At 41.3% G+C, this 57671-nt stretch carries 53 protein-coding genes and 2 pseudogenes (2 of these 55 cut by a window edge); 34 read left to right on the top strand and 21 right to left on the bottom strand.

The features are described from left to right. The 4 genes from pheA to GBI16_RS01325 form a co-directional block, all read left to right on the top strand. A protein-coding gene (gene pheA / locus GBI16_RS01340) for a prephenate dehydratase (RefSeq protein ID WP_151706374.1) crosses the window boundary here: on the top strand, positions 1–281 show its 3' end. It extends 829 nt beyond the left edge of the window; 281 of the gene's 1110 nt are visible here — the last part of the coding sequence; its start codon lies off the left edge, out of view; its stop codon occupies positions 279–281. Positions 282–347: 66 nt separating this feature from the next. Continuing rightward, complete coding sequence (gene hisC / locus GBI16_RS01335; RefSeq protein ID WP_151706373.1) at positions 348–1439, top strand: histidinol-phosphate transaminase; 1092 nt, start codon at positions 348–350, stop codon at positions 1437–1439. A 3-nt stretch (positions 1440–1442) separates the two neighbouring features. After that, positions 1443–3692, top strand: coding sequence for a bifunctional prephenate dehydrogenase/3-phosphoshikimate 1-carboxyvinyltransferase (locus GBI16_RS01330; RefSeq protein WP_151706372.1), 2250 nt, complete (start codon positions 1443–1445; stop codon positions 3690–3692). Between the two features lie 109 nt (positions 3693–3801). Continuing rightward, on the top strand, positions 3802–4170 hold the full coding sequence (locus GBI16_RS01325) for a hypothetical protein (protein WP_151706371.1): 369 nt from the start codon (positions 3802–3804) through the stop codon (positions 4168–4170). A gap of 108 nt (positions 4171–4278) precedes the next feature. Here GBI16_RS01325 and GBI16_RS01320 read toward each other — a convergent pair whose 3' ends face one another. Further along, on the bottom strand, positions 4279–4719 hold the full coding sequence (locus GBI16_RS01320; RefSeq protein ID WP_086207876.1) for a DUF2147 domain-containing protein: 441 nt from the start codon (positions 4717–4719) through the stop codon (positions 4279–4281). A gap of 400 nt (positions 4720–5119) precedes the next feature. After that, positions 5120–5749 (bottom strand): alpha/beta hydrolase, encoded by a 630-nt coding sequence (locus GBI16_RS01315; RefSeq protein WP_119063041.1) that lies wholly within the window; start codon positions 5747–5749, stop codon positions 5120–5122. A 126-nt stretch (positions 5750–5875) separates the two neighbouring features. On the opposite strand from GBI16_RS01315, the gene yaaA reads away from it, so the two are divergent. Beyond that, complete coding sequence (gene yaaA, locus GBI16_RS01310) at positions 5876–6655, top strand: peroxide stress protein YaaA (protein WP_151706370.1); 780 nt, start codon at positions 5876–5878, stop codon at positions 6653–6655. A 15-nt stretch (positions 6656–6670) separates the two neighbouring features. Beyond that, a complete protein-coding gene (locus GBI16_RS01305) occupies positions 6671–7297 on the top strand; it encodes a metal-dependent hydrolase (RefSeq protein ID WP_151706369.1) in 627 nt (208 codons plus the stop codon). Here GBI16_RS01305 and GBI16_RS01300 read toward each other — a convergent pair. Further along, positions 7294–8721, bottom strand: coding sequence for a deoxyribodipyrimidine photo-lyase (locus tag GBI16_RS01300; protein WP_151706368.1), 1428 nt, complete (start codon positions 8719–8721; stop codon positions 7294–7296). The two genes, GBI16_RS01305 and GBI16_RS01300, sit on opposite strands and share 4 nt — an antisense overlap. 228 nt (positions 8722–8949) lie before the next feature. On the opposite strand from GBI16_RS01300, the gene GBI16_RS01295 reads away from it, so the two are divergent. The 4 genes from GBI16_RS01295 (at position 8950) to GBI16_RS01280 (ending at position 12368) form a co-directional block, all read left to right on the top strand. Next, the gene (locus tag GBI16_RS01295) at positions 8950–9189 is read left to right on the top strand and encodes a hypothetical protein (protein ID WP_228146951.1); all 240 of its coding nucleotides are present in this window, start codon (positions 8950–8952) and stop codon (positions 9187–9189) included. Positions 9190–9558: 369 nt separating this feature from the next. Then, positions 9559–10881: an NCS2 family permease gene (locus GBI16_RS01290; protein ID WP_086207870.1), complete on the top strand. Its 1323-nt coding sequence runs from the start codon at positions 9559–9561 to the stop codon at positions 10879–10881. Between the two features lie 68 nt (positions 10882–10949). Further along, on the top strand, positions 10950–11951 hold the full coding sequence (locus GBI16_RS01285; RefSeq protein ID WP_151706367.1) for an adenosine deaminase: 1002 nt from the start codon (positions 10950–10952) through the stop codon (positions 11949–11951). A gap of 54 nt (positions 11952–12005) precedes the next feature. Continuing rightward, on the top strand, positions 12006–12368 hold the full coding sequence (locus tag GBI16_RS01280; RefSeq protein ID WP_110975379.1) for a hypothetical protein: 363 nt from the start codon (positions 12006–12008) through the stop codon (positions 12366–12368). Positions 12369–12394: 26 nt separating this feature from the next. On the opposite strand, the gene GBI16_RS01275 is transcribed toward GBI16_RS01280, so the two are convergent. Beyond that, positions 12395–12949 carry a cytochrome b gene (locus GBI16_RS01275; protein ID WP_119063036.1) on the bottom strand — a complete coding sequence of 185 codons (555 nt, stop codon included), beginning with the start codon at positions 12947–12949 and terminating at the stop codon, positions 12395–12397. 236 nt (positions 12950–13185) lie between these two features. Between GBI16_RS01275 and GBI16_RS01270 the strand changes: the two genes are divergently transcribed. From GBI16_RS01270 to rnhB, 3 genes are all read left to right on the top strand, one after another. Continuing rightward, positions 13186–13560 (top strand): hypothetical protein, encoded by a 375-nt coding sequence (locus GBI16_RS01270; RefSeq protein ID WP_086207866.1) that lies wholly within the window; start codon positions 13186–13188, stop codon positions 13558–13560. Positions 13561–13700: 140 nt separating this feature from the next. Continuing rightward, positions 13701–14063, top strand: coding sequence for a hypothetical protein (locus GBI16_RS01265; RefSeq protein ID WP_086207865.1), 363 nt, complete (start codon positions 13701–13703; stop codon positions 14061–14063). A 65-nt stretch (positions 14064–14128) separates the two neighbouring features. Then, entirely contained in the window at positions 14129–14716 is a 588-nt protein-coding gene (gene rnhB, locus GBI16_RS01260; RefSeq protein WP_086207864.1) for a ribonuclease HII, read from the top strand. 48 nt (positions 14717–14764) lie between these two features. Here the strand turns inward: rnhB and csrA are convergent, their stop codons facing one another. From csrA to alaS, 3 genes are all read right to left on the bottom strand, one after another. Next, positions 14765–15019 carry a carbon storage regulator CsrA gene (gene csrA / locus GBI16_RS01255; protein WP_086207863.1) on the bottom strand — a complete coding sequence of 85 codons (255 nt, stop codon included), beginning with the start codon at positions 15017–15019 and terminating at the stop codon, positions 14765–14767. A gap of 273 nt (positions 15020–15292) precedes the next feature. Continuing rightward, positions 15293–16573: an aspartate kinase gene (locus GBI16_RS01250; RefSeq protein WP_151706366.1), complete on the bottom strand. Its 1281-nt coding sequence runs from the start codon at positions 16571–16573 to the stop codon at positions 15293–15295. A 66-nt stretch (positions 16574–16639) separates the two neighbouring features. Next, positions 16640–19333, bottom strand: coding sequence for an alanine--tRNA ligase (gene alaS / locus GBI16_RS01245; protein ID WP_171494518.1), 2694 nt, complete (start codon positions 19331–19333; stop codon positions 16640–16642). A 392-nt stretch (positions 19334–19725) separates the two neighbouring features. Here alaS and GBI16_RS01240 point away from each other — a divergent pair, with 392 nt between their 5' ends. After that, a complete protein-coding gene (locus GBI16_RS01240) occupies positions 19726–20760 on the top strand; it encodes a type I glyceraldehyde-3-phosphate dehydrogenase (RefSeq protein WP_151706365.1) in 1035 nt (344 codons plus the stop codon). A 111-nt stretch (positions 20761–20871) separates the two neighbouring features. Beyond that, entirely contained in the window at positions 20872–21177 is a 306-nt protein-coding gene (locus GBI16_RS01235; protein WP_086207859.1) for a hypothetical protein, read from the top strand. A 9-nt stretch (positions 21178–21186) separates the two neighbouring features. On the opposite strand, the gene GBI16_RS01230 is transcribed toward GBI16_RS01235, so the two are convergent. Together GBI16_RS01230 and GBI16_RS01225 are read right to left on the bottom strand one after the other, a co-directional pair. After that, complete coding sequence (locus GBI16_RS01230) at positions 21187–21486, bottom strand: AzlD family protein (RefSeq protein ID WP_086207858.1); 300 nt, start codon at positions 21484–21486, stop codon at positions 21187–21189. Continuing rightward, positions 21483–22229, bottom strand: a complete 747-nt coding sequence (locus GBI16_RS01225; protein ID WP_086207857.1) for an AzlC family ABC transporter permease — start codon at positions 22227–22229, stop codon at positions 21483–21485. Before GBI16_RS01225 ends, GBI16_RS01230 begins: the two co-directional genes overlap by 4 nt. Before the next feature lie 163 nt (positions 22230–22392). Between GBI16_RS01225 and GBI16_RS01220 the strand changes: the two genes are divergently transcribed. Beyond that, positions 22393–22848: an Lrp/AsnC family transcriptional regulator gene (locus GBI16_RS01220; protein WP_086207856.1), complete on the top strand. Its 456-nt coding sequence runs from the start codon at positions 22393–22395 to the stop codon at positions 22846–22848. 145 nt (positions 22849–22993) lie between these two features. On the opposite strand, the gene GBI16_RS01215 is transcribed toward GBI16_RS01220, so the two are convergent. Continuing rightward, positions 22994–23401: an Lrp/AsnC family transcriptional regulator gene (locus tag GBI16_RS01215; protein WP_151706364.1), complete on the bottom strand. Its 408-nt coding sequence runs from the start codon at positions 23399–23401 to the stop codon at positions 22994–22996. Positions 23402–23533: 132 nt separating this feature from the next. Between GBI16_RS01215 and GBI16_RS01210 the strand changes: the two genes are divergently transcribed. Next, positions 23534–24079, top strand: a complete 546-nt coding sequence (locus GBI16_RS01210; protein WP_151706363.1) for a cysteine hydrolase family protein — start codon at positions 23534–23536, stop codon at positions 24077–24079. 72 nt (positions 24080–24151) lie between these two features. Here the strand turns inward: GBI16_RS01210 and GBI16_RS01205 are convergent. Further along, positions 24152–24660, bottom strand: a pseudogene (locus GBI16_RS01205) (hypothetical protein). Positions 24661–25087: 427 nt separating this feature from the next. Here GBI16_RS01205 and GBI16_RS01200 point away from each other — a divergent pair. From GBI16_RS01200 to GBI16_RS01185, 4 genes are all read left to right on the top strand, one after another. Next, on the top strand, positions 25088–26254 hold the full coding sequence (locus GBI16_RS01200; protein WP_086207852.1) for an ATP phosphoribosyltransferase regulatory subunit: 1167 nt from the start codon (positions 25088–25090) through the stop codon (positions 26252–26254). Between the two features lie 69 nt (positions 26255–26323). Further along, positions 26324–27643 (top strand): adenylosuccinate synthase, encoded by a 1320-nt coding sequence (locus GBI16_RS01195; protein ID WP_086207851.1) that lies wholly within the window; start codon positions 26324–26326, stop codon positions 27641–27643. 209 nt (positions 27644–27852) lie between these two features. Continuing rightward, on the top strand, positions 27853–28158 hold the full coding sequence (locus GBI16_RS01190; RefSeq protein ID WP_151706362.1) for a hypothetical protein: 306 nt from the start codon (positions 27853–27855) through the stop codon (positions 28156–28158). A gap of 184 nt (positions 28159–28342) precedes the next feature. Beyond that, the gene (locus tag GBI16_RS01185) at positions 28343–29116 is read left to right on the top strand and encodes a M48 family metallopeptidase (protein ID WP_086207849.1); all 774 of its coding nucleotides are present in this window, start codon (positions 28343–28345) and stop codon (positions 29114–29116) included. A 182-nt stretch (positions 29117–29298) separates the two neighbouring features. Here the strand turns inward: GBI16_RS01185 and GBI16_RS01180 are convergent, their stop codons facing one another. Together GBI16_RS01180 and crp are read right to left on the bottom strand one after the other, a co-directional pair. Beyond that, positions 29299–30348, bottom strand: a complete 1050-nt coding sequence (locus GBI16_RS01180) for an NADP(H)-dependent aldo-keto reductase (RefSeq protein WP_151706361.1) — start codon at positions 30346–30348, stop codon at positions 29299–29301. Between the two features lie 183 nt (positions 30349–30531). Next, entirely contained in the window at positions 30532–31239 is a 708-nt protein-coding gene (crp, locus tag GBI16_RS01175; RefSeq protein ID WP_086207848.1) for a cAMP-activated global transcriptional regulator CRP, read from the bottom strand. Between the two features lie 147 nt (positions 31240–31386). On the opposite strand from crp, the gene GBI16_RS01170 reads away from it, so the two are divergent. The 4 genes and pseudogenes from GBI16_RS01170 to GBI16_RS01155 all read left to right on the top strand — a co-directional run bounded on the left by GBI16_RS01170 (position 31387) and on the right by GBI16_RS01155 (position 37598). Next, the gene (locus GBI16_RS01170) at positions 31387–31809 is read left to right on the top strand and encodes an OsmC family protein (RefSeq protein ID WP_004982311.1); all 423 of its coding nucleotides are present in this window, start codon (positions 31387–31389) and stop codon (positions 31807–31809) included. Between the two features lie 390 nt (positions 31810–32199). After that, complete coding sequence (clpB, locus tag GBI16_RS01165) at positions 32200–34779, top strand: ATP-dependent chaperone ClpB (RefSeq protein WP_086207846.1); 2580 nt, start codon at positions 32200–32202, stop codon at positions 34777–34779. Positions 34780–35016: 237 nt separating this feature from the next. Further along, a complete protein-coding gene (locus GBI16_RS01160) occupies positions 35017–36303 on the top strand; it encodes a DUF945 family protein (RefSeq protein ID WP_086207845.1) in 1287 nt (428 codons plus the stop codon). Between the two features lie 140 nt (positions 36304–36443). After that, positions 36444–37598 (top strand): annotated as a pseudogene (locus tag GBI16_RS01155) (IS4 family transposase). A gap of 100 nt (positions 37599–37698) precedes the next feature. On the opposite strand, the gene rlmKL reads toward GBI16_RS01155, so the two are convergent. Further along, on the bottom strand, positions 37699–39903 hold the full coding sequence (gene rlmKL / locus GBI16_RS01150; RefSeq protein WP_086207844.1) for a bifunctional 23S rRNA (guanine(2069)-N(7))-methyltransferase RlmK/23S rRNA (guanine(2445)-N(2))-methyltransferase RlmL: 2205 nt from the start codon (positions 39901–39903) through the stop codon (positions 37699–37701). 230 nt (positions 39904–40133) lie between these two features. On the opposite strand from rlmKL, the gene GBI16_RS01145 reads away from it, so the two are divergent. The 5 genes from GBI16_RS01145 to GBI16_RS01125 all read left to right on the top strand — a co-directional run bounded on the left by GBI16_RS01145 (position 40134) and on the right by GBI16_RS01125 (position 45798). Then, positions 40134–40487, top strand: coding sequence for a hypothetical protein (locus GBI16_RS01145; protein ID WP_110975262.1), 354 nt, complete (start codon positions 40134–40136; stop codon positions 40485–40487). A 287-nt stretch (positions 40488–40774) separates the two neighbouring features. Next, the gene (locus GBI16_RS01140) at positions 40775–41791 is read left to right on the top strand and encodes an aspartate carbamoyltransferase catalytic subunit (protein ID WP_086207842.1); all 1017 of its coding nucleotides are present in this window, start codon (positions 40775–40777) and stop codon (positions 41789–41791) included. Between the two features lie 11 nt (positions 41792–41802). Further along, positions 41803–43038, top strand: coding sequence for a dihydroorotase (locus GBI16_RS01135; protein ID WP_119063026.1), 1236 nt, complete (start codon positions 41803–41805; stop codon positions 43036–43038). Positions 43039–43205: 167 nt separating this feature from the next. Next, entirely contained in the window at positions 43206–44663 is a 1458-nt protein-coding gene (locus GBI16_RS01130; RefSeq protein ID WP_151706360.1) for an OmpA family protein, read from the top strand. Between the two features lie 112 nt (positions 44664–44775). Next, a complete protein-coding gene (locus tag GBI16_RS01125; RefSeq protein WP_171264400.1) occupies positions 44776–45798 on the top strand; it encodes a DUF1311 domain-containing protein in 1023 nt (340 codons plus the stop codon). Between the two features lie 214 nt (positions 45799–46012). Here the strand turns inward: GBI16_RS01125 and GBI16_RS01120 are convergent, their stop codons facing one another. Genes GBI16_RS01120 through GBI16_RS01090 form a run of 7 tightly spaced genes read right to left on the bottom strand, consistent with a single transcriptional unit; the run spans position 46013 to position 53903 of the window. Continuing rightward, positions 46013–46642 (bottom strand): CoA transferase subunit B, encoded by a 630-nt coding sequence (locus GBI16_RS01120; RefSeq protein ID WP_151706359.1) that lies wholly within the window; start codon positions 46640–46642, stop codon positions 46013–46015. Between the two features lie 3 nt (positions 46643–46645). Further along, on the bottom strand, positions 46646–47350 hold the full coding sequence (locus tag GBI16_RS01115; protein ID WP_151706358.1) for a CoA transferase subunit A: 705 nt from the start codon (positions 47348–47350) through the stop codon (positions 46646–46648). Between the two features lie 26 nt (positions 47351–47376). Further along, complete coding sequence (locus GBI16_RS01110) at positions 47377–48279, bottom strand: hydroxymethylglutaryl-CoA lyase (RefSeq protein ID WP_151706357.1); 903 nt, start codon at positions 48277–48279, stop codon at positions 47377–47379. After that, positions 48276–50267, bottom strand: coding sequence for an acetyl/propionyl/methylcrotonyl-CoA carboxylase subunit alpha (locus GBI16_RS01105; protein WP_151706356.1), 1992 nt, complete (start codon positions 50265–50267; stop codon positions 48276–48278). Before GBI16_RS01105 ends, GBI16_RS01110 begins: the two co-directional genes overlap by 4 nt. A 20-nt stretch (positions 50268–50287) precedes the next feature. Beyond that, positions 50288–51082, bottom strand: coding sequence for an enoyl-CoA hydratase/isomerase family protein (locus GBI16_RS01100; protein ID WP_151706355.1), 795 nt, complete (start codon positions 51080–51082; stop codon positions 50288–50290). A gap of 10 nt (positions 51083–51092) precedes the next feature. Continuing rightward, on the bottom strand, positions 51093–52694 hold the full coding sequence (locus GBI16_RS01095) for a carboxyl transferase domain-containing protein (protein WP_151706354.1): 1602 nt from the start codon (positions 52692–52694) through the stop codon (positions 51093–51095). Between the two features lie 36 nt (positions 52695–52730). Beyond that, positions 52731–53903 (bottom strand): isovaleryl-CoA dehydrogenase, encoded by a 1173-nt coding sequence (locus GBI16_RS01090; protein ID WP_086208236.1) that lies wholly within the window; start codon positions 53901–53903, stop codon positions 52731–52733. Positions 53904–54051: 148 nt separating this feature from the next. Here GBI16_RS01090 and GBI16_RS01085 point away from each other — a divergent pair, with 148 nt between their 5' ends. The 4 genes from GBI16_RS01085 to GBI16_RS01070 form a co-directional block, all read left to right on the top strand. Next, positions 54052–54681, top strand: coding sequence for a TetR/AcrR family transcriptional regulator (locus GBI16_RS01085; RefSeq protein WP_086207833.1), 630 nt, complete (start codon positions 54052–54054; stop codon positions 54679–54681). A gap of 101 nt (positions 54682–54782) precedes the next feature. Then, on the top strand, positions 54783–56471 hold the full coding sequence (locus GBI16_RS01080) for an AMP-binding protein (protein ID WP_151706353.1): 1689 nt from the start codon (positions 54783–54785) through the stop codon (positions 56469–56471). A gap of 74 nt (positions 56472–56545) precedes the next feature. Then, positions 56546–57538, top strand: a complete 993-nt coding sequence (bioB, locus tag GBI16_RS01075; protein ID WP_086207831.1) for a biotin synthase BioB — start codon at positions 56546–56548, stop codon at positions 57536–57538. A 70-nt stretch (positions 57539–57608) separates the two neighbouring features. Further along, positions 57609–57671, top strand: the 5' end (the start) of a protein-coding gene (locus tag GBI16_RS01070) for a class I SAM-dependent methyltransferase (protein WP_086207830.1). 612 nt of this gene lie beyond the right edge of the window; only the first 63 of its 675 coding nucleotides appear in the window; the start codon lies at positions 57609–57611; its stop codon lies beyond the right edge, outside the window.

The following is a 57671-nucleotide window of genomic DNA, read 5'->3' as shown; positions in this document are numbered from 1 at the left end:
AAAAAGTGCCACAAAGTGGCAATGATAAAACTTCGCTTTTGATTTCAGCACACGATCGTGCAGGTGCATTGCTTGAAATTTTAGCACCTTTTGCAAAGCATAATATTAGCTTGACCAGCATTGAAACCCGTCCTGCGCTGCCTGAAAAATGGGCTTATGTCTTCTTTATTGATTTAGAAGGGCATGTGGAACAAGACAATGTTAAAGCGGGGATTGAAGAGATTCGTCCACTAGTAAAAGAAGTTCGAGTATTGGGTTCATATCCGATAGCAGTATTGTAATCTCCAAGGTGGTTGGGTTTGTAAAGAACTCAACCCTATAACCACTTGTAAGAATGGAAAGGTCACATGTCGTTTGCTCCAGCCAATGAAGGTATTTCAAAGTTAAAACCATATCAACCAGGTAAACCTATTAGCGAATTAGAGCGTGAATTGGGGATTACCGATATTGTTAAACTTGCCTCAAATGAAAACCCTTTGGGTTGTTCTGACAAAGTAAAAGCAGCAGTTGCTGCTGAATTGGCGCAAATTGGACGATATCCAGATGGTGGCGGTTTTATCTTAAAAGATGAAATCCATACTCAGTTTGGTGTGGCGCATAATTGCATTACCCTTGGTAATGGTTCAAACGATTTGCTTGAAATATTTGCGCGCGCTTTTGTTTCTGATAAAGACTCAGTCGTGTTTAGTCAACATGCATTTGCGGTCTATGCTTTGCTCACTCAAGCCATTAATGCTGAAGCAATAGAAGTGCCTGCTCAAGGTTTTTCGCATGATCTTGAGGCGATGGCAGCGGCCATTAAAAGCAATACCAAATTAGTATTTATTGCAAACCCGAATAACCCAACAGGGACTTGGTTTGAAGAAGCTGAATTTGATCGCTTCATGCAAAAAGTACCGAGCCATGTGATCGTAGTTTTAGATGAAGCCTATGTGGAATATTTCCCAGAGAACTTTAACAGTTTAAAATTTTTAGCCCAGTACCCAAACTTGATTGTCAGCCGTACCATGTCGAAGTGTTTTGGTTTGGCAGCCTTACGTGTTGGCTTTGCTTTAGCATCAGCAGAAGTAACAGATTTCTTAAATCGTATTCGTCAACCGTTTAACGTCAACCATTTAGCTATGGTGGCTGCTGTTGCGGCACTGAAAGATAAAGATTTTATTGAGAAATCACGTGTGGTCAATAAAGCTGGCATGGCGCAATTGGAAGCAGGGTTTAAAGCTTTAGGATTAAGTTTTGTGCCTTCACGCGCTAACTTTATTTTGGTGGACATACAAGCCGACCCAACACAGACTTTTAATGCGTTGTTAAAAGAAGGTGTGATTGTTCGCCCAGTAGGAATTGCGCATCATCTGCGTGTGTCCATTGGTACTGAAGCTGAAAATGCGAAATTTTTAACAGCTTTGGCTAAAGTACTTGGTTTAGAGGCGAACACTTAAATTATGTCTGTGCCACTGTTTGAAAAAGTTGCATTTATTGGACTAGGACTGATTGGTTCAAGTCTTGCACGGGTCATGATTGCTGAGGGTTTAGCAAAGCAAATTGTAGCATCAACACGCTCTGAGAGAACCCTACAGGATGCCAAAGCATTAGGCTTAATCCAACAAGGCTATAGTGACCCTGTAGAGGCAGTTCAAGGTGCGGATTTGGTGGTTTTAGCCTTACCTGTTCGTGCAACCCAAAAAGTACTGGAAACCATTAAACCGTATTTGCAAGAACATACGATTATTACCGATGTAGGCAGTACCAAAGGCAATGTGGTCGAGGCGGCTAAAGCCGTGTATGGCGAGGCATTGCCCGCTGGTTTTGTACCGGGACACCCAATTGCGGGAGCAGAACACACGGGAGTTCATGCGGGTAAGGTCGATTTATTTGCAAATCATAAAGTGATTTTGACACCGTTACCGACCAGTGCTGATTGGGCGGTAGAGAAACTGATCCAACTGTGGCAAGCTGCGAAAGCAGAAGTGATTTGTATGGATGTGGCCAAGCATGATGAAGTCTTGGCGCATACCAGTCATCTTCCGCATTTGATGGCTTTTAACTTAGTCGAACAACTGGCAAACCGTGAAGATAATTTAGATATTTTTCGCTATGCTGCGGGGGGCTTCCGTGATTTTTCTCGAATTGCGGCAAGTGATCCGCAAATGTGGCATGACATCTTCTTTGCCAATAAAAAAGCCATTTTAAATGCCGTAGATGGTTTTGAGAACCAACTGGCAACGATTCGTAAACTCATTGAAGATGAAGATTCACATGCTTTAATGGGCTTGCTTGGACATGCGCAAGCAGCACGCCAGCATTTTAACCATATGCTCGCTCAAAAACCTTTCATGGAGAACAATAAAGTGACGACACAGCAATTCACCATATTACCAGGTAAAAAAAGTTTCCAAGGTAAGTTTAGCGTGCCAGGTGATAAATCTGTGTCACACCGTTCAATCATGTTTGGTGCAATTGCGGAAGGAACGACGCATGTGACAGGTTTCTTGGAAGGGGAAGATGCGTTAGCGACCTTACAAGCGTTCCGTGATATGGGCGTGAGTATTGAAGGTCCTAAAAATGGTGAAGTGACAATTCATGGCGTGGGCGTAAATGGCCTAAAAGCGCCAGCAAGTGCACTTTACATGGGTAACTCAGGTACTTCGATGCGTCTGCTTTCAGGCATGCTCTCTGCACAGAAATTTGACTCTGTAATGACGGGTGATGCATCACTGTCGAAGCGTCCAATGGAACGTATTGCTAAACCGTTACGTGAAATGGGTGCTCAGATTCAAACCACAGGTGAACGTGGCACACCCCCTGTTTCTATTACTGGAAGTCAAGCTTTACAAGGCATTCACTATGATTTGCCGATGGCATCTGCGCAGGTAAAATCTGGGATTTTATTGGCAGGTTTATGGGCGGCAGGTGAAACATCGGTCACAGAACCAGAACCTACACGTGATCATACTGAACGTATGTTGCGTGCATTTGGTTATGATGTGAAAACAGAAGGCAACCGCATTTCACTGCAAGGTGGTGGTAAGCTCGTTGCTACAGAGATTCAAGTGCCATCAGATATTTCATCGGCTGCTTTCTTTATGGTGGGTGCGGCGATTACCGAAGGTTCAGATATCACTTTAGAGGCGGTAGGCATTAACCCAACCCGTACAGGTGTGATCGAAATTTTGAAGCAAATGGGTGCAGACATTACGGTTGAGAATGAACGTATTGCGGGCGGTGAGCCGATTGCAGACATTCGTATTCAAGGTACACGTACACTCAAAGGCATCCATATGCCTGAAGATCAAGTGCCACTGGCAATTGATGAATTTCCTGCATTGTTTATTGCGGCTGCCTGTGCAGAAGGGCAAACCGTACTAACGGGTGCTGCTGAACTCAGAGTGAAAGAGTCAGACCGTATTCAAGTGATGGCAGATGGCTTAAAAACGATGGGCATTGATTGTACACCGACTGACGATGGCATCATCATTGAAGGTAAAGGTCGATCAGGTGAGTGGGGCGCGATTTTCACTGGTGGTGAAATTGCATCACATCACGACCACCGTATTGCAATGAGCTTTTCAATGGCAGGCTTACGGACCTCTGGTGAAATTAAAATTGTAGGTACTGAAACGGTTGCAACCAGTTTCCCTACCTTTACGCAATTGAGCAATCAAGCCGGTTTAGCGATTCAAGTCACTGAATAAGACCAAAGCTTAACGACTTTGTTGAATTACAGCCAAGCTTTTGCTTGGCTGTTTTGTTTTTACCCTTTATGCTTAAACCCATATAACAAAAAAGCCTTTAGGATGATTAATGAGAAAATTACAATTTACGGCACAGCATGGACAACAGCATAGCCTAAATGACAATGCTGTAGTACAAAAGCAGGTGCAACAGTTACTGGTTCAAAAATTGGGGCAATTGGGCTTTGAAACGTTGCCACAAAGTGGTGATCAGGTGGCTGTGAGTGTGGATAACCATACTTTGCCGTTGTCTATTACTTGCCAAGGTCATGACAACGAAGGAAACTTGGTATGTGAAATTGCTTCTTATCCTGATGAAGAGCAGGACTGGGTAGACCGTATTGCGGAGCGTAGCTTATTGAATCAACTTGCTCAAGCAGTTGAAAATACATTAAAAACAGATAAAAGTTTTACTGAGTTTGAGTGGAAAAATAGTTAGCCGAATGGGGAAAAATGCTGAATATTTTATCATTCAGCATTTTCTAGGACAGAACAAGTTTAATATTTTAATGGGTCAATGTGTCTATTGCATGATGTGCTATAAGACCTACTCCACACGTAACCAAGTCTGGCTACGTCCCACAGCTGAAACCCCTAAATACCCTCGTAAAAAAAGCTTTTTGCCGTTTGGGCTAATTTTTCCTTTCAGGCTATATAGTTTGCCTGAAACGGGATCAATAATTTTGCCATGCGTATAATTAATATTATTGTCAGTTTTTAAACCCGTAATCACTTGCATGCCAATAATCGGTTTATCTGTGTACGGTGCTGGACAGTTGGTGCAGAATTCTTTTGCTGTATAACCCGGGCGAGGAGTTGCTTTCAATGCAGTTCCAGCATAAGTCCCATTGGCTTGCTTTTCAATTTTAACCAGACCTTTGGGTTCGCCTGTCTTATCGTCGATATAGCGCCAAGTTCCTGTAATATCCTGAGCCCAGATGGATGTAGTTGTTACAGCAACTAAAATAGCCCCAATAATTGTTTTCATAAGATCCTTGAATATTTTAAAAATTATTTAAATCTGTAGCCCTCTTGAGCCAAGGCATTGATTGTATAATTAATTATTTGAAAAAGGTTATGCAGAATATACCAAGTTAAAAAAGATATAGTTGCATAATGTGCCATGATACGGTTTGAAGCTTCGCGGATATTTAAATGTGGGGGGCGTGTCGGTTTTGAAGCGATCTAATATGGAGTTCAAAAGAGATCATCAAAAAAATATAGAAGATGAAATAAGTGATTAAAAACGCGCTGTCCAGATCAAGACAATAAAATAAAGTGATACCTCAATGTGTAATCAAAGAAAAGTGCGAAGTGAAATGCTGGAAAACTCAAGAAAGAAATGTTCTAAAGAAGATCATCATTTCTCTCTTGAACTCCTTTAAGCATTAAATCCACAGAAAACGTGTAATCGCGATACGTAACTGCTTTAAATAACCTGTAAAGAAATGGTTTGCGCCCGGTAATACAGTCACTAAATGGCGCTGTGGTTTAGCCCACTGGATCATATCGGAGAGCAATGTGACATCATCGGCTTCACCATGAATAAACAAGATGTCACCCTTAATGTGTGGGGTAACATAGTGACGTACACCCGCTACAGTTGCTGTTGGTAAGCCACATAAAATAGTTTGTACAGGATGAACATCTACTGGAAGCATAGAGTAGCTTTTTGCCATGACATGTGCACCAAAGCTAAAACCACCTGCATAAAAAGGTAAGTCTGCGTGTTGGCTACGTGCGTAGTGTATAACTTCTAAGGTGTCTATCGTTTCGCCGTGACCTTCGTCGTGATCACCAGCACTTTGACCAGAACCACGGAAACTTGGGCGATACACAACGCAACCGCGTTCTAAAAACATTTGTGCAAGTAAAGCAGGAACCTTGTGTTGAGGCGTACCACCTTGCAGGGGATGGGGGTGAGTTACTACCGCGAATCCTTTCACTTCACCCTGTGGATAGTCTACAAAAACTTCAATTTGCCCAACTGGACCTTGAATGAACATCTGCTCAGACATAGAAAATAGATACATATAACAGGAGAATCGGCTAGTTTAACCGTTTATGCTTATTAAAAACACAGATTGGCAATAAAATAAGTCTACTGTTATAGTCTGTTTAATTGTTTTTTAATCAGGTTGTCTATGCTCGCCCTTGTTTCTCCCGCTAAAACTCTAGATTACCAAACTGCTTTACCTACCGATCAGTACACACAAGCCAGATTGCTACAACATTCCCAAGAATTGATCGAAGTTAGTCGCAAGTTGTCGGCAAGTGAAATTGCAAACTTAATGAGCGTGAGTGAGAAAATTGCCACTTTAAATGTAGCGCGCTTTCGTGATTGGCAGTCAGAATTTAGCTTTGCGAATGCACGACAAGCCATGTTTGCTTTTAAAGGTGATGTTTATACAGGTTTAGATGCTTATCATTTATCTGCAGATGACATTCAATATGCGCAGCAGCATTTAAGAATGTTATCGGGTCTGTATGGTTTGTTACGTCCATTGGATTTGATGATGCCTTATCGTTTAGAAATGGGCACTAAACTTACGAACCCTCGCGGACACAATTTGTATGAGTTTTGGGGCAATCACATTACTGATTTAATCAACCAAGATTTAGAACAAGCTGGTTCTCAAATTTTGCTGAATATTGCTTCTGATGAATACTATAGATCTGTGAAAGAAAGCAAAATCCAAGCAGAAGTTATTAAACCTGTGTTTTTAGATCAGAAAAATGGCAAATATAAAGTCATTAGTTTCTATGCCAAAAAAGCACGTGGTTTGATGGCTCGCTATATGATTGAAAATCAGATTGATCAAATCGAAGGCTTAAAATCCTTTAATACTGATGGCTATTATTTCGATGCAGATAGCTCGCTAAAAGGCGAGTTGGTCTTTAAACGAGATGAACAGGCAGCATAACGAAAGGGCATTGCAATGGTGCGGTATATAAAACAGTTTCAGGACTATTGGACACATACCGCAAGCCAGTTGGATTTAACTGTGAGTAGTTGTGAAGAACTTTATGGAGCACTGTATAGCGCCTATAGTGAATCACAACGGTATTATCATACGGTGCAGCATATTGTTGAGTGTTTAGAGCATTTTCATGACATTAAAACCCACCTAACAGATGCCTTATCCGTTGAGTTGGCGATTTGGTTTCATGATGTTATTTACAATCCGCAAGCACATGACAATGAACAGCAAAGTGCTGAGTACATGAAGCAGGTGCTTGAAAGTGTGCTGGTTGCTGAACAAATGGAAAAGATTTATGCATGGATTTTGGCAACCCAAGCACATGCACCGACAGCTAACTTGGATTTAGCTTATCTACTGGATATTGATCTGGCAATTTTAGCCAGCAATCCTATTCGTTTTGCTGAATATGAAGGCCAAATTCAGCAAGAATATGCTTGGGTTGAGTCTTCACTTTATGCACAGAAACGTCAGCAGGTGTTAAGGCACTTTTTAGAAATGCAGCCTCTGTATCAAACACCACTTTTCCAAAAGCGCTATGAGCATCAGGCTAAGCAGAACTTAGCCCAAATTTTAAGTGTTTAGAGCCCTTTAAACGCTTCGATGGCACGCACACGGCTAGATTTTAAATCTACGATTGGTTTTGGGTAGTCTAGTTCCATATTCGGCTGCCGAGCATAAGGTTCATGAATGCTTTTGGCATCTAAATGTGCAAGCTCTGGTAACCACTGTCGAATATAGTCACCATGACTATCAAATTTCTGCGATTGGCTTACAGGATTAAAGACTCGGAAGTAAGGCACAGCATCGGTGCCTGTGGAGGCACACCACTGCCATCCACCATTATTGGCAGCCAAGTCACCATCTGCCAAATGTTGCATAAACCACTGTTCGCCCAGTCGCCAATCAATCAACAAGTTTTTCGTTAAGAACATTGCGACAATCATCCGCACTCGATTATGCATCCAGCCTGTCGCAAGGAGTTGTCGCATACCTGCATCCACAATTGGAATACCAGTACGACCTTGTTGCCATGCTTTTAAATCCTCGGGTGCATCTCGCCAAACAATTCGCTGTGTGTTGGCTTTAAATGGCAGATGTTTAGAGACATGCGGAAAATCAAATAGAATATGTTGATAAAACTCCCGCCAAAGTAATTCATCTAACCACGTTTGCTGGCCTGTATTATCAATCATAAATTGACCATGTTGAGCACGAAACAGGGCATTGAGACACTGGCGGATAGATAGGATTCCAATATTTAAATAGGTTGAAAGTTGGCTCGTACTATTCAGAAAGGGGAAGTCCCTTTCTTTCTGATAGTCACTAACTTTATACTCAATAAAATCATCGAGCACCGAAAGTGCATAGGCTTCCGTTTCAGGCCAATAGGCTTTAATTTGATTTAATTCATTCGTATTTGCATCAATCAGTGATTCAATGTGAGGAATGCTTGTATTTAAATCGGTAGGAAGCTGTATGTGCTGCTGTGCAGAAGGGAGTGGGTAGCACTGAGGTAAGCCAATATTTAAACGTTCATAACAGGTTTTCTTAAAAGCGCCAAAGACTTGATAGGGTTTACCTGATTGGTTACGAATACTGTTTAAAGGAAATATCGTCCGATCTTGAAATAGAGTAAATGTAATGGCATGTTGATCGAGACACTTTTGTATTTCAGCATCACGTTTCAGCTCATTTACGCCCACTTCGAAATTTGCAAAGATCTGTTGTACTTGAAGTACATGACATAAGGATGAAAGTTGAACAGGGATATCACGCCACAGAGGAATGTTTAAAATAACCAGTGGAATATTGAGCTTAGCCAGATTTTGTTTCAAATCTTCCAATTGTCGGACATATAAATCTATTTTTACAGGAGCATCATGGTGTAATAGCCATTGTTCAGGAGATAAGATGACTAAAGCAAGCATAGCCCCGTCTTGGCTTGCATGCCAAAGTGCAGCATTATCATGTATGCGAAGGTCTTGTCGAAACCAAATTATGTTCATCAAAAGTTAATCAACTGTAATTTTTTGAAATATAAAATATTACAAAATTGAGCACTTTGATCATATTTTCTTGGCATGTCTTTCACTTAATCTTATGTTATTGAAATAATTAAATCAGAAAAAACTATAAAGTGTGAATATGCTTTTTATCAGATAAGTGTGTTGACCCTCATGTAATTTGTTATGATTTGTAATCATGCTAAAACAGTTATGGATATTGTGAATACCGTGAAAAAGATTCTAATTCCAATTTTTGTATTAGCTGTTTGTTTGCTTGGTTTTGTTGTTTTTCAGGATACTGAAACTAAAAAGCAACAAGAGCTGAATCAACTCATGAACAGTGCTGAACCTAAAGTACAAAACTTGAGTCCGATCTCAAAGGTAACGGTCGTCCCTGAAAAAGTTACGCGCCCACTTCAAAGTGATGCTGAAGTGGTAATAGAACAGGTCTCGATCAAAGTACTTTGATGTTCATAATTGAATAAAAAACGCATGAATCACTTATCATATTGAATTTTAATCAAAAATAAATTTTAAAACAATTAAAAATCAGTGTGTTATAATCCGCGCCGAGATATCTTGAATTTTAGACTTTGATTCTAAAATGACATTTTTGTTGAAAGCTGCATACGGTTTATGCGGCTTTTTTGTTTAGGTATATATGGTGTAAGTTTCAACTTAAATCATTCATGGCTAAATAAACTTTTCCTGAGTTGAGGAAATTTGGCATATCCATTGCTTTAACTTGCAAAAATTGAATTAGATGTTCAGTGTGTTGAATCTAGCAAATTTTGAAAAGTTATACAGTTTTAAAAGTTTATTTACAGGGGCTAGGTCATGACGACTCCTAATCCATCTTCAGAAAATATGCTCGAGCGTATGTTCAAACTGAGTGAAAATAAAACCAGTTTTCGTACAGAGCTTCTTGCAGGTGTAACCACATTCTTAACGATGTGTTACATCATTATTGTGAATCCAATGATTTTATCCGAAACGGGGATGGATCATGGAGCTGTCTTTGTAGCAACTTGTCTTGCAGCCGCAATTGGTTGTTTAGTGATGGGCATTGTTGCGAATTATCCTATTGCACTCGCACCAGGTATGGGTTTAAACGCTTACTTTACCTATTCGGTATGTTTGGGTATGGGGGTACCTTGGCAGACCGCTTTAGCAGCCGTGTTTGTATCAGGTTTTATATTCATTGCGATCAGCATGTTTAAAATTCGTGAAGCTATTGTGAATGCAATTCCAATGTCACTTAAGCTTGCAATTGGTGGTGGGATTGGTTTATTTCTTGCATTAATTGCTTTAAAAAATGCAGGGATTATTGTCGATAATCCAGCAACTTTGGTGGGATTAGGTGACTTAAAGCAACCAACTGTTCTTTTGGCTTTATTCGGTTTCTTAATGGTGGTTGTGCTACATCACTTTAAAGTGCGCGGTGCAATTATTATCAGTATTCTAGCTTTGACTGCTATTTCAACTGCATTGGGTTTAAGCGAATTTAAAGGTGTGGTGGGGGAGATTCCATCAATTGCTCCGACATTCATGCAGATGGATTTCAAAGGTCTTTTTACTGCGAGTTTAGTGGGTGTTATTTTTGTATTCTTCTTGGTCGATTTATTTGACTCAACGGGGACATTGGTTGGTGTGTCACACCGTGCAGGTTTACTGAAAGATGGCAAGCTTCCACGTTTGAAAAAGGCTTTGTTTGCAGACTCAACTGCAATTGTTGCGGGTGCAGCATTAGGTACATCTTCAACAACGCCATATATTGAGTCTTCAGCAGGTGTTGCTGCGGGTGGGCGTACAGGCTTAACCGCAGTTGTGGTTGCTGTGCTTTTTATTCTATGTTTATTCTTGGCACCATTAGCTCAGTCTGTACCTGGTTTTGCAACCGCTCCAGCTCTGTTATTTGTTGGTGTGTTGATGATTCAGGGGATTACCCATATTGATTGGGATGATATTACTGAAGCAGTACCTGCGTTTTTAACTATTGTCTTTATGCCATTTACTTACTCAATTGCAGATGGTATTGCGATGGGCTTTATCAGCTATGCATTGGTTAAACTGTTCACAGGTAAGGCAGCAACTGTACCGTATATGGTTTGGATTGTTGCTGCGCTTTGGGCACTGAAATTTGCAATGTTTGGTGGCTAATTCACCAAATATTGATAAGGGTGTAAACTCCGTTTACACCCTTTTTTATTTTTTAAAGAGGAAGAGATATGAGTCAATTGGAGCTCATTCGTGCTTTACCAAAAGCAGAACTGCATGTGCATATTGAAGGGACATTTGAGCCAGAACTCATGTTTGCAATTGCACAGCGTAACCAAATAGACATTCCCTATAAGTCGGTTGAAGAAGTAAAGCAGGCTTATAACTTTCATAACTTACAGTCCTTTTTAGACATCTATTATGCAGGTGCAAATGTACTGATTCACGAGCAAGACTTTTATGATTTGGCTTGGGCGTACTTTGAAAAATGTGCTGAAGACCGTGTAGTACATACCGAAATGTTCTTTGACCCTCAGACACACACTGACCGTGGTGTTGCATTTGAAACCGTGATCAATGGTTTACAACGTGCTTGTGATGATGCCAAAGCAAAATTTGGCATTAGTTCGCATTTGATTATGTGTTTCTTACGTCATTTAAGTGAAGAAGCTGCATTTGAAACTTTAGCGCAGGCATTGCCTTATAAAGATCAAATCATTGGTGTAGGCTTAGACTCAAGCGAAGTTGGGCACCCTCCTGCAAAGTTTGAACGTGTCTTTGCTAAAGCACGTGAAGCAGGCTTTTTAGTGGTTGCGCATGCGGGTGAAGAAGGCCCAGCAGAATATGTGTGGGAAGCTTTAGATTTGCTTAAAGTGAATCGTATTGACCACGGTGTACGTTCTGAGGAAGATCCTGTATTAATGCAGCGTTTGATTGCAGAGAAAATGCCACTGACAGTTTGCCCACTCAGTAACTTAAAGTTATGTGTCGTTGACGATATGGCACAGCACAATATCCGCCGTTTATTGCAACAAGGTGTGCAAGTGACAGTAAATTCAGATGACCCATCGTATTTTGGTGGTTATATGAATGATAACTTTATTGCGATTACAGATGCATTAGACTTAACAGCAGCTGAGATAAAACAGTTGGCGCTGAACTCTTTTGAAGCATCGTTTATTTCGACAGAAGAGAAGCAAAAATGGGCGGCTGAAATTGTAGCCATTGCTTAATCTAATGTTGCTTTAAAGACAGAGTTCGCTCTGTCTTTTTTATGTGAGGTCGATATGAAAAAAATCATTGCATTGCTTGTGGTTATTTTTGCACTTTTTGCAGTTTATTTACTTAAAACAGATACAGGGTTAACTCAAAAGTTATTAAAGCCAGTGGTGGTATATCAGTGCGGTGTAGAGTTGGAGTCGACACGTTTATGGAAAGTCAGTACAGCATTGATTGGCGAAGAAAAAAAGAATCAACTCCAAACACAAATCTGTGGCTGCGTGGGTGAAAATGCATTAAAGGATATTCCCGCAACAACCTTATTACATGCAGTGGTTGATGAGCAAGTCAAAAAACAGGTAGTACAACAGGGCGTGTTGAATACGCTTAAAGGATGCGTGGTGGATGAAGTCCTAAAAGCAACAGATTGATGCTTTTAGGCTGATTCAACTTGGTATTACTTTGCTTGTTTGGTCATGCTGTTTAATACGTTATCTTTATCTATAAAGTGGTGTTTCAGCGCTGCTGCAATATGACCTACCAACAGTAATCCAGCTGCCCATGAAATCCAAATATGTAAAGGTTTTACGATCGCGAGTAACTCTGGATTGTCTTGTACTAAACGGGGAATTTCAAAAAGGTACAAAACCGGTGCAGGGTGCCCAGCACTCCAGCTAAATAAACAGCCTGTAATAGGTAAAGCCAACAAAATGAAATATAAAGCCAAATGACCGAGGTGTGCCAGTTTTTGCATTAGCGGGGACATACTATCAGGCAGTTTAGGCGCAGGGTGGGTGTAGCGCCAGAAGATACGGATCACCACCAGAAAAATGATCGTGGTTGCAATATTTTTATGCAGGGTGATGACATCTCCCTTAAAGCTACCATCCACATCATAACTTAAGAAATTTCCGCTATAAAACCCAATCAGCCATGCGGCAATAAAGATAATTGCCATCAGCCAATGTAGAACTTGAGCGGTACGCGTGTAATGGGTATTTACTGTGTTCATTAGATTCACATCCATTTTTATGTTGCGCTATTTTATAGAACTATAGATATTGCAAAAATATGCGAGATGCAACATAGCGTTGAAATTCTGCAACGCTGTTTAGATGAGTGGTGTGAATGATCTAAAATTATGCAATGGATTAAGTATGATCGGTGCATTTACGAAATAGTATTTCCGAAATGCGAGAATCTTCGGCACAATACGCTGAATTTTAACTGCAAGAAAAGGATAAATCAGTGAAAAAATGTGTCGCAATGTTAGCCCCTTTGGCTTTGGTTCTCTCAGCATGTACCACGACAGGTACTCCGTCAACGGCTGAAACCACAACTCAACAGTTAGGTACAGCGGCGCTCAAAATTGCCATTAATGCAAAATGCACCACTGAGCTGAATAATTTACCCGCATGGAAAACTGCGACTAAGCTTATGACAGTAGATCAAAAAGCCGATATCCAAACTGAAATTTGTGGTTGCGTGAGTGATAAAGCTCCACAAAATATTACAGCAGTTGATGTTGCAACGGCAGCGATTGATCCTGCAGCTCGTACAACAATTATTAGCAATGCTGTGACGAAGACCATCAATGCATGTGTGGCTGAAGCGGTCAATTAATCACTGAGTGGCGGGTCAAGAGGTGAGATGAATTCAAACTTCTTGATCAATCTTTTGTACTTTTATTTATTTATCTTTTATATTGAACTGAATAATAAAAATTGAAGCATTATTTGATCAATAAAAAAAGGTATATATGTATGAAAAATAATAAATTAATCATGGGTTTATTCAGCTCTATTTTGCTGACTGCTTGTGTGTCGAATCCATTATCGAGTTCAAACTCAGATGGTTTTTCTGTCATTAAAATGGCGTCTCATGCAAAATGTATGGATGAAATTGAAAATAATCCAACTTGGCTTATGACGAGTAAGTTATTTTCTGACGATCAAAAACAAAAGAAAAAACGTGAAGTATGTAACTGTGTAGGTGAGAACTCACCAAAGGTCTTGTCCAAAGAGCAACTGGCCTTGGCCGCGATTGATCCTAAAGCAAAGGCGACGTATACCGCTTTAGCAACAACTAAAACTACCGCCACCTGTGCATCTGAAGTGTTAAACTAGACGCAAGAAATTGTTATTAATATTGAGAGTGGCTGTTATCAGCCATTTTTTTATGAGAGTAGAATATGCAAATTGCTGGTGCAGATGAAGCAGGGCGTGGCCCTTTAGTGGGTTCGGTCGTTGCAGCTGCGGTAATATTAGATCCGAATAATCCCATACAGGGCTTAAATGACTCTAAAAAATTGACTGAAAAAAAACGAGAGAAACTCTTCGTTGAAATTCAGGAAAAAGCACTGGCTTGGGCAATTGCAGAAGCAAGTGCCGCTGAAATTGATGAAATCAATATTCTACAAGCTTCATTACTTGCGATGCGCCGTGCGGTGGAGAAGCTGGCAGTGCAACCTGACCATGTCTTGGTTGATGGTAATAAAATCCCACAAGGCTTGAGCATGAGTTGTGAAGCAATCATTGGAGGGGATGCTTTACATGCTGAAATTTCAGCAGCGAGTATTCTGGCGAAGGTGACACGTGACCATCAAATGATTGAATTGGATTGCAAGTATCCACAGTTTGGTTTTGCCAAACACAAAGGTTATCCAACTAAGGCACATTTTGAAGCGATTGCTGAACATGGGGTGATTGATGAACACCGCCGTAGTTTTGGACCTGTAAAGAAAGTGATCGAGGCACTTGAGCAAAAAAAGATGCCATAAAAATTTAAAGCGGCTGATCGAGCCGCTTTATGTCAGAAAACTTCAACCTTAACGGTTGTAGTTGTTCTGCTGTGCACCATCATCTTCATAAGCAGGTTGGTAATCCTGATCCAGATGTTGAAGGTGCTCATGCATAGCACGTTCATGCTGAATGCGTTGATAGATCTCTTCACGATGTACAGATACTTCTTTGGGAGCATTGACACCAATACGAACTTGGTTGCCTTTGACACCAAGCACAGTAACGCTTACTTGATCCCCAATCATTAATGTTTCACCGACACGTCGGGTCAAAATCAGCATGTTTATCTCCTTGCAAAACGCTAAACCTGCAGTTGTACTAAAATAAATACATAATTTTTTGTATTTAAAAAAATTTAAACAAATGTTCAATACAACTACATGACATTCTGTTTTTTTTAATGTCTAGCGGTATTTGGCATAACATAGGTTTAAATTTAAGAAAGCCTCGGGTTTAATATAACAGAGCCACTATAGAAAAAACTATAGTGGCTCTGAAATTTTGTAGTCTTTTGCAAAAACTGTCAGACAATGACAAGTTTTTCACTCGATTACTTAAGCACGGGCACTTGACTCGCCATGTTCACGGTCTAAACCGAAAGCCGTGTGCAAAGAGCGAACAGCAAGTTCTAAGTAATTTTCTTCAATAATCACAGAAATTTTGATTTCTGATGTTGAGATCATCAAAATGTTGATGCCTTCATCAGCAAGAGCAGTAAACATTTTACTTGCAACACCTGCGTGAGAGCGCATACCTACACCTACGATTGACACTTTAACAATGTCATCACGTGTAGCAACTTCGCGAGCACCAATAGCTTGAGCGGTTTCTTCAAGAATTTTTGTTGCTTTAGCAAGTTCACCACGGTTTACTGTGAAGGTGAAGTCAGTCGTACCGTCTTCCTCAACATTTTGGATAATCATATCCACTTCAATGTTGGCATTACCAATTGGCGATAGAATTTTAGATGCAATACCTGGTTCATCAGGAACACCTAAAATCGTAAGTTTAGCTTCGTCACGGTTAAATGCGATACCAGAGATAATTGGTTGTTCCATGTTGTCTTCCGCCTCAGTGGTGATTAGTGTTCCGACGTTTTTCTTAAATTCTTCGTCGAATGCGCCATCATCGTCATTATCAAAACTTGATAATACGCGTAAAGGCACTTGGTATTTGCCCGCAAATTCAACTGAACGAATCTGCAAAACTTTAGAACCAAGTGATGCCATTTCCAGCATTTCTTCAAATGAAATGCGGTCTACTTTTTTCGCTTTTGGTGCAACGCGAGGGTCAGTAGTATAAACGCCATCTACATCGGTATAGATTTGGCATTCATCTGCCTTTAATGCAGCAGCTAAGGCTACACCTGAAGTATCTGAACCACCGCGACCAAGTGTTGTTGTGTTGCCATTTACGTCAAAGCCTTGGAAGCCAGCAACAACAATAACGCGACCTGCATCTAAGTGCTCAGTCATCACGTCAGTATCAATCGACTCAATACGAGCTTTAGTAAACGCGCTGTCCGTTTTAATACCGACTTGGCGACCAGTGAGCGACTTAGCTTCAACGCCAATAGAATTGAGCGCCATAGCTAACATTGAAATCGTTACCTGTTCACCCGTAGAAACCATTTGGTCTAATTCTCGTGGGTCAGGGGTTTCGGTAATGGCTTTCGCTAAAGCAAGTAGACGATTGGTTTCGCCACTCATTGCTGATACAACCACTACAACCTTGTGGCCGTGGTCATGCCAACGCTTTACACGACGAGCAACATTTAAAATGCGCTCTGGAGTACCCATAGAGGTACCGCCATATTTTTGAACGATTAATGCCATAGTTGTTCCATATAAACCATGACCCTGAATTCATCATTCAAGGTCAGTTACACAAAAGGTGAAGTTTTATTTCGCTTCAAGCCAAGCAGCTAAATCTGCCATCACTGTTGCAAACTTCTCGTTTAGTGGCGCGCCACCTTGTGCTAAGTCAGGTTTGCCACCACCTTTACCACCGAGCTCAGTTGCTAGATGTTTGATGATGTCACCTGCTTTAATAGAAGCAGTAAAGTCTTTTGCTACAGATACGATCAGGCTAACTTTGTCACCTTCAACACCTGCAAGGACAATGACTGCATTTTCTAATTTTGATTTCACACCGTCATGTAGGTTGCGAAGTGATTTCGCATCCATGTTTTGAACAGTCGTGATTAGCGTTTGACGACCCGCAAGCGTTTGAACTTGGCTAAGCAGTTCAGCAGCTTGGAAGCTGGCAAGTTTTTGGTTCAATTGCTCAATGTGTTTGTTTGCAATTGATAGATGTGCATTTAATTCAAACGCCTTTAATACGGTTTGTCCTTTTTGTGCACTTAATACTTCATTGATAGCTCTAATATCGCTATCAGCTTTTTGAATCACTTCAATGGCCTTCGTACCTGTTACCGCTTCAATACGACGTACACCTGCAGCTACGCCACCTTCAGAAGTGATTTTGAACAAGCCGATGTCACCTGTGCGTTTAACGTGAATACCACCACACAGCTCAATTGAGAAGTTCTTTTCTTCAATGATTGAACCCATTGAAAGTACACGAACTTCATCGCCATATTTTTCACCGAACAACATCATCGCGCCTTTTGCTTTCGCAGATTCGATGTCTAAAAGCTCAGTAGAAACTGCAGTGTTTGCAATCACTTCAGCATTGACCAAACGTTCAATTTCTTGAAGCTGTTCAAATGAAACTGGTTGATCGTTGGCAAAGTCAAAACGTAAGATGTCTGAAGCAACCAATGAACCTTTTTGTTGTACGTGTTCACCTAAGATTTGACGTAGTGCAGCATGTAAAAGGTGAGTTGCAGAGTGGTTACGCGCAGTTGCAGCGCGGATGTCTGCTTTGACTGTTGCTTCAACATGTTGAGCAAGCTTAATGCTACCGACTGTCACGATACCTTGGTGTACAAAAGCACCACCCGATTTCTTGGTGTCTTGGACTTCAAAAATACCCGTGTCATTTTTGAAAATACCTGTGTCACCAATTTGACCGCCGCTTTCTGCATAGAATGGGGTTTGGTTCAGTACGATGAGGGCTTCGTCACCTTCAACCACTTCATCAACTTGTTCGCCATCTTTATAGATCGCGATAATTTGACCTTCGCCAACCGTTGCGTCATAGCCGTCAAACTGAGTTTCGCCTTCAACTTTAACTACGCTGTTATAGTCAATCGCGAATTTACCTGCATCACGTGCACGTTGACGTTGTGCAGCCATTTCAACTTCAAAGCCTGCTTCGTCAATGGTTAAATCACGTTCACGTGCGATGTCAGCAGTCAGGTCAGTTGGGAAACCGTAAGTATCATACAGTTTAAATACCACTTCACCAGGAATCACTGAACCTTTCAGTTGAGCCAATTCGCCTTCAAGCAATTTCAAACCTTGCTCTAAGGTTTTAGCAAATTGTTCTTCTTCTTTCAGGAGTTGTGCTTCAATACGCGCTTTCTGTGCTTCAAGTTCTGGATAAGCTTGACCCATCACTTCAATTAAAGGTTGCAACATTTTATGGAAGAATGAGCCAGTTGCGCCGAGTTTGTTACCATGACGAACTGCGCGACGGATAATACGGCGTAGTACATACCCACGACCTTCATTTGATGGGTTTACACCATCCGCAATCAGGAATGAACATGAACGTGCGTGATCGGCAACTACTTTAAGTGAAGCAGGGTACTGAACTGGTGTACCTTTTTCGTGTGCTTCTGCTTCAAGTGCCGCGGTATCTAAACCAATAATTTCAGCGGCCGCTTTGAGTAAGTGCTGGAATAGGTCAATTTCGTAGTTAGAGTTAACATGTTGTAAAACAGCAGAAATACGCTCTAAGCCCATGCCTGTATCGACAGAGGGTGCTGGAAGAGGGTGTAGTACGCCATCCGCAGTACGATTGAACTGCATGAAAACGTTGTTCCAGATTTCAATGAAACGGTCGCCATCTTCTTCTGGTGTGCCCGGTAAGCCACCCCAGATATGGTCGCCATGGTCAAAGAAGATTTCAGAACAAGGACCACAAGGACCTGTATCACCCATTGCCCAGAAGTTATCTGATGCGTATTGGCCACCTTTGTTGTCGCCAATACGAATAATACGAGATGCATCTAAACCAATTTCTTTGTTCCAGATGTCAAATGCTTCGTCGTCAGTGTGGTAAACCGTTGCATAGAGTTTGTCTTTAGGCAATGCTAACCAAGCTTCGCCTGTTAGAAAATCCCACGCAAATTTGATTGCATCACGTTTGAAGTAGTCGCCAAATGAGAAGTTACCTAACATTTCAAAGAAAGTATGGTGACGTGCGGTATAACCGACGTTGTCTAAGTCGTTATGTTTACCACCTGCGCGGACACACTTTTGTGAAGACACCGCACGTACATAATCACGTTTTTCTAGGCCTAAGAAACAATCTTTAAATTGGTTCATACCCGCGTTGGTAAACAACAAAGTAGGGTCGTTGGCGGGAACTAGAGAACTCGACGCGACACGTGTATGCCCTTGCGATTCAAAGTAGCTTAAAAAAGCTTCGCGAATTTCAGCTGATGTCATAAAACGAGTACTCACAACCAAGTCACTCCATAATTTCGATTTGGCTAATAGTAGCTGAAGCAAGTCTTATTCTAAATACGCTGACTTCAGTTACTGGCTTAAAAATTTTAAAACGCCAAATTATAACGGAAAAAGGATGTTGCACCAATCACTTTAAGGCGAATTGATGACATTTCTATGTATTCAATCGTTCTTTGATTTTGCGGGTTAATGTTGGATATTTATATCATTTGATAGAAAGAAAGCAGGTTGATAGGTCTAGTCAGGCAGGTCAATTTGTGACTTAAGGGTTCATATTCATCATCTTCACTGATGAATCATAGAAAAAGAAAGCTTAACCAAATCTATATAAATCCATTAATATAGGCCTGCTTTATCTTTCATCATTTTATAAATAAGGGCAAGTCATGCAACGAGTGGCGATAAATGGATTTGGTCGAATCGGACGTAATGTATTACGTGCTTGGTTTGAAAATCCAAAGAACTTTCAGTTTGAAATCGTCGCGGTAAATGATGTGGCAGATGTAGAAACCTTATTGCATTTATTTAAATATGACACGACTCATGGGCGCTTTCCAGGGAAAGTCGATTTAAGTTATGAAAATGAAAGAATTTATTTACATCTTTCTAAAGATCAGGAGCAGCTCAAAGTTGAAGTATTGTGTCAGGCAAACCCGCAAGATCTACCTTGGGCCAGTCTCCATGTCGACGTGGTTCTAGAGTGCACAGGTTTATTTCGCTCGCGTGAAGCAGCAACAGAGCATATCCATGCAGGTGCAAAACGGGTCATTATTGGCGCGGCACCTTTTGACTCGGTTGATGCCGCAATTGTGTATGGGGTGAATCACCATGAGGTGAAAGTCAGTGACCAAATCATTTCCAGTGTGTCATGTACTACGCAGGCCTTAGTGCCTTTGGTTAAAATCATTGATGATGCTTTTGGTATTGATACTGCGCTCATGACGGAAATTCATGCGGTCACTGCTGATCAGTCTGTATTGGATCATGCCCATCGGGACTTAAGACGTGCTCGTGCTTCAGGTCAAAACATTATCCCGACTACATCGTCTGCTTTAGGTGCTTTAAAACAAGTCATGCCAAAAATGGCCGATCGTATTGATGGTTATTCCATCCGCGTACCGACCATTAATGTGGCGGCAATTGATTTGACCTTTATTTCGCAAACACCGATTACCGATCATAAAATCAATGAAGTGTTGATTCAGGCGGCGAAGTCAGACTACCGTGAAATTATGGATGTGACCGATGAACCCTTGGTGTCTTCGGATTTTAACCATTCACCATATTCACTCATTGTTGATTTAACGCAAACCATGGTGGTAGGGCATCAAGCCAAGGTCTTTGCGTGGTATGACAATGAATGGGGCTATGCAAACCGCTTATTGGATTTGTGTGAATCTTTTAGTGCGTCATTAATCTAAAGGACTTTTCTACAGTATCTTTTACTCTGAAAACATGATGATAGACATAGACCGCATACAGACTTGTGGGTATGATGAGTGTATAAACGAAAATAAAGAAGAGTGCTGCTTATGTTGATCTTAATTTGGGGATTTATTTTGCTGTTGGCGGTCGCAGTGGTGTTTTTAATTTGGTTTCAATTTAAAAATCAGACAGATAAAACTGACCCCTACGCAGAGCAACATCAGCTTCAGGAAAAAGTACACCATCTTGAAGAAAATTTAAAAAAGACTTTAGAGATTATGCAAGATCTTGCAAAAAAGATGCATGTGCAACAGGAAGTGATCGAGCAGACCACCTCTAAGTTGCAAAAAGTTGAGCTACAAAACGCTGAGTTAGTGAATATTCTTGCTAAAGCCGTACAACCAGAACGCTAAAAGTTAAGTTTAGATGAGCACGGTACGCAATAATGCCGCGCTCAGCATACTAATCACAACCGTTGGTAAGAGTGAAAAGCGTGAAGCTGCAAGCAAAGTGATAGCAATAGCGAGTAGATCTGCGACATTGTCCTTCACAAAATAAGGCGCAATCACTGAAATCAGTACGCAGCCTGGGACAACTTCTAAAATTTTCCGCTGTTTATTGGTAAGTGTTTTATTTTTCAGCAAAACATAGCCCAATATACGTGTCAGATAAGTGGTGGCTGCAACCAATAAAATTGCAACAAGAGTCGTGCCGTGAATCATAGCTCATCCTCCTGAATAAATATGAAAGCAGAGGCGATGCCACAGATTGCCCCAATAGGCACATACCAACCCGTCGGTAAATATAAATAAGCAATCGCTGCACTAATGAGACTAACCAGCCAAGGGCGTGCGGCGCTGAAGCCTTTCCACATGCCACGCAATAAAACCAGAAATACCGCAGCAAAGGCCATATCAAAACCGTAACTATGTACATCTCCAAGTAAAGGACCAAGAATGGCACCTAAACTGGTAAAACTGACCCACATCAAGTACAGAGCAAAACAGATGCCTGCGTAGTAAGACATGCTAAAGGCCTGTTGTAGCCCAAATCTTTTCTTTTGTTCTGCATCGGCAAGAGCTGCTGCCCAACTTTCATCACACATGAAAAACAGAGCAGGGAAAACCTGTCGATTGGGTAAATGGCGTAAATAGGGCACGAGACTTGCACCCATGAGTAAATGACGGCTGTTGACTAGAAAAGTAATGAAAATTAAAACGAGAAAATTTGGTGGGTTGGTCCAGACCTCCAGCACAGCAAATTCGGAACCGCCCGCAAAGTTTAGGCCAGTAAAGAGTGGGACTTCTAAATGGCTAAAGCCTTTTTGAGTGGCTTGTGTTCCCAAGACCAAAGCAAAAGGAATAATGCCCAGCAGCATCGGGATAGACGTTTTAATTCCACGTTTAAACTCGACATAATCGCTGGAATCATTAAGTTCCTGAGTCGTATTTCTAAAGGAGAGCATTTTAAATCGCCTATACGTGCTATGTTTTGGTGCGGTAGGTGAATAATTTTAGGGTTTTTCCGAAGATATTTTTTACTTTATTTAGCTTAATATTAGGGTTGTTTAGCATAATATGCTGTAATTGGTTAAATATGAGCAAAATTATGCTTTAGGGATGGAATTTATGGACCAAACAGATAAGCGCATATTACAAGTACTACAAGTCGATGGAAAACTTCAAAATAATGAGTTGGCTCAGCGCATTGGACTATCTGCCTCACCGTGTTTAAGACGAGTAAAACAGCTAGAAGAAGATGGGATTATTCGGGCTTATGTGGCGTTGGTTGATCCTGCCAAGGTGAATTTGCGATTGACCGTATTTGCACGGATTTGGCTCAAAAGTCAGGATCCGCAAACTGTGAACCAATTTGTCGAGTCGATTCGTGAAGTTCCAGAAGTGGTTGAATGCCATTTAATGGCAGGGGATTGTGATTTCTTTTTACGTATTGTAGTTGCAGATTTGGATGCCTATCGACAGTTTCAAATTCACCGTCTGAATAAAATTCCCAATATACAAAGTATAAAAACAGAAATTCCGCTGCAAAATATTAAACAAACGACTGAGTTACCCTTAGCTTAACGGGTTTAGTCGTGATGTATATTATCCAAGTTGAGTGCAAGCGCGATTAGAAACCTGTTCTGCAAATCAAAGGCGATTTTCCGCTTGGCAAACTTGATCACTACTCTGTGGGCTTCTACGTGAAAGGATGAGTTGTGAGTTAAATTTATAGCTCAATCGTTTTGACTACGCTGTCTACGGAATATTGTCCCCATGCGGAGAGCTGTTCAATAAAGTCATTCAATTGTCTTTGATGAAAGTGGCAGGTCAGCATATAGCATGCGGAGCCACAAATTTTATATGCATATTCAATTTGATCAAACTGTGCTAAAAAAGTTTCAAACTGTCCAAATTGATTATTTTCCATCATGATTCGAATAAATTGGGTCGTCTCATAATTTAAATCAACCGTATATTTTTGAATGAGACCTTCGTTTTGCATTTTTGCAATACGATTTCCTACCGCTTGACCTGTGCGATGAACCAATTCACCAATGTCTTTATGACTTAATCGGGAGTCATTTTTAAGAATCTTTAAGATTTTTAAGTCAATTGGATCTTGATTTGACAGCATAGATGATCGTTCTTTCACTCTGAAAACATTTATAGATACATTTTTTCATATTCAACTGCAAGAGCCGGTTTATTTTACTTATTCTATGGCATTGATACATCAGACTGAAATGAAGATGAGAGGGTGATTTAAATGAATAAAACAGCACTAATTATTATTGATGTTCAAAATGATTATTTTCCACAAGCTAAGATGGCGCTATATCAGGCTGAGCTAGCATTAAAGCAGATTAATCTTTTGGAAGACGCATTTTTGAAAAATAAACAGCCAATTATCTATATTCAGCATATTTTTAATCAACCTAATGCCCCATTTTTTGAAGCGGGCACGTTTGGTGTTGAATTACATTCAGACTTGCAATTGACAGCAGATTCAATCGTGGTTGAAAAACATTATCCGAATAGTTTTTTTGAAACCAATCTAAAGACGGTGTTGGATCAGCTTGGTGTTGAAAAATTAGTGATTAGTGGCATGATGACGCATATGTGTGTAGATGCAACTTCCCGTGCTGCCGCGGAGTTTGGCTATGATCCAGTGGTTATTGCAGATGCAACAGCAACACGTGATTTGAGTTATGCCAATAAAACTGTGCAAGCAGAGGATGTACAGACTGCATGTTTAGCAGCTTTTCAAATGTTTTCGACGGTGGTGTCAGTAGATGAGTATTTAAACTCATAATTCTTAGATTTGAGTTGCTATGTTGAGGCAAAAGTACACAAGTGATTGGACGTGTACTTTTGCATTGACAACTTACTCTTCGTTTAAAAAGCCTTCTTTAATTTCTTTAGGCAGATCTGCATGCCACCATGCATAAATACTGGCTTTAATTTCTTCATCTTCTTCCGGATCATTTAACGGTTCATCGTCTTCGCGGACAAGCTCGTCTCCGTCGAACTTAAACCAAAACTCCCACGGATCATCATCGCCACAGCCCCATGCTTGTGTGTGAATGTCTGGAAGCAAGGCTTTCAAGAAGAATAAAATCGCTTCAATGAACTCATCGCCTGCTGAGCCATGAACAAAATGGGCAACTGAATAGCCTGCAATAGTGCCTAATGACTCAGGCCCAGATCAAACTCGATGTTATCAATCGTATTTAAAATATCTTCAGCCAGTTCAACACCATGTTCAGGGTTAATGTCACAGGTTAAAGTCGTAAATTGGCCTGCATCACCACGATGTTCTTGGAACAGCCGGTCTAATTTTGCCATGATTTGAGCATTTGCATGCTTGTAATATAAGTTGCTGTGCAATTCCATCAAACGTTCCCCAAGTGAAAATAGTGTGATTAAAATGGTCTATATAATGTGGTGTTGTATTTATTCTTGCTGTTGAATTGAGCAGGAGTATAAAATAACTTGCTTTTTTCGCAAGCAGTCTGTTAATGGGAAATAAAATATAAAACAATGTTTTAAATGATTTTTTTCAATATGTGACATGCTTCGGTATAGTCAGCAGTCGTTTGAGTTGCGATTTTGAGATGATTTAAAATCTAGTTAAGAATGAATGATTCAAAAGCAACAGATTTTATAGCGCGCTGGTTGTTAAAGTTGAAACGATAAATTAAATTTTCCGAAATTGTCTAATGCACAGCACATTGTATCGTGATAGACTAAGAGAAATCGGGTGTGCCCCGATTTTTTTATGCGGATTCGTTCCGCGCTGACAAGATTTTAGGTTTACAACATGCCCATTTCAGAGACATGGTTATTACCTGATGGTGTAGCTGATGTACTGCCAGAACAGGCGCAAGTGATTGAAACTTTGCGTCGTCAAGCATTAGATTTCCTCGCAACACGAGGTTATCAGTTGGTGTACACGCCATTCATTGAATATATCGAATCGTTATCTTCTCTTTCAGAATCGAATCAAGATTTAGACTTAGCCACCTTTAAAGTCATTGACCAGTTATCTGGTCGTTTGCTTGGTGTGCGTGCCGATATGACACCACAAGTGGCTCGTATTGATGCGCATGTACATCCAGTTGAAGGCGTTGCTCGCTATTGCTATGCAGGAACAGTCCTACATACCAAACCACAAGGCTTTAATACCACACGTGCGCCTTTACAATTAGGTGCTGAGTTATTTGGTTCAGATAGCATTGATGCTGATGTTGAACTGATCGACGTGATGATTAGCTTACTTGCGAAAGCAGGCTTTGCAGATGGTATTCACTTGGACTTAGGTCATGTGGGCTTATTCCGTAGTTTGGTGAAAGTTGCAGGCTTAAACAAAGCAACTGAACGTCAACTCTCTGATTTATATCAACGTAAAGCATTGCCAGAGTTGGCTGAATTTACTCAAGATTTGAACTTTGGTGCAGACTTTTATACTTTAGGGCGTTATGCAAGTGACTTAGATGCTTTGCAAACGCATTTAAGTGCAGCAGTGATTGCCGATGCTGAGTTTAAGCAAGCTTTCGACGCATTAAAAACCACACAGTCTGAAATTCAAGCGCGTTGGCCAAACCTACAGATGGGTATTGATGTGGTTGAACTTCGTTCATATCACTACCATACGGGCTTAATGTATGCTGTTTATGCGCCTAATCGTGCTGCGCCATTGGCACAAGGTGGGCGTTATGACGGAATTGGCGAGCACTTTGGTCGTGCACGTCCAGCGACAGGTTTTAGTTGTGACTTGTATGCGCTTAGCGCAGGGCGTTTTCAGCAAAACAGTTTAGTTGTTGCGCCGAAAGGAACACAAACAGATTTGCTCCAAGCGATTGAACACACACGTGCCAAAGGCATGAGCGTGATTCAACTTTTGGGTCAGGATGATTTAACTACACTTCCATATGCGACGCACCAATTGGTGAATGTTGCAGGTCAATGGACTGTAGAACAGATTTAATCACTTCTTCAGGTCAGTTAAAGCCTGAAAAGTTCTTCAATTTTAACAGCATGATGCAATGAGGCTATTATGGGCAAGAATGTTGTGGTACTCGGTACCCAATGGGGCGACGAAGGTAAAGGTAAAATCGTCGACCTGCTCACAGATCAAGCGGCTGCGGTCGTTCGTTATCAAGGCGGACATAACGCAGGTCATACACTTGTCGTTGGTGGTAAGAAAACTGTATTACACCTCATTCCATCTGGTATTTTACGTGAAAACGTACTGTGCTTAATTGGTAATGGTGTTGTACTTTCTCCTGAAGCGCTCATCAAAGAGATGGACATTCTTGAAAAAGAAGGCGTGCCAGTTAAAGAACGTTTACGTATTTCACCAAACTGTCCATTGATTTTGCCAAACCATATCGCATTGGATCAAGCACGTGAAATTAAGCGTGGCAATGCAAAAATTGGTACAACAGGTCGTGGTATTGGCCCTGCGTATGAAGACAAAGTTGCACGCCGTGCAATTCGTGTTGCAGACTTGGTACGTGGTGGTGAGCATCTTAAAGCTCAACTGACTGAATTACTTGAATACCATAACTTCCAATTAACCCAATTCTACGGTGTAGAAGCAGTTCAATTAGAAGATGTGCTTGCGCTTTGTGATCAATGGCGTGAAGTGGTTGCACCACTCGTGATTGATGTTACAGGTGAGTTGCATAAATACCGTAAAAATGGTGACAATATCATGTTTGAAGGTGCTCAAGGCTCACTTCTTGATGTTGACCATGGTACATACCCGTATGTAACGTCTTCAAACACCACAGCTGGTGGCGTAAGCTCAGGTTCAGGTTTGGGTCCATTACACCTTGACTATGTATTAGGTATCACAAAAGCATACACGACACGTGTCGGTGCAGGCCCGTTCCCAACTGAGTTGGTTTACGATGCTGCAAATGACGTAGGTGACGCTATTGGTAAGCACTTAGGGACGATTGGTTCTGAGTTTGGTGCATCTACTGGTCGTCAACGTCGTTGTGGTTGGTTTGATGCGGAAATCTTACGCCGTTCTGTGGAAGTCAATTCACTCTCAGGTATTTGCTTAACTAAACTAGACGTTCTTGATGGTCTAGAAGAAGTGAAAATCTGTGTAGGTTATGAAGCTGCTGATTCTGGTTGTGTTGGTTCTTCTGATGCGTTGGCATTTGAAACTTTAAAACCAATTTATGAAACGATGCCAGGTTGGTCTGAGTCTACTTTTGGTGCGAAATCAGTAGATCAGTTACCACAAGCAGCAATCAACTACGTTAAACGCCTAGAGCAATTAATTGAATGTCCAATCGACATTATTTCTACTGGTCCAGACCGTGAAGAAACAATTATCTTGCGTCATCCGTTTGAAGCTTAAGCGCTAAACACCCATTAAAAAACCCTGCCTTTGTGCAGGGTTTTTTAATGGGTGTTACAGGAGAAAGTTAGGCATTAAGCTTATATTTAATATGGATATAAACAGTTGAACTACTATAGTTTTCCAGACTAAAGTTGCATGAATAAGCACGACATCATGTATAAGTGCTTGTTAGAATAAAATTCAAGATAAACAGATGAGCAGGCAGGATGCAAAAGAATATCGCAGGAACTATTTTTTACTCACTACTTTTTGCTATGGGTGGTGCGCCAACAATCGCGATGATGATTATTCAGGGGCAAACCACTGATCCTGATGTTATTTATAGTGCGCTGATTGGGCTGTCTGTGATTATTGCTTGTATTTTGGTGCCAATTATTCTTATTCAAAATGCATTTTTATTTGCTAAACGTAAAAGTCAAACGCTTGAAGAAAAAATTAAGCCATTAAGCCATCTATATTTGGGCTTAAATATTCTGTGTCTGGTCTATTGGCTTCTGATTCAGTTTCTGTAATAACTTTAAGTTTGGAGTCTGACATTTGTTGTGAATTTGGCTTTGTTGAATATGCATAGTGATGAAGCTGTTTTTACATAATTGCTATGATAAAACATGCTTATGATATTTAACACTTTAGATCTATTCATTATAATTCAACACATTATGTGAAGTGCTTTAAAATGGATGGAGTTAAGCCATAATGAAAAATAAAATATTAATGAGTCTGTGCGCAGCAACGGTGGTCACCATTTCTGGTTGTGCAACTTTTGCGGAGGTTGCAGGTGCGGATACAGCAACTTTAAATGCAGCAGCAACTCAAGGTTTTAACAAAACTGTAAATGAAGCAAAAACCAACAAAACTTTGGACACTTCATCGAGCACGTACAAGCGTATTTATGGTGTATTCAATCGCTTGAAGCCTTATGCTGATCAGATGAATCAAACAGGCACTCGATTTGACTGGCAGTTGGCTGTACTTAAGTCAAATCAAGTCAATGCTTATGTAGCGCCTGGTGGTAAGGTGGTGTTCTATACGGGTATTGTGGATAAGTTGAACCTTACTGATGCTGAAATTGCAGCAGTGATGGGACATGAGATGGTGCATGCTTTAGAAGAGCATTCAAAGAGTAAAGTTGGTGCGCAAGCATTAACTGACTTGGCTTTGGGTATTGGTCTCAGTGCTGCTGGCGTGGGTCAAACTGGGACAGCTGCGGCGCAGTTAGGTAGTCAGATTGGTATTGGCCTGCCGTATTCGCGTAGCTTAGAAAGCCGCGCAGATGAGGGCGGTTTAATGTTGATGGCGCGTGCAGGCTATAACCCACAAGCGGCAATTAGCTTATGGGAGAAAATGAATAAGCTCGATGGGGCTGGTGGTTCTTCATTCCTTTCGACGCACCCATCAAATAGTCAGCGTATTGAAGCGATGCGTAAGAACTTAGCCGCTGCACAAGCAGTTTATAATCAAAGACGTTAATTTCTTTTTGAGCAAAAAAGGACGCTAAAGCGTCCTTTTTTAATATCAGTTTAGGATTTTAAAAAATAATAAATTATTTGTGACAGGTGAAGTAGTGATTCAAACATTACACTTATCACCCCAATAGAAGCAGTACAGATATAGTCTGAGTCATACAACAAAGCAGTGCTTTCTTGTATGACTTAGGGTGCTGGGTTTGGCTGTTGCTGATGAATGGCTTGAATACCTTGTAAAACCTCTTCTGATAAATCAATCTCAAAAGCTTGAATATTTTCTTTTAGTTGGTTTAAGTTTGTTGCGCCAATAATGGTACTGGTCACAAAGAACTGTTGTTTGATAAAGGCTAAAGCCAGTTGTGTAGGTGTTAAACCATGTTGTTCAGCCAGTTGAGCATACTGTTCCGTTGCCCATTCACTCTCAGGGTTGCTATAACGACTAAAGCGACTAAAAAGAGTCACTCGAGCATTCGCTGGGCGCGCACCATTGCGGAATTTTCCCGTGAGGTAACCAAAAGCGAGTGGGGAGTAGGCGAGTAAACCAACGCCTTCATATTTCGCAATTTCAGACATCCCAATTTCGTAAGTGCGGTTGAGTAAGTTGTAAGGGTTTTGCACACTTACAAATTTAGACAGACCAAGTTGCTCTGCAATCTGTAAAAATTTCATGGTTCCCCATGGCGTTTCATTAGACAAACCAATATAACGGATACGACCTTTTTGAATTTCAGCTTCGAGCGCAAGTAAAGTTTCTTCTAGAGATGTTACGGTTTTGGTGCTGTGAGCTTCATCATTTTCATAGCCTAATTTGCCGAAAAAGTTGGTCGGACGTTGTGGCCAGTGTAATTGGTACAAATCAATATAATCGGTCTGTAAACGCTTTAGATTGCCATCTAGAGCAGAAGAAATGTCGTTGGCATTAAAACGGGTTTGTCCGTCACGAATATGACTGCCACCTTGAGATGGGCCAGCAATTTTAGAAGCTAAAAAAAGTTTGTCACGTCCCCCACGCTGCGCAATCCATTGTCCAATAATGACTTCCGTTGCGCCTTGCGTTTCAGGCTTGGGTGGAACTGGATACATTTCTGCAGTATCCCAAAAATTGATGCCTTGTGCTAAAGCATAGTCAAGTTGCTCAAAGGCTTCAGCTTGCGTATTTTGTTCACCAAAGGTCATGGTGCCGAGACAAATTTCATGAACCAAAATGCCTGTATTGGCTAAGGGTTTAAATTGCATTCAACATTTCCTTTATGGACTGTGCTTTGGGGTCGAATAAGATTAAACAATTATCAACAGTAGGTTAAATCACTATTTTTACAAAGTTTGTCACGATTTTGTCAAAGCAGTTACGAATTGAAGGCATAAAAAAAGCAAATCCGAAGATCTGCTTTTGGCTGTATCAGCTACGAAGAATAAATTTTATTCTTCGTCATCATAATCTTCAGCATGGGCTTTGGATTCTTCTAAAGAGGCATCAAAAATTAAGATAGCTTTACCATCAGTCTCAATCATCCCTTGGTCTTCTAATGTTTTTAAAACACGACCAACCATCTCTCGCGAGCAACCAACGATGCGACCGATCTCTTGACGTGTAATACGGATTTGACGGCCATTAGGTAAGATCATTGCTTCTGGTTGAGCAGATAAGTCAATAAGACAACGTGCAATACGACCTGAAACATCAATAAATGCAAGGTCAGTGACTTTACGCGTGGTGTTTTTTAGACGACGCACAAGCTGTGCAAAAACTGCATAGCTGAGGTCTGGGTATTGTTTGCTCAATTCATGGAAGTTTTCATAAGTCACTTCAGCAATTTCACAAACGTCACGTGTACGTACTTCAGCAGTACGCTGTGAATTTGCTTCGAATAGACCCATTTCACCAAAAAAGTCACCCGCATTTAAATACGCAACAACAATTTCGCGTTCATCGTCTTCACGCAAAATAATAGAGACCGAACCTTTTAAAATCAAATATAACGATTTAGATTCTGAGCCAGCATCTACGATCGTTGTGCGCTTTGGATAACGATTAATATATGCGCGTTTTAATAGTGCTTTCACTGACTCTGGGAGTTGACCTGGAGACAGCGCATCAGTGCTTAATTGTGAAAAGCTTGAAGTCATGCTAACGGTTCCGAAAATGGATAAATTATAGATCGCACAGACCTAGAGTGAACTTGTCACACAGTCAGAGCTGAAATTCCTTATCAACTCAATTTATGGTAGTGTACAGGTACTTCGTCAATTTATAGCTTTTTTTAGGTAGTTGCAATGCAAACAACTGTTCATTGGTTAGAGAATGTTGCTTTCGAAGCAAAAACTCAAAGTGGTCACAGTGTCATCATGGATGGTTCACCCGAATATGGTGGTGAAAACCGTGGTCCAAGACCAATGGAATTGATCCTGACAGGACTCGGAGGTTGTGCTTCTTTTGACATCGTGACTATCCTTAAAAAATCACGTCAAGAAATAACGGATGTTCGCTGTGAACTCAAGGCAGAGCGTGCAGATAGCATCCCCGCAGTGTTCACAAAAATTCACTTACATTTCGTGATTACTGGTCATGCAGTGAAGGAAAAACAAGTCGCAAAAGCTGTGGAATTATCGGCAGAAAAGTACTGTTCTGCGAGCAAAATGTTGATGGATGGTGGCGTAGAAATCACCCATGATTTTGAGATTATTGAAGCAAATTAATCCCTGACTTTTAAGTCATTTGAGGCTGATCTGATGATCGGCCTTTTTCATGCTTCACGCTTTTGTTTTCATTCCGTAAACTGGTACACAGTTCGTTACATGGATAAATAGAAAAAAGAGTTGTTTGTTTGTCTAATAATTGATCAAATGATTTTAAGTTTAGCCCATTTAAATCAATCGGCCATTTCGCTTTGACAAAAAATGCAAGCTTATGCTTGAAAAATGTACATAGTGAACCCATATTATGATTAAGTTCTATTTGTTTATTGTTAAGACAAACTAATGAAAAATAAAATAAAATGTAGAAAAGTTAATTAAATTTGAATTGAATTCTGAGTAATCGTTCCCATATATCCATCAAGTTCAAAATTTGTTGTGAGGAAAACAAGAATGCGATTTGAAAAATTCACAAACCGCTTACAGCAAGCTCTTTCAGATGCTCAATCACTTGCAATGGGGAAAGACCATACCGCAATTGAGGGAATTCATATTTTATCAACCTTGTTGGAAGAAACCTCAAATCTGAGTTTGTTGCAACAAGCAGGTGCTAATCTGCCTGAATTACAAGCCAAATTAAAGCAAGCCCTTGCTGATGCGCCAACCCTGTCGAATCCGACAGGTGATGTCAACCTCAGTGCAGATGCAGTCAAAGCATTGAATTTGGCAGATAGTTTTGCGCAAAAAGCAGGTGATGAGTTTTTATCTACTGATTGGGTAATACAAGCTTTAGCTGAAGTAGGTGCAACCAAAACCTTATTAAATAGTGTGGGTGTTAAACCAGACCACCTGCGCCAAGTCATTTTAAAAATTCGAGGTGATGAGAAAGTCATGAGCAACAATCATGAAGATCAACGCGATTCTCTGAATAAGTACACGATTGATTTAACTGAGCGTGCATTGGCAGGGAAATTAGATCCTGTTATTGGGCGTGATGATGAAATTCGTCGTACCATCCAAGTGTTGTCACGTCGTACTAAAAATAACCCAGTGTTGATTGGTGAACCTGGGGTGGGTAAAACTGCAATTGTAGAAGGTTTAGCTCAGCGAATTATTAACCGTGAAGTGCCTGAAAGTTTACAAGGTAAACGAGTTTTATCTTTGGACTTGGGGTCTTTGCTTGCTGGTGCTAAATACCGCGGCGAGTTTGAAGAGCGCTTAAAAGCAGTATTGAAAGATTTAGCAAAACAAGATGGTGAAGTCATTTTGTTTATTGATGAATTACACACACTGGTAGGCGCAGGTAAGGGCGAGGGCGCGATGGATGCAGGTAATATGCTAAAACCTGCTCTCGCACGTGGTGAGCTACGTTGTGTGGGTGCGACGACCTTAGACGAATATCGCCAATTCATTGAAAAAGATGCCGCATTAGAACGTCGCTTCCAAAAAGTCTTGGTCGATGAGCCGAGTGTAGAAGACACTATTGCGATTTTACGTGGCTTGAAAGAACGCTATGAAGTGCACCATGGTGTAAAAATTTTAGACTCTGCCATCATTGCAGCAGCGAAAATGTCACATCGTTACATCACCGACCGTCAATTGCCTGATAAAGCGATTGATTTGATTGATGAAGCAGCTTCTCGTATCAAAATGGAGCTGGACTCTAAGCCAGAAGCTTTGGACAAACTTGAACGTCGTTTGATTCAATTAAAACTGCAACTTGAAGCAGTGAAAAAAGATGAAGATGCCGGTAGTCGTGCGGAAGTCGCTCATCTTGAAAAGCAAATTAGCGAAGTTCAACGTGAATACAATGACTTGGAAGAAGTTTGGAAAGCTGAGAAAACTTTAGTTGAAGGCACCAAACAAGTTCAAGCTGAATTGGATCAGGCTCGTATTGCGCTGCAAAAAGCGCAGCGTGAAAATGACTTGGGTGAAATGTCGCGTCTTCAGTATGGTGTGATTCCTGAGCTGGAAAAACGTCTCAATGAAGAAGAAGTGGTGGAGGAGAAAGAGGAGCCGAAACTACTACGTAACAAAGTTACTGACAACGAAATTGCAGAAGTTGTTAGTGCTGCAACGGGTATTCCTGTGGCAAAAATGATGCAAGGTGAACGTGAGAAACTTCTCCATATGGAAGAGTTCTTGCATAATCGTGTCGTTGGGCAGAATGAGGCTGTGGTTGCAGTATCCAATGCGGTTCGTCGTTCGCGTGCTGGCTTATCTGATCCGAACCGACCGAGCGGCTCGTTCTTATTCTTGGGTCCAACGGGTGTTGGTAAAACAGAATTGACTAAAGCACTGGCAAACTTCTTGTTTGATAGTGATGATGCCATGATTCGAATTGACATGTCTGAATTTATGGAAAAACACTCGGTCAGCCGTTTGGTGGGTGCGCCTCCAGGTTATGTGGGGTATGAGGAAGGTGGTGTCTTAACCGAAGCTGTGCGCCGTAAACCGTATAGTGTGGTGTTATTTGATGAAGTGGAAAAGGCACATCCAGATGTGTTTAACATCTTGCTCCAAGTATTGGATGATGGTCGCTTAACAGATTCGCAAGGTCGTGTGGTTGACTTTAAAAATACTGTAATTGTGATGACATCTAATCTTGGTTCAAGTGATGTACGCGAGTTGGGTGATAATCCATCTGATGAAGAAGTGCGAGCAGTAGTCATGAATGCCGTGACACAACATTTCCGTCCAGAGTTTATCAACCGTATTGATGAGTTGGTGGTGTTCCATTCACTCAAAAAAGCACAAATTCGAGGTATCGCAGATATCCAGTTGGATCGTTTACGTGCTCGTTTGGTTGAAAAAGACATGCGTTTAACAGTCGATGATCATGCTTTTGATTTGTTGATTGATGCTGGTTTTGACCCTGTATATGGTGCGCGTCCACTGAAACGTGCCATCCAACAGCAAGTTGAGAATAGTTTGGCGCAAAAAATATTGTCTGGTGAATTTGTTGCTGGAGACAATATTGTTGTCACAGCGCAAGATGGTCAACTCAGCTTCGATAAAGTAAAAATGAATTAACCATTCAAATGATTAATTTTATTTGTTGAGATTAAAAAACCCAGCTTCGGCTGGGTTTTTTATGGCAGGATAGAAGTGTTAGAAGGTGACATTTTTAAGCATAAATGTGACGTAGGTTTTCACATTTATGTGATGAATATGGCATCTAAGTGCTTTATTTGCAAAATAATTATCTTTATTTAAAAATTGTCTTTATAATTTATTTTAATAAAAAGTAAATAAATTGAGATAGAGAAAATGAGTCAATTAAAGTGGGGTGTTGGGGGCGTATTGACGCTGGCTGTGGTCGCAGTTGGTGGTAATCTTTATGCAGATAAAAGCCTAAAGGCTTATTATCAACAGGGCACTAAACAATCGAATAATTTGAATTTGCAGTATCAACAATTCCAAATGGGTGCTTTAAAAGGGAGTGCGAAATGGAGTGCCGAATTAGTATCAGATCCGTGTAAACCCAAAGACGTGGTTAAATTAAGTGGTCAAGATAATATTCAGCGTAGTTGGAATGGGTATGCGATCCAGTCGGATATTAAAATTACTCAGGCATCAGGAGCACTCCAATCTTTGTTGAAGGAACCACTCAAAGTTGATACGAAAGTCAATTGGTTAGGCACCATGAATAGTGTATTGACTACACCAGTGATTACCCGCAATGAAGCTCAACTCCAGTCTAGATTAGATCCAATGACGTTGCGGTTTCGAGCAAAGCCGATAGAACAACAGCTTAAGATACTGGATTTACAGCTTGAAATTCCAAATTTCACGATTACCGAGCCCAATATGCATATGCAAATGGTGGGGTTAAAGCTAGCAACCAACCAAGGGCTCAATGGTGAATATCTTGAAGCAGGTGAAAGCAAAATCCAGATGGATCTGCTGAAAATGTCAGATCGAGATATCAATAAACCCATTAGTGCTGAAATTAAAAATTTTAGTCTAGAAACGCAAAGCAAATTGACGGATCGGGTTTTAAACACTGAGATGATGCTACGCTTAGATGAAATGAAAATGCCTGCCGCACCTGCAATTCAAAACCTACAGTTTAATTTTAATGTACTCGATGTGAATCGACAAAAAATGCAGGCGCTGTTTGATATTGTGGCGAAAAGTGAAAATAGTTGCTTAGCCAAAGAGACTGTGGAAAAAGATATGGAGCCTGCTTTATTAGCCGTGATCAATGAAGGTTTCCGCTTTGAATCCAAAGAGAACCAGTTTGCTATCGGAGATGGTGTTGCTCAGGCGAATGTGACGGGGCGTATTATGCCGAGTCACCAATCGACTGTGATGGGAATGGTGAAAATGATGCCAAGTTTAATGGAATATAAAGCAGATGTTCAGTTTGATAAAAATATGATCTCGCGCATCATGAATAATTATCTGCAAAAAGGCGGGATAACGATGTCTGATCAAGAAGTTGAAAGCATGCTTTCGACAATGCAAAGTTCAGGTCAGGTGAAACGCGAAGGTAATACTATGAAAATGTCAGTTGAATACAAATATGGGCAAACCAATTTTCTCACTGAATAATGCAAAATATGTTGCTGTAGCAAATAAAAGGGGACGTATTTCGCACTGCTGTCCCATAGTTAGACTTAAATAAAAAACCTGAGTCCAAAGTAGTTAAAATATAAGTGCGAACAAACACTTCAACTACAAGGATTCAGGTTTTGTCACATCAGAATACTGTATTTCATCAATTACTCAAACCCATTTTGAGACAAGATTTTGAACGTCTTGCAAAACAATACCATCAAGGACAAAAATTAAGATCTGCAACACGATGGGATCAATTTATTGCTATTTTGATGTCTCAATGATCATGTCGTCAAAGCTTAAGAGACATTGAGTCTAATCTCGAATCACAACAGGAAAAGCTTTACCACCTTGGCGCCAAAAGAATTGCACGAAGTACGCTAGCAAGAATCAATGAAGAACAACCAGCTAGCTTGTATCAACAATTGTTTATCCAATTACTTCAACATTGTGAAAATTCCAAGATTGCTCATAAATTTCGATTTTAAAATCCATTATATTCACTTGATGCGAGTCATATTGATCTTTCACTGTCATTGTGTGAATGGGCAAAAGTACATGAGTCCAAAGCCAGTATAAAACTTACAGTTGGGTTAAATCATAGCAACACCATTCCTGAATTTGTTGCGCTTGGTGATGGTATTGAAAATGACATGGTACAAGGTCGACGACTCAAATTCCCACCTGGAAGTATCATTGTATTTGATAAAGGGTATGTTGATTATCAGTGGTTTGCAGACATGACCAACCAAAAAGTCAGCTTTGTCACTAGGCTGAGACCAAAGACAGTTTATGAGGTGAAATCAAAACAAGATGTGTTCGTCAGTAAGGGGATTCTTGCGGATGAATATATTGAGTTGAGTAGTGATTATGCTAAAAAGCGTGGTGCACCTAAGCGATTAAGACGTATAGAGTTTTATGATACTGAAAAGAAAAGGACATTTGAATTCCTAAGCAACAATTTTCATCTCGCTGCATCAACCATTGCTGCAATTTATAAAGATCGGTGGAAGGTAGAACTATTTTTTAAAGCGATCAAGCAAAACCTAAAATTGAAATCGTTTTTAGGCCGTAGTCGCAATGCGATCCAAACACAAATATGGATTGCCTTAATTGCCTATTTACTGGTGAGTTTTGCGAAACATATGGCGCAGGAAGGATGGAGTGTTCAAAGATTATTAAGAATTATTCAGGTGAACTTATTTGAAAGGAAACCATTGAAGGCTCTGTTTTTACCTGACAAAAAGTGGAATAAGCAAGAAGAACCTCAGCTGAGGTTCTTCTTGTGATATTTATGGGACAGCAGTGACGTATTTCGTCCCTTTTTATCTTTGAAAATTGTCCATGTAAAATTTAATGAAGATGAAATCAAGTTTCATCTTTAATGCATTAATTTTTTGGATGGGTGATTTTCCATGCCCGATGGATTTTTTGATTACGTTTGAAATCAGGCCCAATGGTTTCACTGGTGATTTCTTCGACATCAAAGAATGCCAAAATTTCTTCGTCCATTTCAAAGCCACGGTAGTTGTTTGAAAAGTACAAAGTGCCATCTGTGGTTAAACGGTTCATGGCGCGTTTAAGCAATGATAAATGGTCACGTTGTACATCAAAGGTACCGTAGAACTTTTTTGAGTTTGAGAAAGTTGGTGGGTCAATAAAGATCAGATCATACTGTTCATGACCTTCTTTCAACCATTCAAAACAATCGCTGGCAAAGAACTGATGTTGTTCATCGGCATGATCGACCGTTAAGCCATTCAAGACGAAGTTTTCTTTAGACCAACTCAAATAGGTGTTTGACAGATCGACGCTGGTTGTACTTGCCGCACCACCTAAAGCTGCATGTAAGCTGGCTGTAGAGGTATAACTATACAAGTTCAAGAAGTGCTTACCACGCGCTTCTTGTGCGATGCGTAAGCGGATTTGACGGTGGTCTAAGAACAAGCCAGTATCTAAGTAATCAGTTAAGTTAACTAAGATTTTTGCTTTGCCTTCTTGCACGATAAAACGTTTTGAAGCCGTACTTTGTTTGGTGTACTGGTTTTTACCTTCTTGGCGAGCACGTGTTTTGATAAAGATCGCATCACGGCCTAAACCTGTTACAGCACGAATCGCCTGTAAAGCGAGATTGAAACGTTTCTTGGCTTTTTCAGGATCGATTTTTTTCGGTGGTGCGTATTCTTGTACATGTAAACGTTCGCCATACAAATCGACTGCAACGTTAAAGTCGGGAAGGTCAGCATCATATAAACGTAAACAGTGAATGTTTTCTTTTACCGCCCATTTCTTTAAGGTCTGCATGTTCTTTTGTAAACGGTTAGCAAAGTCTTCAGCGCCTTCAATTGCTTCAAACTGCTGAGGCTGCCAAGTTTCTAAGAACGGCTTGATCACTGCAACAGGTTTCACGGAACCTGAACGCACGTAAATTGGCAGTTTACCATTCATCAAACGCATGGTTTGCGGGTCATTCAGCGCCAATACATCGGCTTGTTCAACGGCTGCTGCGATAACCGCTGCGGTCTGATTTGGGAAGTTCTTTTGCAGTAATGCGGACAAGCCTAAATATAAAGCACGGTTAGAGGCCTTATCGCCTAAGCGCTCACCATAAGGCGGGTTGGTCACAATAAAGGCTGTTTTTCCTTCTGCTTCGAAGTTTGGCCAATCTGCCAAAGTCCGTTCTTCGATTTGAATGTGGTCGAGTAGACGTTCAAATCCTGCAGCGATGATGTTTTGTTTGGTGGCTTTTACTGCTTCCCAGTCAGCATCAAAAGCATAGAACTTAGGGAGCGGTTGCTCCAAAGCTGCTTGATGGCGATCAGCTGCTTCCGCTTTGATGCTCATCCATAGTTCGTGATTATGACCATTCCAACCATTGAAACCGAAACGACGGACTAAGCCGGGTGCACGGTCTGTCAGCATCATCAACGCTTCAATAATGAATGTCCCTGAACCACACATTGGATCGAGGAAAATATCGGGTCTTTTTGACAGCAGTTTGGCTTTTTGTAAAATCGCAGCCGCTAAGTTTTCTTTAATTGGGGCATCGGTCATATAACGACGGTAGCCACGTTTATGCAGTGAGTCACCAGATAAGTCTAAACAGTAGGTGTGTTCAGTTTTGCCTGCGAGTGCATAAATGGTAATTTCAGGTTGCTTAATGTCAATACTTGGGCGCTTACCCACAGCTTCCATAAACGAATCGACGATACCGTCTTTTACACGTAGCGTTGCAAACTGGCTGTTGACCTTAATTTCACGTTCAATATGTAAACGTACAGCAAAGGTACTTTGTGGTGCAAAAATCAGAGACCAATCAAAATTGATTGCACCTTCATAGAGCTCTTCAGCAACATCACGTGCATCATGACTACGTTCTAATTCGTGGACGTGAATAGGCGTGAGTACACGTGATGCAAGACGCGACCACATACAAATGCGATAGGCATGCTCAAGAGTGCCTTTGAAAACTAAACGCCCAGGGAAACGTTCAATGTTTTGAACACCTAAACCTTCTAATTCTTCTTGGAGTAAGGTTTCTAACCCATCAGCACAAGTAACCCAATAGCTGCTTAAACGTGAAGCGGTATTCATAAATTTGAGAGACCAAAATAAAACAAAATAAACTCGCTAAAGTTTAACGTATTTTGCCTCTGAATGGTTTTTTTAATGTGCTTCTAGCTTTAGGAAATAGCAAAATAAATGAATTGCCATGTGAACAATAACGTTTTTGGTACGCATTTTGCTAAATCCTTGCAAGTTTAATTTATTGAATGATTTTTATAAGTCATCAGTAAATATTTTTCATTTGAAAGGGGAAGAATATGTCGACCAAGTTAGACCGAGGTGTTGTAAGTCATGCTGATACTTTTTCAATTGCAACTTTACTTTACGCACGTCTGCGCCGCGTATCGGGGCGCGTAATTGATGTGCTTTATTTAGTTGAAAATCCAAGTTATGCGCGTCAAATGGCGGAGTTGGCTTTAAGCACAGAGGATGCCGAATTGATTCGTTTGGTGAGCCGTTTAGATAGTGTTATGGACTTATTCAACTATGAGGAACCAGAAGCTATCGAGAAACCAAAAAACATGAATAACAGTCGCTATGAGTCAGGAGCAACCGAAGAAGAAATTTACCGAGCTCAAGTGTCGCATCACTATATTGGTGCTTTACGATAACAATCATTCAAATTTGATCAGCTCTCGAAAGAGGGCTTTTTTATAGCGATGCGAAACGTATCGGTGAAAGAATGTGCAATGTGCTAGATGATCCTCAATGGATTTGAGTAAAATTTTGAGAAAATAGATGCTAAAAAATGTTTAATTTAACTAATTGAAATAATAAATAAGAATTTCATAATCTTAGTTTTGAAGCCGATGATAATTAAGGCAATTGTTTTAAACTGAGGTCCAAATTAAAAAGAAAATCTGTATAATGCGTTAACTTAACGTAGAAGGAATCTCTCATGCACTTGGCAGCACTGCATACTCCGAGTCAGATTCAACTCAACCAAGATGGTCATCTCAAACACTTCCTTACCATCGAAGGTCTTTCTAAAGAAACTCTTACAAAAATATTGGACACTGCGCAGTCCTTTTTTAATGACCAAAATCAGCTGATGACGAACAACCTCTTAGAAGGTCGAACGGTCATGAATCTCTTCTTTGAAAACTCAACCCGTACTCGTACCACTTTTGAAGCTGCTGCAAAACGTCTTTCTGCAAATGTATTAAATATTGATATCGCACGTTCGAGTACTTCCAAAGGTGAGACGCTAAGAGACACTTTGTGGAACTTAGAAGCGATGGCGGCAGATATTTTTGTGGTACGTCATTCATCGTCAGGTGCCGCACATTTCATTGCCCAAACTGTTTGTCCACATGTCGCAATTATTAATGCAGGTGATGGTCGTCATGCACATCCAACACAAGCCATGTTGGACATGTTAACCATTCGCCGTGAAACTAAAAAGAAATTTGAAGATATTTCAATTGCTATCATTGGTGATATTAAACATTCACGCGTTGCACGTTCAGATGTTGCTGCATTACAAACTTTGGGCTGTAAAGACATTCGCGTGATTGCACCGAATACACTGTTGCCCTATGGTTTTGATGAATATGGTGAAGGTGTACGCCTCTTTAATAACATGGAAGCAGGGATTAAAGACTGCGATGTGATTATTACTCTACGTATTCAAAATGAACGTATTGATTCGCCTGCGCTGTCATCTCAAGCTGAATTTTATAAAATGTACGGTTTAAACAAAGAACGCCTTGCGATGGCAAAACCTGATTGCATCGTGATGCATCCAGGACCCATGAACCGTGGTGTAGAGATTGATTCCAGTATTGCCGATGGCCCACAGTCGGTGATTTTAAATCAGGTGACCAACGGGATTGCAGTACGTATGGCAGTTTTGGCGCTTGCAATGCAAGGTCAACTGCAAGAGCAAGGTTTGTTAGACGCGATTGCGGTGTAAGGAAATAAGTCATGACTGTTGTAAAAATTGAAAATGTACGTGTCCTTGACCCAATTCATCAAACAGATACGGTTCAAACAGTATATGTGGAAAATGGCAAGTTGGTTACAGAAACAGCTGGCATCACAGAAACTATGGATGGACATGGTAAATGGTTGATGCCAACCATGGTGGACTTATGTGCACGCCTACGTGAACCAGGTCAGCAACAGCACGGGACATTAAAGTCAGAGGGTCGTGCTGCACGTGAAAATGGTATTTTACATGTGTTTACACCACCAGACTCCAAACCAATTGTGCAAGACAATGGGGCTTTGATTCATGGTCTGATGGAAAAAGCCATGTTGGATGGCGGTATTTATCTAGAAGTGATTGGTGCCCAAACCCAAGGCTTACAAGGCAAGCAACCTGCAAATATGGCAGGTTTGAAAAAGGGCGGTTGTACGGCAGTGTCAAATGCCAATGCGCCTTTTGCAGATGATGATGTTGTACTACGTACTTTAGAGTATGCAGCAGGCCTAGGCATGACTGTGGTGTTTTATGCAGAGGAACCACAAATTGCCAAAGATGGTTGTGTGCACGAGGGTTTCGTTGCATCCCGTCAAGGTTTACCGATGATTCCTGCAATTGCTGAAACCATTGCGATTGCCAAGTATTTGTTGATGATTGAAGCAACGGGTGTTCGTGCACACTTTGGTTTGCTGTCTACAGGTGCTTCTGTGAATTTGATCAAAATTGCTAAAGATAAAGGTTTGCCAGTCACCTGTGATGTGGCGATGCATCAACTGCACTTAACAGATCAGTTGATTGATGGTTTCAACTCACTTGCGCATGTTCGTCCACCACTACGTGCTGAGTCAGATAAAGAGTTCCTTCGCCAAGGTGTGAAAAATGGTGTGATCGACGCAATTTGTACCCATCATGAACCATTGAGCAGTTCTGCAAAGCTAGCGCCATTTGCTGAAACACAGCCAGGCATTAGCGCTTTTGATACCTATGTGGCTTTCGGTGTGCAATTGGTACGCGAAGGTTTATTTAGTCCTTTGGAATGGGTTGAGAAAGTCACAACTGCACCAGCAACAGTAGCAAATATGCTTGAACGTTGGACTGTTGAAGCAGGCTGGGTATTGGTTGACCCAGAGTTAGATTGGATTGTGAATAAAGACAATATTTTGTCGCAAGGGAAAAATACACCTTTAATCAATCAAGTCGTGAAAGGTAAAGTTATAAAAACTTTTATTTCTTAAGTTCCAGCTTATATTTCAAAATCGACTAAAAAGTCAGCTTAGGCTGGCTTTTTTATTGATTTGACGAAAAGTAATGTAAATACAATATTTTACAAAGTACAAAAAATGAGCAGATAAACTAAAAAATGACAATGAAAACAATGCGAAAAAAGTGGGGGTAAGATTTCATGAATGTCGATTTTATGGATTTACTAAAACAAAATGTCTCTGCTATTGTTTTAGAAGGGGATACACAACATTTACTTGAAAAAAATCAAGCAATTCAATCTTTTTTACCTATTTTACTGTCTGTATTGAAGTCAAAATCTGAGTTAATTTCTGCATTTCAACAGCAGCTCAACCCACGTTTAAATGATGCTTTTGCATCACATATAGGGTTGAAGCAACAATTTCTCGAACAAGTGAGGGGGAGTGCCCCTACCGATGAAATTGAAAGTACCTTGAGCCGTTCGATTACACCTGCCTTGGCATTTTTAACGACAGAGGCAGGTTCTTCTGAACCCGAAGCGATTTTACATTTGCTACAGGTGAATGCTGCTTCTATTAACAATGCACTGCCTGAGTGGGTAAGAGCATTACTGTCTGGATTAGGGGTAAATCCTTTACAGGGGCAGGCTACACATGTCTCACCTACAAGTGTCTATAGCTCTAAATCAGAAGAAAAACGCTCTTTTTTACTGCCAGTCTTTGCTTTGATTATTTTAGCTGCGTTGTTCGCGTTTATTTTTAGAACCTGTACAGATAAAACAGATTCAGAAATAACACCTGCCAATAACGTGAGCGCCAGCCAACCTGCAAAATTTCAAATCACAACTGGGGCGACAGGGGATCTGGTGACTTGCCAAATTTTATCGGGGAATGCCAGCTATGTTGAAATTTTGCAAAAGGAAGTGAAGCAAACTTTTAACAACAGCATTGGATGTGGGGTTGATACACAGAACATTTATCATACCGCGTTTATTGATCAAGACGTGATCCCCAGTGTTTTGCGTACCCTAAAAGGTGTGCCAAATGTTAACCTTACTTGGTTGGGTGATCAGCTCTCAATTCAAGCCAACGATCCAGCCAACGCAGCTAAAATAGTAGATCAAATTAAACCTTTATTAAGGGATATGAAGCTTACAACACAGCAACCACTAGATGTGAATCGTGCAATTGATACCAGTATTAGTGATGCTGAACGTGCATTAGCTGAAATTAACCCAGCGCAAGTTCGAGCATTAGATGTTGCGACTGCATTAAATTTGCAAATTATCAACTTTGATACAGCTTCATCTACAGTTCCCGATGCCAATAAGTCGATTTTGGATCAGGCAGCGGCTCTGATGCAAAAAGCACCTCAAGCCAAACTGACCGTGATAGGACATACTGATGCAACAGGAGATGCGAGTATCAATAAAACCTTGTCGCAAAACCGTGCGCAAGCTGTTGTGGATTATTTAATTTTTAAAGGTGTCGATCCTGCACAGCTTCGAGCGATCGGTTATGGACAAGAAAAGCCAATTGCAGATAATCAAACCACTGAAGGTAAGTTTAAAAACCGCCGCATTGAGTTTGAAGTTTTAAATACGGACACTGGTGTCGTACGTGAAATAGGCGAAAGTGGTGTTGAAAAGGTTAATTAAAAGGTATTTAAACCCTGCTTAGGCAGGGTTATTTTATTTATATACTCGCGTAAAGCTTTATTTTTTGGTTAAATACGCAGCGAAAACAACGACCTTATGGTTTATAACAATGATGAAGAAAACAATTTTTGCCAGCTTAATCTTGAGCAGCTTATTTTTGAGTGCTTGCAATCGTTCAGAGAACAAAACAGAAACAGCTGCTGAGACGCAAGATATGTCGGATTGGAGTTGTACAGCCCCTGCCAATGTCGAACAAATTCAAGCACATTTAAAAACGGAATATTTAAAAGCCTTAGACCGCCGTTTACGTGATAGTCGTGAATATGAGGCAGATGAAAAACTATTAGCGCAAATTAATAAAGGCATTCGTTTTGAAATTAAAGGCATTTCAACAATCACAGAAAAACCAGAAACAGCAAAGCAGTTGGACTGTGAAAGCCAGTTGGTGGTGATTTTCCCGAAAGGTTTACAGAAACGTGCTGAAAATGCATTTTTAGCGCGTCCATGTGAAGAGTGTGAAGATGGTTATCAAAGTACTCTACGCGATGTCCTAGAAGATGGTGAATACTCACTCCGTTTGGACAATGATCAGCTACAAGGCGCATTTAGCTATAACATCATAAAAACAGATAAAGAGGGCATTAGCCTCAACGTACCTAATCAAAATGGTGTGATTGATGGTGTGGTTCTCGTAACACAAAATGCAGTGCAGTTTGCAGCCTATGAAAAAGAAAATGCAGAAATCCAAGCGAATATGAAGCAGTATAACGAGCAAGAAGTTGCGCAGATGGAACTGGCTCAAAAAGCCATGAATATCCGTAAAAAAGAACTGGATGCAGACCAAGTTAAAGTGGTGGAACGCCTGAATCAAACTTGGGATAACTTGACTGAGGAACAAAAACAGCAGCTACAACAAGACCAAACTGAGTGGTTTGAAAAACGTGATGTAGACTGTAAAGTGATTTCTCAGAAAAGTGTCTACCAAATGGCGGATAGTGAAAAAGAAACCTATCAAAAACAGTCACAATATTGGGATGATGCGTTACGTGCCCAAGATCAACAATTGCAATATACCAAGTGCTTTAACCAAAAAACGACCGAGCGTGTTGTGTATTTAAATAATGTGTTTAATTAAGTAGCCTACACTATAAGTACACTTTTTGAGTATTTGTAGAATGAGAAAAGGACGAAGAGAATTCGTCCTTTTCTCATTTGGATTAAGTTTTATCTTTGGTTTAGTTTAAAGAATAGCAGGCATTTATTCATGTATGGGAACCATACCTTTAAAAACAGGATCGTTGCTTTAAAGGCATTGGATTATTTTTCTATTGGTATTAAATGGTGTTGAATTAGCGGATGAGGGGAACACCTGTCACTTTTTGAATGTCTTCAAAACTGACATCTTTCGCCAGTTCAACTAATTTCACACCTTCCTGAGTAATGTCCATGACACCGAGGTCAGTAATTACGCGATGTACGACATTTTTACCTGTCAGGGGCAGGCTACACTGCTCGACAATTTTCGGTGTACCATCTTTTGCAGAGTGTTCCATGAGCACCACCACTTTTTGTACTCCAGCAACCAAATCCATTGCGCCGCCCATGCCTTTGACTTTTTTGCCTGGAATCATCCAATTAGCCAAATCGCCATTTTGTGAGACTTCCATGGCCCCTAAAATGGCAATATTGACATGACCTCCACGGATCATGGCAAAAGACTCTGCACTAGAGAAAAATGCAGCGCCCTGACGTGCCGTAACCGTTTGTTTTCCAGCATTGATTAAATCGGCATCGACCGTTTCGGCTGTTGGAAACTCGCCAATACCCAATAACCCATTTTCAGACTGCAACCAGACGTTGACGTTTTCAGGAATATAGTTGGCCACCAGTGTAGGTAAGCCGATGCCCAAATTGACATAAAAACCATCTTCCAGCTCAAGCGCTGCACGTTGTGCCATTTCATTACGAGACCAAGCCATGGGTTAAGCCTCCTCTTTTAATGTGAGTTGTTCGATACGTTTTTCAGGGTTTGCATTCAGCACAATCCGATTGACATAAATACCTGGCAGGTGAATCTGGTCAGGGTCTAAAGCGCCAATTTCAACAATTTCCTCAACTTCGACAATGCAGACTTTTCCAGCCATTGCACATACAGGGTTAAAGTTTTGTGCGGTTTTACGGAAAATTAAGTTACCAGCAGTATCGGCCTTGTACGCCTTGACCAGTGCAATGTCAGCGGTGAGCGAGTTTTCTAAAATATAAGGTTTACCATTAAACGCTCGCTCTTCTTTGCCTTCGGCAATGAGTGTGCCGACACCTGTTGCGGTAAAGAAGGCAGGGATACCTGCACCTCCAGCACGGAGTTTTTCTGCCAGTGTGCCTTGAGGGGTGAGCTCCACTTCAAGCTCACCACTTAAGAACTGACGTTCAAATTCTTTGTTTTCACCCACATAAGAAGCAATCATTTTTTTGATTTGTTTGCTTTTTAATAAGAGACCTAAGCCGAAACCATCGACGCCTGCATTGTTTGAAATACAGGTAAGGTTTTTCACGCCCGTTTGTTTTAAGGCCGCAATCAGACTTTCTGGAATACCGCATAAGCCAAAGCCACCAACCGCTAGGGTTTGACCATCTTGAACCACATCTTGTAGTGCATCCTTTGCACTTGAATAAACTTTATTGACCATAGTGTTCTCATTATTAATTGAATGGCTTAGGCACAGCGCTTTTGCCAGTAGGCATTGGCATAATTAGATGGATTGGTACGTTGTAGTACTTGGCTGATGTTTTGGCTGGCAATCATCAGTGCATCAAGATCAATCCCTGTGTCATAGCCCATATTGGAGAGTAGGTAGTAAAGGTCTTCTGTGGAAACATTGCCCGATGCACCTTTGGCATAAGGGCAGCCGCCTAAACCTGCAATGGACGAATCAAATACACGAATGCCTTGTTCTAAAGACTGGTAAATATTGGCAATCGCCATGCCATAAGTATTATGAAAATGTCCTGCTAAACTCGCAGCATCCATTTCAGCTAAACATGCCTGCCAGACTTTTTTCACGCGATCTGGTGTCGCCGTGCCAATTGTTTCACCTAAGGACACTTCATAGCAGCCCATGTCGAGTAAACGTTGGCTGACGTGTGCAACTTTGCTCGGTGCAATTGCGCCTTCATAGGGGCAGTCAACAATACAAGACACATAACCACGCACTTTGAGGTGATGAGCTTTCGCTGCAGTCATGATGTCTGCAAATTTTTCAAAGCTTTCATCAATGGAGCAATTGATGTTTTTTTGAGTGAAGCTTTCGGAGGCTGCGGTAAAAACAGCAACCTCCTGACAGCCGACAGCCAATGCAGACTCAAACCCTTTTAAGTTCGGAGTCAATAAACTAAAACTGATATTCGGATCATTAGGTAAGCTGGCAAAGAGTTCATCACTCTGTGCCATTTGTGGAACCCACTTTGCAGAGACACAAGAGCCCACTTCAATGGCACTGAGTCCTGTCTGCATTAAATCTAAAATCAGTTTACGACGGTCATCCAAAGTGAGTGGTGTCTTTTCATTTTGCAAACCATCTCGTGGTCCGACTTCAACAATTCTGACAAATTCACTCATGCTGCACCTTCCAAGCTTGAAAATTCAACTAATTCATCGCCCGCTTTGACCTGATCACCGACTTGGAAGTAAGCCGCAGAGACAATGCCGTCATGTGGAGCACGAATTGAATATTCAATTTTCATCGCTTCAAGCGTGAGGAGAACCTCATCTTTTTTCACTGTACTGTTGTTTTGTACCAAGACCTGCGTAATCACACCCGGCATTGGTGCTTTTAAGTTATTGGCATCAGAAGCATCATCTTTGGTATTAAAGTTAGGCTGAATATGTGCAAATTTATAGCTTTGACCGTCTGCATACAGGGTTAGACCGTGTGCATTTGAACTATAAGCATAGGTCTTTTTGCTTGTTGCACATTCAATTTTAGCTAAATGTGCTTCTAACAATTCACCCTGAATGAAAATGCTATTTCCATTGTACTTTGCGGTAAAGCCTTTTGCCGTTGGGCTGAAATAGACTTTATGTTCTTCATCGTTCAGTGCCAGTTTAATGGCATAGCTGGCATTAATATTTAAACGCCATAGAGACTCGGCTTGCCATACAGGATTTGCAGCTGTTTGATTGCTGGCAAAGCGGGACAAGAGTTCAATCAATGCCGCCGTGATGATAAGCTCTGAAGAGGCTGTTTCATTGTGTTGTAGTAAAAACGCTTCTTCACGTTGAATTAAGTTGGTGTCTAGGTTGGCGGTTTTAAACGATTCTGAACGGACCAAGCGGTCTAAGAATGCAATGTTATTGCCCAAGCCATCGACATGAAACTGACTGAGAGCATGGTGCATTTGCGTGAGTGCTGCTTCACGATTCTTCGCCCACACAATTAATTTGGCAATCATTGGGTCGTAAAAGGTCGTTATTTCATCCCCTTCAACAATGCCACTGTCTACGCGGACATGCTCATTTTGCTGAGGGTAGTGCAGGTAGTGAATTTTACCAATCGCAGGTAAGAAACCTTTTTCAGGTTCTTCCGCATAGACACGCGCTTCTAATGCATGACCATGAATACTGAGTTCGTGTTGTTGTTTCGGTAGCGGTTCACCAAAAGCTACACGTAGTTGCCATTCCACCAAATCTTGCCCTGTAATCATCTCTGTTACAGGATGCTCAACTTGCAGACGGGTATTCATTTCCATGAAATAGGCCGTGCCATCTTGTTCCACAATAAACTCAACTGTACCTGCACCGACATAATCCACGGCACGTGCGGCATCAATAGCGGCTTGGCGCATGGCTTCGAGTTTTGGTTCTGCCATTTTGGGTGCAGGCGCTTCTTCTAAGACTTTTTGATGGCGACGTTGCACTGAACAATCGCGTTCAAAGAGGTGCACATAGTTGCCATGTGTATCACCAAAAACTTGCACTTCAATATGACGGGGTTGTACCACGTAGCGTTCAACTAAAACATCGTCATTACCAAAGCTTGAACGTGCTTCGCTTTTACAAGAAGCCAAATGACTTAAAAAGTCTTCGCCGCGATCAACCAAGCGCATGCCTTTACCCCCACCGCCAGCACTGGCTTTAATCAGCACAGGATAGCCAATGGCATCGGCTTGTTGTTTTAAAAAATCAGGGTCTTGGTTTGTGCCATGGTAACCCGGTGTCAACGGTACGCCTGCTTTTTCCATTAAAGATTTAGAGGTGGCTTTGAGGCCCATGGCTAAAATGGCATCTACAGGTGGGCCAATAAAGACAATGTTGTTTTTTTGGCAGGCATTGGCAAATTGGTCATTTTCAGATAAGAAACCATAACCTGGATGGATTGCTTCTGCACCTGTGTCTAAGGCAGCTTGGATAATACGTTCAATTTGTAGGTAGCTTTGTGCAGCAGGAGATTCGCCGATATAAATGGCTTCGTCGGCTTGTTGCACGTGCTGTGCCTGAGCGTCAGCATCTGAATAGACTGCAACGGTGGCAATTCCCATTTTTTTTGCAGTTCGGATCACACGACAAGCAATTTCACCACGGTTTGCAATTAAGATTTTATTAAACATATCAATATCCTTTCTTGTTGTTATGCCGTCGTCTTGATCCAGACTGGACTGTGTTTATTTAAAAAAGCATTTAAGCCATTTTTCGCCTCTGATCCTTGGCGTACATGGGCAATATGTTGTGCGGTTTGCAACAACAATGCTTCGGTTAACACGTGTTGATCGACCATTTGGATAAGTTGTTTTGAAGCTGTTTGTGCTTCTGGCCCACCCAAAAGTAAGGCATCGACCATTTTTGTGACTTTTTCATCCAACTGTTCAGCATCGGCCACCACATGCGCCAGACCAATGTGTAGGGCTTGTTCTGCAGAAATACGTTCTGCGGTTAAAAAGTAGCGTGAAGCTTGACGTGCGCCAATCGCACGAATCACATAAGGGCTAATGGTTGAAGGGGCTAAACCTAAGCGCACTTCAGAGGTCGCAAACTTAGCATCACTGCTTGCGACACAAATATCACATGCAGAAGCCAGTCCCATGCCACCACCAAAAGCAATGCCTTGTACGCGGGCGATGGTCGGTTGTTTTAATGTCGCTAAACTTTGTAGCATTTTCGCTAGTTTTAATGCATCGGCTTCATTTTCAGCCTGTGAGGCTTGTCCTGCTTCTTTCATCCAGTTCAGGTCTGCACCAGCCGAGAAGCTTTTGCCACGTCCAGCTAAAATCACGACACGGACATCATCACGCGTATTGAGTTCGCTAAAGCAGCGGTGTAGTTCTTCAATCACTTGAGTATTGAAGGCATTATGCATTTCTGCACGATTAATCCATACCGTTGTCACTTGGTCGCGTTGTTCGAGTTGTAAATATTGAAAGCTCATCGCTCATCTCCTACATGCGGAACACGCCGAATTTGGTCGGTTGAATCGGTGCATTTAAGGCTGCAGCTAAACTTAAACCCAGCACCTGACGGCTTTGTGCAGGGTCAATTACACCGTCATCCCACAAACGTGCCGATGCATAATATGGATGGCCTTGACGTTCAAATTGGTCACGGAAGGGTTGTTTAAAATCATCTTCTTCTGCGGCTGACCAAGACTCGCCACGTTTTTCGATTTGATCACGCTTTAGGGTCGACAATACACTTGCCGCTTGTTCACCCCCCATCACCGAAATACGCGAGTTCGGCCATGTCCACATGAAGCGTGGTGAATATGCCCGACCACACATACCGTAATTGCCTGCACCAAATGAACCACCAATCACAAGAGTGAGTTTCGGGACATTTGCGGTTGCAACAGCCATGACCAGTTTGGCGCCATTTTTGGCAATGCCTTCATTTTCGTATTGGCGACCGACCATAAAGCCAGTGATGTTTTGGAGGAACAGCAGGGGAATATTGCGCTGCGTACATAGTTCAATAAAGTGAGCCCCTTTTTGTGCAGACTCTGAAAATAAAATACCGTTGTTAGCAATAATGCCAACGGGCATGCCATAGATTTTGGCAAAACCAGTGACTAAGGTGGTGCCGAAGCGAGCTTTGAACTCATCAAAACGTGAACCATCGACAATACGCGCAATCACTTCACGAATATCGAATGGTTTGCGTGCATCACTTGGCACAACGCCATATAGTTCTGTTGCATCAAATAACGGTTCTTCAATCTCTGTTGCACGCGTATGTGGCGTTTTATTCAGGTTCGCCACGATGTTACGAGCAATGGCGATTGCATGTTCATCGTTTTCCGCCAAATGATCGGCCACACCAGACAGGCGAGTGTGCACATCACCACCACCTAAGTCTTCACTGCTGACCACTTCACCTGTTGCCGCTTTCACCAGTGGTGGACCACCTAAGAAAATTGTCCCTTGGTTACGCACAATAATGGTTTCATCAGACATGGCAGGTACGTATGCACCACCAGCCGTACAACTGCCCATTACCACCGCAATTTGGGCAATTCCCATGCTCGACATGCGTGCTTGATTGTAGAAAATACGCCCAAAGTGATCACGGTCAGGGAACACCTCGTCCTGCATTGGTAAATAGGCACCGCCTGAGTCCACCAAATAAATACATGGCAGATGGTTTTGCTCCGCAATCTCTTGAGCGCGTAAGTGTTTTTTCACAGTCAGTGGGTAGTAGGTGCCGCCTTTCACTGTCGCATCGTTGGCGACGATCATGCAAGTCACACCATTGATCTGGCCTACACCAGCAACGACACCTGCCGCAGGCACATCGTCTGCATAGACGTTTTGTGCCGCCAACTGACCAACTTCAAGGAATGCCGTGCCTGCATCAATTAACTGATCAATACGATCACGTGCTAATAGTTTTCCGCGTGCCAAATGTTTTTGTCGCGCCGCTTCACCGCCGCCTAAAGCAATTTGTTCTGCTTTTTGCTTTAAGTCATCGACCAAGCTTTGCATCGCGGTTTGGTTGGTTTTGAAGTCTTCACTTCGAATATTGATCTTGCTATGTAATTGATTCATCACGAACATCCTTGTCATTTTTATTGTTGTGGAGGGTTAAGCTGTTTCATTAAACAATTCGCGGCCAATCAACATACGGCGAATTTCAGAAGTTCCCGCGCCAATTTCATAGAGTTTTGCATCGCGCCATAGACGGCCTGCAGAAAATTCATTGATATACCCATTTCCACCTAAGGTCTGAATGGTTTCACCTGCCATCCATGTGGCTTTTTCAGCAGCATATAAAATTGCACTGGCTGCATCTTTACGTAGGCTACGGCTATGGTCAGCCTTGTCGCACTCAGCACCCACGGCATAGACTAGCGCTTTACATGCCAACCAAGTCGAATACATATCGGCAATTTTCCCTTGCATTAGCTGGAACTCACCAAGTGCTTGGCCGAATTGTTTACGGTCATGGATATACGGAATCACGGTATCCATGCAGGCATCCATAATGCCTAAAGGACCTGCACTCAGAACAGCACGCTCATAGTCCAAACCACTCATGAGCACTTTGGTGCCGTTTCCTACACCACCCATCACGTTTTCTTTTGGCACTTTCACATTGTCAAAGAACAGAGGGTAGGTGTTCGAACCACGCATACCCAACTTGTCTAAATGTGTGCCATGGCTAAAACCTTCCATGTCTTTTTCTACAAGGAAAGCCGTCATGCCTTTAGCGCCTGCATGCAAATCCGTTTTGGCATACACCACAAGCACATCGGCATCGCCACCATTGGTGATCCACATTTTTGAGCCATTTAACAGAAAGTGATCTCCACAATCTTCAGCTTTGAGCTTCATGCTGACTACGTCTGAGCCTGCATTCGGTTCAGACATGGCAAGTGCTCCGACATACTCACCTGAAATTAGCTTCGGTAAATAACGTTGTTTTTGTTCCTCGCTGCCATTTCGGTTAATTTGATTCACACATAGGTTAGAATGTGCACCATAAGAAAGACCAATCGAAGCTGAAGCACGTGAGATTTCTTGCATGGCAATGATATGTGCTAAATAACCTAGGCCTGTACCGCCATATTCTTCACTGACGGTTAGACCGAGTAAGCCCATATCGCCAAATTTTTTCCACAGCTGAGCAGGGAATTTGTTGTTCTGATCGACTTGTTGGGCAATCGGGGTAATTTCTTTGGCACAAAATGCAGCAACGGAATCACGCAGTGCAATGAGTGTTTCATCTAAACCGAAAGTTAAGCTTTGGAAGGTCATTTCTTCATTCATCCTATGATTGTATTTGTTGTTCCTGATAAAGCATTTTTGTTGTGCTTGATTTTTACAATACATCGAATTTTTAAAAAAGTGAACTAAAATTCACAAATTGATTTACAATTCATTTTATCTGGTTGAGAATAGAATTATGAGTTATAAAAGATCATCGTTGATGCAAGAACGAATGGAACAAAATCGCCAAGCGATTTTGCAATCCGCTCGTGAACTTATTGCTCAAGGGGGAATTAAGGACGCACAAATTCAAGCGATTGCTGAACGTGCAGGTGTTTCCAGTGGTTTGGTATATCGTTACTTCGATAACAAAAGCCAAGTGTTAATTGAGGTTCTTTCGGAGGCCATTCAGCATGAGGTGAAAATTTTGAACCACATTGCTGAAAGTGATGAGCTGACGTCAAAACAGAAATTAGACAAAGCGGTGACCACGTTTGTGAAGCGTGCCATGAATAGCCCCCAACTTGCGTATTCACTCATGTTTGAACCAGTTGATGCTGAATTAGAACATGAGCGTTTTCGCAGTAAACAACTGATTAAACAGAGCATGAAAGAGATACTGGCCGCAGGGAAAATTAACGGCGAGTTCGGTTTTGAAGACTTAAATACCGCAGCACTTTGTGTGGTCGGTGCCATGACTTTTGTGGTGATAGAGCCTTTAAATCCATCTCGAGGTGTAATGTTTGAGCAAAACCATAAAGACTACTTTGTGAAACAAATTGCCGAATTTTGTGTCAATGCAGTTCAGGTTCAGGAGGAAAAATAGCCCAAGGAATAAAGCACAAAGGCTTGGCGTTTTCAAAGGAAGTGGTCATAGAACAAATAAGTTGAATAACAAGATGATAATGAATCAAGGAGAACGATTCGATGACACAAGAACGGTTAAGTTATGCCTATGGAACGAGCAGTCAGCCCCTATTAGGGATGACGATTGGTGAGAAATTTGATCAGGCTTGTCAGCAGTATGCGGAACAAGATGCTGTTGTCAGCCTGCATCAAAATGTCAGACTCACGTATAAGGAATTACAAACGCAGGTCAATGCATTTGCCTGTAGTTTACTGAAACTGGGCTTGAAAAAAGGTGATCGACTTGCGATTTGGTCACCGAACTGTGTGGAATGGACGATTACCCAGTTTGCTGCGTTTAAAGCGGGCATCATTTTAGTCAACTTGAACACAGCCTATAAGAGTAGTGAACTCGAATATGTGTTGAATAAAGTCTCTTGTAAGGGCTTGATCATTGCATCTCAATTTAAAAGCACAAATTACCAAGATATTTTAATGAAAATTGCACCTGAAATTAAAGGGGCTAAAAATAAAGTGCTCAAGGCGGAACGACTGCCACATTTGAAATATATTATTAAAATTGATGAAGAAGAACATACGGGTTTGCATCGTTTTAGCGACTTACTCTCTCCCCCCAGTAAGCGACAGCTCAATCAATTAGAGCTCGTTGCAAGCGAGTCACAGTTTGATGAAACCATCAATATCCAGTTTACTTCGGGCACCACGGGTAACCCGAAAGGCACAATGCTGACACATAATAATATTTTAAATAATGGTTATTTTGTTGGTGAAGCCATTCACTTAAGTCCTGCCGATCGTGTTTGTATTTCTGTACCACTGTTTCACTGTTTCGGTATGGTGATGGGTAATTTGGCCTGCATTACGCATGGTTCAACCATGGTCTATCCATCGGCAGTGTTTAATCCTTTAGAAACCTTAAAAGCCATTCAGCAGGAAAAATGTACGGCTGCATACGGTGTACCGACCATGTTTATTGCCATTTTAGAGCATGAACAGTTTGATGACTTTGATCTTTCCAGTTTACGTACAGGCATTATGGCGGGCAGTCCTTGTCCACGTGAAATTATGCAACGTGTTATTGATCGGATGCACATGTCTGAAATTACCATTTGCTATGGTATGACTGAAACGGCACCGGTCAGTGCACAAAGTTCAACCTCAGATTCAGTTGAACAACGGGTCGGAACCGTAGGGCGCGTCCATCCACATCTTGAAATTAAAATTGTAGATGAGCAAGGCAAAGTTGTGCCGCGCGGTCAGTTGGGTGAACTGTGTGTTCGTGGCTATTCGGTAATGTTGGGGTATTGGGAAGACCATGAAAAGTCTCAAGAAGTGATTGATTCAGCACGCTGGATGCATACGGGCGACATCGCAGAAATGGATGAAGTTGGCTTTGTGAAAATTAAAGGCCGAATTAAGGATGTCGTTATTCGAGGCGGAGAAAACTTATTCCCGAAAGAAATCGAAGACTTTTTATATACTCATCCTGATGTCAGCGATGTCCAAGTTATTGGTCTGCCAGATGCACGTTATGGTGAAGAGTTATGTGCTTGTATTATTTTACATGAGCATCATGACATTACTGAAGAGTCGATCCGTCAGTACTGTGCAGAACACATTTCACACAATAAAGTTCCACGTTATGTCCGGTTTTTTAATGAGTTCCCAATGACGGCTTCGGGCAAAGCGCAGAAGTTTAAATTGCAGGAATTTATGCGTAATGAACTGGATTTGAAAGAAATCGCATAAGGTTGAAGACGGACTTTCCTTTGCTGGTTTGAAGCCAAAGGAAAGTCCGAAGTGGAAAGTAAAAGGAATAGCATATGCACCTGAGAAATGATTGGACTCGCGCTGAAATACAAGCACTCTACCAACAGCCTTTTTTAGATTTGGTCTTTCAAGCACAGCAAATTCATCGTCAGTACTTTGAAGCGAATGCGATTCAAGTCAGTACTTTACTGTCGATCAAAACAGGCAAATGCCCTGAAGACTGCAAATACTGTTCACAGTCTGCGCGTTATGACTCAAAGCTTGAAGCTGAAAAACGAATTGCGGTTGAAAAAGTGATTAGCGAAGCACAGCAGGCGAAGGCCTCTGGTTCTACACGGTTTTGTATGGGCGCAGCATGGCGAAATCCACATGAGCGAGATATGCCTTATGTCTTGGATATGGTGCGTGAAGTGAAAGCATTGGGTTTAGAAACCTGTATGACGCTAGGCATGCTGAATGCCTCTCAAGCCCAACGTTTAAAGGGTGCAGGACTCGATTATTACAATCATAACTTAGACACGTCGCGTGAATACTACCCAAATGTGATTAGTACGCGTAGTTTTGATGACCGTCTAGATACCTTAAGTCATGTTCGAGAAGCAGGTTTAAAAGTGTGTAGTGGTGGGATTGTTGGCCTAGGTGAAGAGACCAAAGATCGAATTGGACTACTGTTTGAATTGGCGACTTTACCAATCCATCCTGAGTCTGTGCCGATCAACATGCTGGTCCCAATGCAAGGCACGCCTTTGGCAGAAGTTGAAAAGTTGGATGTGACCGAGTGGATTCGCACTATTGCGGTAGCACGCATCATTATGCCGAAAAGCTATATTCGTCTGTCTGCGGGACGTGAATCGTTGTCCGATGCCGATCAAGCTTTGGCTTTTATGGCAGGTGCAAATTCACTGTTTTCAGGTGAAAAATTGTTGACTACGCCAAATATTGCTGAGGGGAAGGATCAACAACTCTTTCAAAAACTGGGTCTACATGCAGAAAAAGCCAAACCGCAACTTGCTGAGTTAACGGTCGATGCTATGGCTGTGGCTTAAGTGCTAGAACATGCAGTCATGAAAGTGTAGATTTAGGGCGACGATTAAAAATAGATGAGTGAAGAATAAAATGGCGAAAGACTTTCAGAGTCAAACTGTAGTGGATGGTTATGATGAACATATTCGTAAGCTC

Source organism: Acinetobacter sp. TUM15064, assembly GCF_008980265.1.
Classification (GTDB): Bacteria; Pseudomonadota; Gammaproteobacteria; order Pseudomonadales; family Moraxellaceae; genus Acinetobacter.
Note: the sequence above shows the minus strand (reverse complement) of the source record. Positions and strands in the feature narration are given on the sequence as shown.

Bases quoted from the DNA above. Each gene is read 5' to 3' on its own strand.
- hisC (WP_151706373.1), top strand. From the start codon at position 348: ATGTCGTTTGCTCCAGCCAATGAAGGTATTTCAAAGTTAAAACCATAT.
- GBI16_RS01330 (WP_151706372.1), top strand. From the start codon at position 1,443: ATGTCTGTGCCACTGTTTGAAAAAGTTGCATTTATTGGACTAGGACTG.
- GBI16_RS01325 (WP_151706371.1), top strand. From the start codon at position 3,802: ATGAGAAAATTACAATTTACGGCACAGCATGGACAACAGCATAGCCTA.
- GBI16_RS01320 (WP_086207876.1), bottom strand. From the start codon at position 4,719: ATGAAAACAATTATTGGGGCTATTTTAGTTGCTGTAACAACTACATCC.
- GBI16_RS01315 (WP_119063041.1), bottom strand. From the start codon at position 5,749: ATGTCTGAGCAGATGTTCATTCAAGGTCCAGTTGGGCAAATTGAAGTT.
- yaaA (WP_151706370.1), top strand. From the start codon at position 5,876: ATGCTCGCCCTTGTTTCTCCCGCTAAAACTCTAGATTACCAAACTGCT.
- GBI16_RS01305 (WP_151706369.1), top strand. From the start codon at position 6,671: ATGGTGCGGTATATAAAACAGTTTCAGGACTATTGGACACATACCGCA.
- GBI16_RS01300 (WP_151706368.1), bottom strand. From the start codon at position 8,721: ATGAACATAATTTGGTTTCGACAAGACCTTCGCATACATGATAATGCT.
- GBI16_RS01290 (WP_086207870.1), top strand. From the start codon at position 9,559: ATGACGACTCCTAATCCATCTTCAGAAAATATGCTCGAGCGTATGTTC.
- GBI16_RS01285 (WP_151706367.1), top strand. From the start codon at position 10,950: ATGAGTCAATTGGAGCTCATTCGTGCTTTACCAAAAGCAGAACTGCAT.
- GBI16_RS01280 (WP_110975379.1), top strand. From the start codon at position 12,006: ATGAAAAAAATCATTGCATTGCTTGTGGTTATTTTTGCACTTTTTGCA.
- GBI16_RS01275 (WP_119063036.1), bottom strand. From the start codon at position 12,949: ATGAACACAGTAAATACCCATTACACGCGTACCGCTCAAGTTCTACAT.
- GBI16_RS01265 (WP_086207865.1), top strand. From the start codon at position 13,701: ATGAAAAATAATAAATTAATCATGGGTTTATTCAGCTCTATTTTGCTG.
- rnhB (WP_086207864.1), top strand. From the start codon at position 14,129: ATGCAAATTGCTGGTGCAGATGAAGCAGGGCGTGGCCCTTTAGTGGGT.
- csrA (WP_086207863.1), bottom strand. From the start codon at position 15,019: ATGCTGATTTTGACCCGACGTGTCGGTGAAACATTAATGATTGGGGAT.
- GBI16_RS01250 (WP_151706366.1), bottom strand. From the start codon at position 16,573: ATGGCATTAATCGTTCAAAAATATGGCGGTACCTCTATGGGTACTCCA.
- GBI16_RS01240 (WP_151706365.1), top strand. From the start codon at position 19,726: ATGCAACGAGTGGCGATAAATGGATTTGGTCGAATCGGACGTAATGTA.
- GBI16_RS01235 (WP_086207859.1), top strand. From the start codon at position 20,872: ATGTTGATCTTAATTTGGGGATTTATTTTGCTGTTGGCGGTCGCAGTG.
- GBI16_RS01230 (WP_086207858.1), bottom strand. From the start codon at position 21,486: ATGATTCACGGCACGACTCTTGTTGCAATTTTATTGGTTGCAGCCACC.
- GBI16_RS01225 (WP_086207857.1), bottom strand. From the start codon at position 22,229: ATGCTCTCCTTTAGAAATACGACTCAGGAACTTAATGATTCCAGCGAT.
- GBI16_RS01220 (WP_086207856.1), top strand. From the start codon at position 22,393: ATGGACCAAACAGATAAGCGCATATTACAAGTACTACAAGTCGATGGA.
- GBI16_RS01215 (WP_151706364.1), bottom strand. From the start codon at position 23,401: ATGCTGTCAAATCAAGATCCAATTGACTTAAAAATCTTAAAGATTCTT.
- GBI16_RS01210 (WP_151706363.1), top strand. From the start codon at position 23,534: ATGAATAAAACAGCACTAATTATTATTGATGTTCAAAATGATTATTTT.
- GBI16_RS01200 (WP_086207852.1), top strand. From the start codon at position 25,088: ATGCCCATTTCAGAGACATGGTTATTACCTGATGGTGTAGCTGATGTA.
- GBI16_RS01195 (WP_086207851.1), top strand. From the start codon at position 26,324: ATGGGCAAGAATGTTGTGGTACTCGGTACCCAATGGGGCGACGAAGGT.
- GBI16_RS01190 (WP_151706362.1), top strand. From the start codon at position 27,853: ATGCAAAAGAATATCGCAGGAACTATTTTTTACTCACTACTTTTTGCT.
- GBI16_RS01185 (WP_086207849.1), top strand. From the start codon at position 28,343: ATGAAAAATAAAATATTAATGAGTCTGTGCGCAGCAACGGTGGTCACC.
- GBI16_RS01180 (WP_151706361.1), bottom strand. From the start codon at position 30,348: ATGCAATTTAAACCCTTAGCCAATACAGGCATTTTGGTTCATGAAATT.
- crp (WP_086207848.1), bottom strand. From the start codon at position 31,239: ATGACTTCAAGCTTTTCACAATTAAGCACTGATGCGCTGTCTCCAGGT.
- GBI16_RS01170 (WP_004982311.1), top strand. From the start codon at position 31,387: ATGCAAACAACTGTTCATTGGTTAGAGAATGTTGCTTTCGAAGCAAAA.
- clpB (WP_086207846.1), top strand. From the start codon at position 32,200: ATGCGATTTGAAAAATTCACAAACCGCTTACAGCAAGCTCTTTCAGAT.
- GBI16_RS01160 (WP_086207845.1), top strand. From the start codon at position 35,017: ATGAGTCAATTAAAGTGGGGTGTTGGGGGCGTATTGACGCTGGCTGTG.
- rlmKL (WP_086207844.1), bottom strand. From the start codon at position 39,903: ATGAATACCGCTTCACGTTTAAGCAGCTATTGGGTTACTTGTGCTGAT.
- GBI16_RS01145 (WP_110975262.1), top strand. From the start codon at position 40,134: ATGTCGACCAAGTTAGACCGAGGTGTTGTAAGTCATGCTGATACTTTT.
- GBI16_RS01140 (WP_086207842.1), top strand. From the start codon at position 40,775: ATGCACTTGGCAGCACTGCATACTCCGAGTCAGATTCAACTCAACCAA.
- GBI16_RS01135 (WP_119063026.1), top strand. From the start codon at position 41,803: ATGACTGTTGTAAAAATTGAAAATGTACGTGTCCTTGACCCAATTCAT.
- GBI16_RS01130 (WP_151706360.1), top strand. From the start codon at position 43,206: ATGAATGTCGATTTTATGGATTTACTAAAACAAAATGTCTCTGCTATT.
- GBI16_RS01125 (WP_171264400.1), top strand. From the start codon at position 44,776: ATGAAGAAAACAATTTTTGCCAGCTTAATCTTGAGCAGCTTATTTTTG.
- GBI16_RS01120 (WP_151706359.1), bottom strand. From the start codon at position 46,642: ATGGCTTGGTCTCGTAATGAAATGGCACAACGTGCAGCGCTTGAGCTG.
- GBI16_RS01115 (WP_151706358.1), bottom strand. From the start codon at position 47,350: ATGGTCAATAAAGTTTATTCAAGTGCAAAGGATGCACTACAAGATGTG.
- GBI16_RS01110 (WP_151706357.1), bottom strand. From the start codon at position 48,279: ATGAGTGAATTTGTCAGAATTGTTGAAGTCGGACCACGAGATGGTTTG.
- GBI16_RS01105 (WP_151706356.1), bottom strand. From the start codon at position 50,267: ATGTTTAATAAAATCTTAATTGCAAACCGTGGTGAAATTGCTTGTCGT.
- GBI16_RS01100 (WP_151706355.1), bottom strand. From the start codon at position 51,082: ATGAGCTTTCAATATTTACAACTCGAACAACGCGACCAAGTGACAACG.
- GBI16_RS01095 (WP_151706354.1), bottom strand. From the start codon at position 52,694: ATGAATCAATTACATAGCAAGATCAATATTCGAAGTGAAGACTTCAAA.
- GBI16_RS01090 (WP_086208236.1), bottom strand. From the start codon at position 53,903: ATGACCTTCCAAAGCTTAACTTTCGGTTTAGATGAAACACTCATTGCA.
- GBI16_RS01085 (WP_086207833.1), top strand. From the start codon at position 54,052: ATGAGTTATAAAAGATCATCGTTGATGCAAGAACGAATGGAACAAAAT.
- GBI16_RS01080 (WP_151706353.1), top strand. From the start codon at position 54,783: ATGACACAAGAACGGTTAAGTTATGCCTATGGAACGAGCAGTCAGCCC.
- bioB (WP_086207831.1), top strand. From the start codon at position 56,546: ATGCACCTGAGAAATGATTGGACTCGCGCTGAAATACAAGCACTCTAC.